Raw genomic sequence first — 43,307 nt, 5'->3', positions numbered from 1 at the left:
GTTTATACGGATATGAACGACTCGCAACACACCCCGCTGAACCAGCCGCTTTCCGGTAACGCCATGCCGCGCTTTGGCGGCATCGCTTCGATGATGCGTTTGCCGATCGCCGAGACGAGCGCGGGGCCGCGCCCGCCGATCCTGCTGCGCCCGCCGCCGCCCAAACCGAACCCGCCGCCTCGCCGGACGAGCAAGACCCGGCGCGCTCCGGCCCGAATACCGCGCAGTCCGAACCCGGCGCATCCCAGCAGACCCCGAACGCCCCCGAGCGCCCCGGCTCGCCGCCCGACGCGGGCGCGGGCAACGGCTTCACCCGCTTCAAGTAAAATGAGCGCCCATGGCTAATCTCGCACTTTTCGATCTCGATCACACGCTGATCCCCACCGACAGCGACCACGAATGGGGCCGCTTCATGGTGAAGCTCGGCATCGTGGACGCCACCAGCTTCGCCGAGCAGAACGACCGCTTCTACGCCGACTACAAGGCCGGCAAGCTCGACATCCACGCTTACCTCGTCGCCATGCTCACGCCGCTCGCGAAGTACTCGCGCGCGCAGCTCAAGACATGGCACGACCAGTTCATGCACGAAGTCATCCGCCCGGCCATCCTGCCGGCCGCGCTGGAACTGGTGCGCGAGCACAAGGAAGCGGGCGATCTGTGCTGCGTGGTCACGGCCACCAACGAGTTCATCACGGCGCCCATCGCCGAGGCGTTCGGCGTGGACAAGCTGATCGGCTGCGAGGTCGAAACCGTCGACGGCCATCCGGCCTCGGGCTTCACGGGCCGCCCGACGGGCACGCCGAGCTACCGTGAAGGCAAGATCGTGCGCGTCGAAGCGTGGCTCGCCTCGCTCGGCAAAACGTGGTCGGACTTCGAGCACAGCTATTTCTATAGCGACTCGCACAACGACATTCCGCTGCTCGAAAAGGTCACCGACCCGATCGCGACCAACCCCGACGACACCCTGCGCGCTCACGCGCAACAAAAGGGCTGGCGCATCCTCGATTTGTTCCAGGCATCGTGATCAAGAAATTCATCCGCAAGCTGTTCGGCCAGGACGACAGCGCCGCCGCGCAAGACGACGCAGGCGCGCAAGCCGCAGCCCCTCACTCCGCATCCGACGACGAAGCCGCGCCCCGCACGCGCCGCAAGCCCGCCACGAAGTCCGGCACGCGCGCCACGCTCACCAAGCCGCGCGCAGCCAAGAGCGCGAACGAGCCGATCTCGCCCGTGATCCTCTCGGCCGACGTGCACGGCATCAACCCGTCGCTGATCTCCCGCAACGCCGTGCGCGTGACAGAAGGCCTGCAGCAAGCAGGTTTTCGCGCGTTCATCGTCGGCGGCGCGGTGCGCGACCTGCTGCTCGGCGTCGCGCCCAAGGACTTCGACGTGGCCACGGACGCCACGCCCGACCAGGTGCAGAAGCTGTTCCGCCGCGCGCGCATCATCGGCCGCCGCTTCCAGATCGTGCACGTGCAGTTCGGCCAGGAAATCATCGAAGTCTCGACTTTCCGCGCGCTCGTCGATGCACCGCCGCCGCCCGCTGAATCGGCCCCGCCGGCCAAGCGCATGCGCCGCGACGAACTCGACCGCAAGACGCACCACGTCGACGCGAGCGGCCGCGTGCTGCGCGACAACGTCTGGGGCGAACAGCACGAGGACGCCACGCGCCGCGACTTCACGATCAACGCGATGTACTACGATCCGGCCACGCAAACCGTGCTGGACTACCACAACGGCATGGCCGACATGCGCGCGCGTCTGCTGCGCATGATCGGCGACCCGGCCACGCGTTATCGCGAGGATCCGGTGCGCATGCTGCGCGTGGTCCGTTTCGCGGCCAAGCTCGGCTTCGATATCGAAGAAAACACGCGCGGTCCGATTCAGGATCTCGCCGACCTCATCAACAACGTGCCGGCGGCGCGTCTGTTCGACGAGATGCTCAAGCTGCTGCTCTCGGGCCACGCGCTCGAATGCCTGAAGTGGCTGCGCAAGGAAGGCCTGCATCACGGCCTGCTGCCGCTGCTCGACGTGGTCCTCGAACAGCCGCAGGGCGAGCGCTTCATCACGCTCGCGCTGTCCAGCACCGACGCGCGCGTGCGCGCGGGCAAGCCGGTTTCGCCGGGCTTCCTGTTCGCCACGCTGCTCTGGCACGACGTGCAGCAGCGTCTGCAGCAATACACGGCCGAGGGCGAATTCCCGGTGCCGGCGCTGCACCGCGCGATGGACGACGTGATCGACGCCCAAACGGAGAAACTGGCGATCCATCGCCGCTTCTCGTCGGACATGCGTGAAATCTGGGGCCTGCAACTGCGCCTCGAAAAGCGCGGCCGCAGCGCCATCAAGCTGCTGGAGCATCCGCGTTTCCGCGCGGGGTACGATTTCCTGCTGCTGCGCTGCGAATCGGGTGAACTCGACGCCGAAATCGGCCAATGGTGGACCGATTTCATCAGCGGCGACCCGACCGCGCGCGAAACCCTGCTCACGCAGGGCGGCACGAAAGAGCGTTCGCCGCGCAAGCGCCGCCGTCGCGGCGGTGCGAAACGCAAAACGGGCGAAGCCGCGGTGGGCGCCGAAAGCGCCGACGCGGAAGGCTCGTTCGGCGACGACGGCAACCCGCACGAGGACTGACGCCATGCAAGGCGCGGCAAAGTGCGGTAAGGTCCATCGTCAACCGCAACGATAGTCGGAAGTGAAGCCATGACGGTTGCCTGGCTGGGAATCGGCGCGAATCTGGGGGATGCGCGCCAGACCCTCAAAGACACGGTGGTGTGCCTCGCGCAACAGCACTCCATCACCGTGCTCGCGAAATCGAGTCTGTACCGCACCGCGCCGATCGACGCGGGCGGCGACGACTATTTCAACTGCGTCGTGAAGCTCGACACGCGGCTCGCCGTGCGCGAGCTGCTCGGCCTGTGTCACCGCGTCGAGCATCATTTCGGCCGCGAACGCCCCTTTCGCAACGCGCCGCGCACGCTCGACATCGACATCCTGCTGTACGGCGGCGAGATCATCGACGAACCCGATCTCGTGGTGCCGCACCCGCGCATGACCGTGCGCGCGTTCGTGCTCGCGCCGCTCGCCGAGGTCGATCCCGAACTCGAGATTCCCGGCAAGGGCCGCGTGAGCGACTTCCTGCCCGGCGTGGCCGACCAGCGCATCGAGAAGATGAAACCGCTGTGCCAGTGTCTGGGCATGGCGTCGCAGACGGCGCCCGACGCAGCGTCGAACAGCACGACGGACGCGGCAGACGCGGCGCCCGGCGCGCCCACGGGCCGTTGCGGATGAGCACGCCGCTCCCCGTCGTCACCGCGCGCGCGGCCCGTCCAGCGTATCAGTACATCGCGATCGAAGGGCCGATCGGCGCGGGCAAAACCGCGCTCGCCACGCGTCTGGCCGAACGCTGGTCGATGCAGACCCTGTTCGAGTCGCACGCCGACAACCCCTTTCTCGAACGCTTCTGGCGCGACGCCTCGCGGCACGCGCTGGCCGCGCAGCTCTCGGTGGCCCTGCAGCGCGAGCGCCTCTCGCACGAAGTGGCCGCGCGCCGCGCCGCCGGTGTGCCGCTCGTGACCAATTTCCTCGCCGAGCGCAACGACGTGTTCGCGCGTCTCACGCTCCCGGAAGACGAACTGCCGCTCTATCGCGCGCTGGCCGAACGGCTGCCCGCGCAGACGAGCGCGCCCGACCTCGTCGTCTATCTGCAGGCGAGCCCGGAAGCGCTCTACGCGCGTATCCAGAAGCGCGCAGTGGCGGCGGAACAGCACATTTCCGACGCCTTTCTGCGTGGCCTCTGCGACAGCTACAACGAATTTTTCTATCATTACGACCATGCGCCGGTGCTGACCGTCGGCGTGGAAAATCTGCACCCGCTCGATTCCGATGCGGACCTTGCGCTGATCGCCGAACGTATCGAAACCATGCGCGGCCGCAAGGAATCCTTCGTCAAGGGCACGTCGCTCTAAGCGGCGCGCTCCTCTCCGGTTTTTCTCTTTCCCAAACGGATTCCCCATGACTTACCTGCAGGAAACGAGCCGCAGCGCGGTCACCGTGCCCAAACTCCAGGCAATGCGCGACGCGGGCGAACGCATCGCCATGCTGACCTGCTACGACGCGAGCTTTTCGGCGCTGTGCGACCGCGCGGGCGTCGATTCCGTGCTGATCGGCGACTCGCTCGGCAACGTGCTCCAGGGCCACACGACCACGCTGCCCGTCACCATCGACGACATCGCCTATCACACGGCCTCGGTCGCGCGCGCGCAGCCCAAGGCGCTGATCGTCGCCGATCTGCCGTTCGGCACCTTCGGCACGCCCGAGGACGCCTTCGCGAACTCGGTCAAGCTGATGCGCGCGGGCGCGCAGATGGTGAAGATCGAGGGCGGCGAATGGCTCGCGCCCACCGTGAAGATGCTGGTCGAGCGCGCGGTGCCCGTGTGCGCGCACATCGGTCTCACGCCGCAGTCGGTGCATGCGTTCGGCGGCTTCAAGGTGCAGGGCAAGAGCGATGCGGGCGCGACGCAACTGATCCGCGACGCGCTCGCGCTGCAGGACGCCGGTGCGCAACTCGTGGTGATCGAAGCGGTGCCGGCGGCGCTCGGCACGGAAGTCACGAAGCAGTTGCGCATTCCGACCATCGGCATCGGCGCGGGCGTCGAGTGCTCAGGTCAGGTGCTGGTGCTGCACGACATGCTGGGCATTTTCCCCGGCAAGCGTCCGCGTTTCGTGAAGGATTTCATGACGGGTCAGCCCGACATCGAATCGGCCGTGCGCGCCTATGTGCAGGCCGTCAAGGAAGGCAGCTTCCCCGGCCCCGAACACGTGTTCTGACGCGTTCTGATTCGCCGATGCACGCGCGGGCCGCACAGGCCCGCGCGCTTTCTCTCCCCTCTCATTCCGCCCATTCCGGGTCGCACGTGAACATGATCGTGAGCCAGCGGTGCGCTTCGTCGCCGCCGATGGCCCGGCCGATCTCGTCGCGGATCGCGTCCCACTCGGCAAGCCGCTTCGCCGGCATCTCGGGCGGCACCACGAAATACAGCTCGATTTCGCGCGACCGCCCCACTTTCGCCACGTAGGCGCGGTGGTACTGGAACGCGTAGCGCTCGACGAATTTCACGGCGATCGCATCGACCTGCGCCTTGAGGTCGGCGGGCGCCACGAGCAGCATGTCGAGCAGCGCCTGGCGGATTTCCGCGAGCGGAATCGGCATGATGACCACGCAGACGAAGGCCAGCGCCGCGGGGTCGATATACGGCGTGTAGCTTGCCCACGCCGTGCCTTCGATCGCGTAGCCCGCGCCGAACGCGATCAACAGCGCCGCCGTAATGCCCGCCGACATGATCCACGACTTGATGTCGAGCCGCAGAAAATCCGAGCGGATGCGCCGGTTCGCGCGCACTTCGAGCAGGGCCATCGCGACGCAGACGCTCACCGTCAACACCGCGTAGATCAGCGCGGGGCCGAAATGCAGCGCGTGGCCGCCGCCCAGCAGGCTCGTGATCGCGTTGATCAGCGCGTAGACCGTGACCGCCACCAGCAACGTGCCGTTCAGCGCGAGCACCATCGGTTCGAGATGCCAGAAACCCATCGTGAAGCGCTCGCGCCATTTGCGCGGCAAATCGACGTCGACGGCATGCGAGGTGATCAAGCGGACGACGGCGAGCGCGAGCGCGCTCATGCTGGCGTCGACGAGCGAGTAGACGCCGTCGAAGATGATCGAGAAGGAGCCGGAAAAGAGGCCGAACAGCACACCGCCCGTCGCGATCAGCAGCGTGGTGGCGATCGAGAGGCGCAGCACGGCGCTCTCGTCCCGCATGTTCAAAAAGGAAGGTCGTGCCATGCCACCGCTCTCCGCGGCCCCGCCGGGGCCAGGCAGCTATCAGGCTAACCGAGGCGCGCGAAATCTGTCGCGCGCCTGCCCGGTCGTTCAGGTCAGCGCATCAGCCGGGCAGGCAGCGCGCCGCGCAGCGCGTTGGTCAGCAGCAGCGCTTCGGCATTGAGCACGTCGTCGCGCGTGAGCACGCGTTCCTGCGCGCCGAACGCCTCGTCGTCGAGCAGCACGCCGCGCATCACGCCCGGCAGCAGCCCCGACGCGAGCGGCGGCGTGAACCACTGGCCGCCGAGTTTCACGAACACATTCGAGCGGCCGCCTTCGGTCAGCTCGCCGCGCTCGTTGAAGAACAGCATGTCGAAGCCGCCCTGTGTCTCCGCTTCGCGCCACGCGTGGTCGAAGTCGACACGGCGCGTGGATTTGCGCAACAGCAGCGCATCGGCCGATGCGACCGGTGCATAGCCGTGATCCGCGGCCAGCAACACGCCCACGGTTTCCGACGCCAGCGCCGCGAGCGGCGCGCTCGTGACGACGAACTCGCCGTGCTTGGCGAGCGCCACGCGCACGCGATGCGGCGCGTCCTCGTCGACAAAGGTCGTGCAGGTCTCGCTCAAGCGCGCCCGCAGCGCCTCGATGTCGCACGGAAAATCGAGCCACGCCGCGCTCGCCGCGAGCCGCGCGAGATGACGGTCGAGGTGACGCACGCCTTGCGCGCGCGTCGCGTACATCGTCTCGAACAGTTCGATGCCGGGATCGGCCTGAGTCAGAAAACGTGCTTTCAAACGGCACTCCTCGTATTCGTCGGCGGCCACGCTGTCGAGCACGATGCCCGCGCCCACGCCCATCTGGCCGCGGCGCATCGGCGCGGCGTCGCCTGCCTGTTCAGTTCGCGCCGCTTCGAGCGTCAGCGTGCGGATCACGACCGAGAGGCAAAAGTCGCCGCACGCCTCGCCGTCCGGCGCGGCGTCGAGCCAGCCGATCGTGCCCGTGTACAGCCCGCGCGGCCCGTGCTCCAGCGCCTCGATCAACTCCATCGTGCGATGCTTGGGCGCGCCCGTGATCGAGCCGCACGGGAACAGCGCGCGCATCGCATCGGCGAACGTGGTGCCTTGGCGCACGATGGCCTCGACCGTCGACGTCATCTGCCAGACCGACGCATACGGCTCGACGCTGAACAGCGCCGGCACGCGCACCGAGCCCGTCTGCGCCACGCGCGACAGATCGTTGCGCAGGAGATCGACGATCATCACGTTTTCAGCGCGATTCTTGGGATCGTTCGCGAGGAATTGCGCAGCGGCGGCATCGCGCGCCGCATCGGCATCGCGCGCGGCGGTGCCTTTCATCGGTTTCGCGCGCAACGTCTCGCCGTGCTTCTCGACGAACAGTTCCGGCGAGCAAGACAGCACCCACCGGTCGCCGGGCAGCGCGATCAGCGCGCCATAACGCACGCGCTGACGCTCGCGCAGACGCCGGTACAGCGCGACGGGCGCGCCGAACGTCTCGAAATCGAGCCGGTACGTGTAGTTGATCTGATACGAGTCGCCGATGCGCAGGGCGTCCTGCACGGCGTGGATGTCGTGCTCGAAACGCTCGCGATCGACGCCCATCGTCACCGCCGCGATACCGGCGGGCGCGGGCGATTCACGGCCTTCGCGCGCGGCGAGCCATGTATCGGCTTCCTCGCGCGAGAGCTTTTCGCAGTGCGCGAACAATAAAAAACGCAGCGCGGCGTGGCCGTGCTGCGTTGGCTGACTGGCGGGGGATGTTGGCGACGCCGTGTCGTGCTTCGCGAATTCGAGCGCGCGCCCGAATTCGTAGTCGCCGATCACGAGCGCGTGGCGCCCCGCGCGCTGTTCGGCCTGCACCTGGGCGCAGGCCGCGTCGAGATCCGCCGCGCGTTCGCACGCGATTTCGCGCACGAACCCCGTGTAGAGGCGGCTCGAACGGCGCGTGGCCGTCGAGTCGCCGTCGTCGAGCAGCGCGAACACCGCGCCGCCAGGATTGACTGCCATGGACTTGCTACCTGCTACTGCATCGATGCAACCCAACGCGCGTGGGAACGCGCATCAGTCGAAGAAGCTCTTCACGCGGTCGAACCAGCTCTTGCTCTGCGGGCTGTGGCGCGAACCGCCTTCCACGAGCGACTTCTCGAACTGCTGGAGCAGATCGCGCTGGTTGTCGGTGAGCTTGACCGGCGTTTCGACCTGCACGTGCACGTACAGATCGCCCGCGATGCTCGAACGCAGACCCTTGATGCCCTTGCCGCGCAGACGGAACGTCTTGCCCGACTGCGTGCCTTCCGGGACCGGGAAGGTCGCGCGGCCCGCCAGCGTGGGCACTTCGATCTCGCCGCCGAGCGCCGCCGTGGTGAACGGAATCGGCATCTGGCAATGGAGGTCGTCGCCGTCACGCTCGAAGACCGCGTGCTGCTTGATGTGGATTTCCACATACAGGTCGCCCGACGGACCGCCATTGATGCCCGGCTCGCCGTTGCCGGCCGAGCGGATGCGCATGCCGTCGTCGATACCCGCCGGAATCTTCACTTCGAGCGTCTTGGTTTCCTTCACCTTGCCCGCGCCGTGACAGGCCGTGCACGGTTCGGGGATGTAGGAACCCGTGCCGTGGCACTTCGGGCAGGTTTGCTGGATGCTGAAGAAGCCCTGCGACATGCGCACCTGGCCGGAGCCGTGGCAGGTCGGGCAGGTTTCCGGCTTGGTGCCGGGCTTCGCGCCCGAGCCGTGGCAGACTTCACAACCGCTCCAGCCCGGCACGCGGATTTGCGTCTCGTAGCCGTGCGCCGCCTGCTCCAGCGTGATTTCCATGCTGTAGCGCAGGTCCGCGCCGCGGTACACCTGCGGGCCGCTGCGGCCGCCGCGCGCACCAGCCGCCTGGCCGAAGATGTCGCCGAAGATGTCGCCGAAGGCGTCGGCGAAACCGCCGAAGCCCTGCGCGCCCGCGCCGCCCATGTTGGGATCGACGCCCGCATGGCCGTACTGGTCGTATGCCGCGCGCTTTTGCGAGTCCGACAGCATTTCGTAGGCCTCTTTGACCTCCTTGAAATGCTCTTCCGCATCCTTGTTGTCCGGATTGCGGTCGGGGTGATACTTCATCGCCAGCTTGCGATACGCCTTCTTGATTTCGTCGTCGCTCGCGTTCTTCGCGACGCCCAGAACCTCGTAGTAATCCCGTTTCGCCATATCGGTTCAACGCCGGCCTGACGCTTTGCAGCGCACGCCGGCTCCTCTTGAATGCTGGATCTCGTGACCCGTTCGCCGTTCCTTTCACGCCCCGCGCGGGCGCTTTTCGCGCCCTTGCGGCCCCTGTTACAGAACGGCCTCCATAAAACAAATGTGCCCGGAGAGCCGGAAGGCTCGCCAGGCGCTGCAATGCTGACGCGCATCGTAACCGATGCGGCCGTGCTCCGGTCCATTCGTTCGAGCCGCCACCCGCGGGCGGCGGCCCGTTCGAACCGGCTTAGTCCTTCTTGACTTCCTTGAACTCGGCGTCGACCACGTCGTCGGCGTCGTTCTTCGCAGCCTGCTCGGCACCGGCTTCGGCACCCGCGCCTGCTGCGGCGCCGGCTTGCTGCGCCTGCATGTCGGCGTACATCTTTTCGCCGAGCTTCTGCGATGCCGCCGACAGCGCCTCGACCTTCGCCTCGATCGTCGCCTTGTCAGCCGACGAATCCTTCAGCGTGTCTTCGAGTTCCTTCAGCGAGGCTTCGATCTTTTCCTTTTCGGAAGCGTCGATCTTGTCGCCGTACTCGGCCACGGCCTTCTTCGTGCTGTGAACCAGCGCGTCGCCCTGGTTGCGCGCGTCGGCCAGCTCACGCAGACGGTGATCTTCTTCCGCGTTCGCTTCGGCGTCCTTCACCATCTTTTCGATTTCGGCTTCCGACAGGCCCGAGTTCGCCTTGATGGTGATGCGGTTTTCCTTGCCGGTCGCCTTGTCCTTCGCGCCGACGTGCAGAATGCCGTTCGCGTCGATGTCGAAGCTCACTTCGATCTGCGGCACGCCGCGCGGTGCGGGCGGAATGCCTTCGAGGTTGAACTCGCCCAGCAGCTTGTTGCCCGCCGCCATTTCGCGTTCGCCCTGGAACACCTTGATCGTCACGGCCGACTGGCTGTCGTCCGCCGTCGAGTAGACCTGCGAGTGCTTGGTCGGGATCGTGGTGTTCTTGTTGATCATCTTCGTCATCACGCCGCCGAGCGTCTCGATACCGAGCGACAGCGGGGTCACGTCGAGGAGCAGCACGTCCTTGCGGTCGCCCGACAGAACCTGACCTTGAATCGCGGCGCCGACTGCAACGGCTTCGTCCGGGTTCACGTCACGGCGCGGATCCTTGCCGAAGAACTCCTTCACCTTTTCCTGCACCTTCGGCATACGCGTCTGGCCGCCGACGAGAATCACGTCGTCGATGTCGCCAACCTTCACGCCTGCGTCCTTGATCGCCACGCGGCACGGCTCGATGGTGCGCTCGATCAGGTCTTCGACCAGCGCTTCCAGCTTGGCGCGCGTGATCTTCAGGTTCAAGTGCTTCGGACCCGATGCGTCCGCCGTGATGTACGGCAGGTTGATTTCGGTCTGCTGGCCCGACGAGAGTTCGATCTTGGCCTTTTCAGCGGCTTCCTTCAGGCGTTGCAGCGCGAGCACGTCCTTCGAGAGGTCGACGCCCTGCTCCTTCTTGAACTCGCCGATGATGTAATCGATGATGCGCTGGTCGAAGTCTTCGCCGCCGAGGAACGTGTCGCCGTTGGTCGAGAGCACTTCGAACTGCATTTCGCCGTCGACGTCCGCGATTTCGATGATCGAGATGTCGAACGTGCCGCCGCCGAGGTCGAACACGGCGATCTTGCGGTCGCCCTTTTCGGCCTTGTCCAGACCGAACGCGAGCGCGGCTGCGGTCGGTTCGTTGATGATGCGCTTGACTTCCAGACCGGCGATGCGGCCCGCGTCCTTGGTGGCTTGACGCTGGCTGTCGTTGAAGTACGCGGGAACCGTGATCACGGCTTCGGTGACCGGCTCGCCGAGGTAGTCTTCAGCGGTCTTCTTCATCTTGCGCAGCACTTCTGCGGAAACCTGCGACGGCGCGAGGTTCTGGCCATGCGCTTCGACCCAGGCGTCGCCGTTGTCGTGCTTGACGATCTTGTAGGGCATCAGGTTGATGTCCTTCTGCACTTCCTTCTCGTCGAAGCGGCGGCCGATCAGGCGCTTGACCGCGTAAAGCGTGTTGCGCGGGTTCGTGACCGACTGGCGCTTGGCCGGCGCGCCGACCAGGACTTCGTTGTCGTCCATGTAGGCGATGATCGACGGCGTCGTACGGGCGCCTTCGGAGTTCTCGATCACCTTGACCTGATTACCTTCCATCAGCGCCACGCACGAGTTCGTGGTGCCGAGGTCAATACCAATAATTTTGCCCATTTTTGTCAAATCTCCAATTTTGATCGCTGCGAGGACGCCGCTTTGCGCGGTTTTCGACGCGGTTTCAACAAGGTTTCAATCCGCGTGATCGCGGCTGGCGTCCACTTCAATTCGGAACTGCTGCCCAAATAAGTGCCGCGTTGGCGCTTTTCAAGGGGTTTGGGCTATGCATCCGTTAATTTTTTTCAATCGGCGGCGCATTTTCGCGATGTTTTGGAAAAAGCGCCACCTTCACTTTCTAAAGCCTTACGAAACGACCGCGAGGCCACCGGAAAGCACAACTGCGCTACAGCGGATGACGGCTGCGCGACGCCGCGTCTTCAGTCTGACTGCCGACGCCCGGCGGTGCGCGCCATTTACACCGCTTACTTCGGCTGCGACACCGTGACGAGCGCCGGACGCAGCACGCGGTCGGCGATCACATAGCCCTTTTGCAGCACGCTAACGACGGTGTTGGCTTCCTGCTCCGACGGCACCATCGAGATGGCCTGATGGCGGTGCGGATCGAACTTCTCGCCGACCGGGTTGATCGCGAGGACCTTGCCCTTTTCCAGCGCGCCGCTCAGCTGCTTGAGCGTGAGCTCGACGCCTTCGTTGACCTTCGCGAGGTCGTCCGAGCCGTGCGCGAGCGCGGCTTCGAGGCTGTCGACCACCGGCAGCAGGTGCTCGGCGAAGTTTTCGATGGCGAATTTGTGAGCCTTGGCGACGTCTTCCTGCGCGCGGCGGCGAACGTTTTCCGTCTCGGCCTTGGCGCGGATGAACGCGTCCTGCAGCTCGGCGACCTTCGCTTGCGCCTCGGCAAGCGCGGCGTCCGCGCCGCCTTGCTCAACCTGACCGGCGTCGGCCTGCGGCTGTGCGGCGGCCTGGGACGCGTCGTCCGCGGGCGTGGGGTTCTGGCTCGTCGGGTTCTCTTGCGTGTTTTCCATGTCGCTGAACGTCGTTGAATAGTAAAAAGGGACACGAAGCACCGGCCCGTACGGACCGTCTGTTTCGCCGCCCCGGCAGCCGTTGTGCCGACGCGACAGATGCTTCGTACATTGCGACAGCACATGGGTGCCGGATCGCTTGTTTCAAGGGCTTTCCAGCGGTTTTTTATACAACGGTCAAACCGCGGAAACTGCCCGTTACAATCATTACCGCAGTGCGGAAAAATTGAAATTGAGTGCGCCGCCCGCCTGACCTACACTCAGGAACAGGTGCTGCTCTATCACACGTATACCCTGAGCCCGGCACCGCACCGATTGGACCCGGAACCGGGTTCACCTGGCCGTTTTGGCGCGATCCCTTGGGGAGTACCGTGAAACTGACCTTTGCCATATCGGTGGTCGCTCTGGTACTCATTGCCGGAACCACCACCATCTGCATGTCCGGCGCCGTGAACGAGAACACCACCGAATACGGTGGCGTCCACGCCACGATGGAAGCCCTCTTCAATCCTCACGCGAAAGTTTGTCGATAGTGCGGCGGTCGCGTTTGGTCGGCCTGCCCTGCAACACGGCCGCCGGTTCGCGAAAGAGCCGGCGCCGGTCCTGCTCGGCCGCCCGCCGGGCGCGCCCGGCTTCGGTTTCCGCGTAGAGCGTCTGCGCCACGCTGGCCGGGCCGCGCACCTCGCAGATTCCCAGCACATCCACTTCCCAGACCACGTGATCGATCTCGAATTCCACGCGATCGCCCACGCGCACTTCCTTCGACGCCTTCACCGCTTCGCCGCCAATGCGCACGCGGCCTTTGCCGACCGCATCGGTGGCCAGCGAGCGCGTCTTGAAAAAGCGCGCGGACCAGAGCCACTTGTCGATGCGCAGGCGCGCGCCCGGCTCCGTCGAAATTTTGTAGTTCATACGTTGCGTCCTGATTAAGCGAAACGCGCGCGGCACAGCAGCGTCACGCCACCGCGCCCGCAGCGTGTACGCCGGCGCTCGCCGCCTGCACCGGCCAGCCTTGCAGGTTTTGCGCCACGATCTCGCCGAGCGCCGCGATCCACGCGCGCGAGTCGTTCAGGCACGGAATACGGTGGAACTCCTTGCCGCCGCCGTGCAGGAATTCGTCGCGGACTTCCATGCCGATTTCCTCGATGGTTTCCAGGCAATCGGCCGTGAAACCCGGACAAAACACATCCGCACGTCGCACGCCTGCCTGCCCCAGCTCCTTGAGCGTGGGCGCCGTGTACGGCTGCAGCCACTGCGCGCGCCCAAAGCGCGACTGGAACGTGACGCGGCACTCGACCGACGAGAGTTCCAGCGCGTGCATGAGCAGCGACGCCGTCTGCTGACACTGCTCGTGGTACGGGTCGCCAAGATCGAGCGTGCGGCTCGGCACGCCGTGGAAGCTCAGCACGAGACGATCCCCGGCCGCGAAATCGGGCCTGCCGTGCGCGCTCCAGTACTGATGCACCTGCGCGGCCAGCGCGGCGATATAGGCCGGATGGTCGTGATAGCCGCGCAGCGTGCGGATCTCGGGCTGATTGCGCATGCGCCGCAGTGCAGCAAACGCAGCGTCGAAGGCCGTGGCCGTGGTCGACGCCGAGTACTGCGGATACATCGGCACGAGCAGGATGCGTTCGGCGCCCGCGAGCTTGAGCTGATTGAGCATCGCCGGGATATCGGGCGTGCCGTAGCGCATCGCGTAATCGACCAGCACCGTGTAGTCGTTGATCTGCAGCAGATGGCGCAGCGCGTCGGTCTGCTTTTGCGTGTGCACGCGCAGCGGCGAGCCCTCGGGCGTCCACACGGCGGCGTACTTTTTCGCCGACGAGCGCCCGCGCAGCGGCAAAATCAGCGCGCGCAGGATCACCTGCCAGATCGGCGCGGGAATCTCGACCACACGCGGGTCGGAGAGAAACTGCGCGAGATAGCGGCGCACGGCGCGCGGCGTGGGCGCGTCGGGCGTGCCGAGATTGATGAGCAGCACCGCAACACGATGCGCGACAGCGGATTGCAGAGGCCGCTCGAGGTCGAAACGCATAGGCGATCAGGTACGCCGCGCGAGCAGCGCAGCAACGGTTGCACAAGGGATCATTATAGCGGGCGGCTTCGGGTCAATCAGGCGGCGGGCGCTCAGCGGGTGTGCTGCGGTGTGCGCCAGGCAACGCAGCGCAGTGCGCGCCGCAACGTTAGCCATTCGGCTAATGGCGCGACGCGCCGCTTTCGCCGATCATGGCCCGCAAGCCGCTCAGTTCTGGCTGAGCGTGAGCGAGAGCAGCCGCGCGGTGATGTCCACGATCGGAATCACGCGGTTGTAGGCCATGCGCGTCGGGCCAATCACGCCGAGCGTGCCCACGATCTTGCCGTTCACTTCGTACGGCGCGGTCACCACGCTCATTTCCTCGATCGGCACGAGTTGCGACTCGCCGCCAATGAAGATCTGCACGCCCTGCGCGTGGCTGGAGACGTCCAGCAGTTGCAGCAGGCTGGTCTTCTGGTCGAACACGTCGAACAGCTTGCGCAGGCGCGCCATGTCCGAGGAAAGGTCGGCCACTTCGAGCAGGTTGCGCTCGCCCGAGATCAGCACGGTCTCGCCGGTATCCGATTCCTCGGTGCTCGCGGTCACGGCGGCGTGCATGAGCGTGGTCATGTCGCCGCGCAGTGCGTCGATTTCCTCGCGCAGGCGGCGGCGCACCTCGTCGAACGAGAGGCCCGCGAAATGCGCGTTGATGTAATTGGAGGCTTCGATCAGCTCGGAAGGCGCGAAATCGCGCTGCGTCGCCATGATGCGGTTCTGCACGTCGCCTTCGGGCGTCACGATGATCAGCAGGATGCGCTTGTCCGAGAGGCGCATGAACTCGATCTGCTTGAACACATGGCTGCGGCGCGGCGTGAGCACCACGCCGGCGAACTGCGAGAGATTCGAGAGCACGCTGGCCGCCGCCGCCACTACCTTCTGCGGCTCGCCGGGGCGCAGCGTGGTTTTCACCGCGCGCGTGAGCGCGTCTTCGTCGCCGGACGGCTCGACGGTGAGCATGGTGTCGACGAACAGGCGGTAGCCGCGCGGCGTGGGCACGCGCCCCGCCGAAGTGTGCGGACTGGACACGAGCCCCAGCTCCTCCAGGTCCGACATCACGTTGCGGATGGTCGCCGGGCTCAGCTCCAGCCCGGAGAATCGCGACAGCGTGCGCGAGCCAACCGGCTGCCCTTCGGCGATGTAGCGCTCGATCAGCGTCTTGAGGAGGGTTTGTGCGCGGGGATCTAACATGACTGAAAATTTTAGCCTAATGCCGGGTTCGGGGCGAGTACGCACGCGGGCGCTCGGGCGGCGGACGGAACCCGCGGCGGGCCGCCGCCTGGCGGGGCCTGTCACGCGACGTATCTCACGAAATGGGTCGCTGTCATCGGCGCGTCACCGGTTTTTGGGAGAAAGGCGCCGCGTTGCAGGGGAAAAGCACCCGCGGGCGCATCGGCCGCGAGGCGGCGTTTTTTCGCTCGCCGCCCCGCCCGTATTGGCTCACAGGTTCCTTTTCGGGACCTGACTATGGTGTAATTGCGGCATGCAGATCCAGAAGATCCAGAGCCAGTTCAAGACGGTTGCGCTCGTCGGGCGCAGCAACACCCAAGGCATCGGCGAGCCGCTGATGGCGCTCGCCCAGACCATTTCGCAACGCGGCTTCGACGTCGTGTTCGAAGCGCAGACCGCCCAGGAAATCGGCGCCACCGGCTATCCGTCGCTTCAGCCCGCCGAAATCGGCGCGCGCGCGGACGTGGCCGTGGTGCTCGGCGGCGACGGCACGATGCTCGGCATCGGCCGCCAGCTCGCGCCCTACCGCACGCCGCTCATCGGCATCAACCATGGGCGGCTCGGCTTTATCACCGACATCCCGTTCTCCGACATGCAGGAGATCGTGCCGCAACTGCTCGCGGGCAGCTTCGAGCGCGAGGAGCGCTCGCTGCTCGAATCGCGCATCACGCGCGACGGCGCTCCGATCTATCAGGCGCTCGCGTTCAACGATGTGGTCGTGAACCGCAGCGGCTTCTCCGGCATGGCCGAGCTGCGCGTGCACGTGGACGGCCGCTTCATGTACAACCAGCGCTCGGACGGCCTGATCGTCGCCACGCCCACGGGCTCCACGGCTTACGCGCTCTCGTCGCAAGGGCCGATTCTGCATCCGCAGTTGCAGGGCATCGTGCTCGTGCCGATCGCGCCGCACGCGCTCTCGAACCGCCCGATCGTGCTGCCCGACGACTGCAAGGTGAGCATCCAGATCGTCGCGGGCCGCGACGTCAACGTGAATTTCGACATGCAGTCGTTCACGGCCGTCGAACTGAACGACGTCATCGAGGTGCGCCGCTCGCGCCATACCGTGCCCTTCCTGCATCCGGTCGGCTATAGCTACTACCGCACGCTGCGCAAGAAGCTGCACTGGAACGAGCACCCGTCGCTGCAGGACGACCCGCAGGACTAAGCGCGTCCAACCCCGCCACAACCCTGTATAAACGGCACGCCAGCCCGACCCAAGACGCCATGCTCCGCCACCTTTCGATACGCGACTTCGTGATCGTCGCCGCGCTCGACCTCGAATTCGACAGCGGTTTTTCCGTGTTCTCCGGCGAGACGGGCGCCGGCAAGTCGATTCTCATCGACGCCCTCGCGCTCACGCTTGGCGCGCGCGCCGACGCGGGCGTCGTGCGCACGGGCGAAAGCCGCGCCGACATCACCGCCGAATTCGACACGCCGCCGCACATTCAGCAATGGCTCGACGAGCAGGCGCTCGCGCTGCCCGACGGCGAGCGCGTCGTCATGCTGCGCCGCGTCGTGGACAGCAACGGTCGCTCGCGCGCCTTCATCAACGGCACGCCCGCGACGCTCGCGCAATTGCGCGACGTGGGCGAGCGGCTCGTCGACATTCACGGCCAGCATGCGCATCAACTGCTGATGCGCCCCGACGCGCAGCGCGAGCTGTTCGACACGCACGCAGGCATCACCGACCTCGCCGCCGCCGTCACGCGCACGTGGCGCGACGCGCGCGACGCGCGTCTGGCCGTGCAGACCGCCATGTCGCGCGACCGCGAGCTGCAACTGGAGCGCGAGCGCCTCGCGTGGCAGCTCGCCGAGCTCGACAAGCTCGCGCCGCAGCCGGGCGAATGGGAAGAGGTGAACGCGGAGCACACGCGGCTCTCGAATTCGGCGAATCTGATCGACGGCGTGCAAGGCGCGCTCGCGGCGCTCTCCGAATCCGACGACGCGATGATTTCGCATCTGAACTCGATCGTCTCGAAGCTGCGCGACCTCGCCGAAGTCGACAACGAGCTCAACGACGCGCTCGCCGCGCTCGAACCGGCGGCGATCCAGCTTCAGGAAGCGTCGTATTCGCTTTCGCATTACGCGCAGCGTCTCGACCTCGATCCGCACCGGCTCGCGCAGGTGGAGCACCGTCTGGATGCGCTGCATTCGGCGTCGCGCAAATTCCGTCTGCCCGCCGAGTCGCTACCCGACGAACACGCGGCGCGCCGCCAGCAACTCGCGGCGCTCGACGCCGCCTCCGATCTCGACGGCCTGCGCGCCGCCGCGGACAAAGCGCAGAACGCCTACCTCGCGGAAGCGCGCCGGTTGTCGAAAGCGCGCGCCAAGGCCGCGCAGGCGCTCGGCGCGGCGGTCACGCAGGGCATGCAGGAATTGTCGATGGCGGGCGGCAGTTTCGAAGTGGCGCTCGTGCCGCTCGGCAACGGCTCGAATGGCGAGCCGATCGGCGGCCAGCATGGGCTGGAGCAAATCGAATTCCGCGTCGCGGGCCACGCGGGCGTGCCGCTGCGCCCGCTCGCGAAGATTGCGTCGGGCGGCGAACTCGCGCGTATCAGCCTCGCGCTCGCCGTGATCGCCAGCGCCGCGAGCCCGACGCCCACGCTGATCTTCGACGAAGTGGACACGGGCATCGGCGGCGGCGTGGCCGAAGTGGTCGGCCGTCTGCTGCATCAACTCGGGCAAGCGCGCCAGGTGCTGTGCGTCACGCACTTGCCGCAAGTGGCCGCGCGCGGCGATCACCATTTCCAGGTGTCGAAGTCCGGCGACGGCAACGGCGGCACGGTCTCGGTCGTCACGCCGCTCGACAAGCCGGGCCGCGTGGAGGAAGTCGCGCGCATGCTCGGCGGGCTGGAGATCACCGCGACCACGCGGCGGCATGCGAAGGAGATGTTGGCGGCTTAGGTTGGTGGCTTCAGGCGCACAGCGCACGGCATCCCGGATACCGCAACGCGGACGCGCGCGAACCGGCCTATAGTCTGTCCGGTGATCCGTTACGAATGAGGGCAACGAGGTGGATATGAAGCCTGCGCAGATCAAACCCGTCAGCTACCTGGAAAATCACGCGGCCGAGATTGTCCGCGACGTCGCGCAAAGCCGCGAGCCGCTGCTCATCACCGAAGACGGCGAGCCGAAGGTCATCGTGCAGGACGCGCAATCGTACGACGACATGCAGCAGACGCTCGCGCTGCTCAAGATTCTCGCCCTGGGCCGCAAGGAAATCGAAGCGGGAGAAGTCGTCGCGGCGAAGGATGTGTTCGCCGAACTCAAGCAAATGGACAAGGACGACGGCGTCGTATGAACGTCGTTTTTCTGCGCTCCGCGCGGGACGACCTGCAGGACTTGCGGCGCTATCTGCGCACGAAATTCGGCAATGAAACCTGGCTCGCGACCTTCGCGAGCATCGAAGACGCCGTCACCCTGCTCACGAAGTTTCCGCAATCTGGCGCGATCCCGCCCGAACTGGCCGAACTGGGTCTCCCCGGCTTTCATCAGGTGATCGCAGGCATGAACCGGATCGTGCATCAGATCGACGATCCGGACATCGTCGTCCATTTGATCGTCGATACACGGCGGGATCTGAAAGACGTGCTGGCGCGGCGTCTGCTGAAAGCCTGACGCCTCCCCTCACCCCTCCCCAAACACCCGCTTCCACAACGCGAGCACCGTCTCGCGCTCGCGCTCGACGCGCGCCGGATCCACGCGCGCCGTCTCCATGCCGTCGAGCCGCAGCTGATGCTGCAGCTTGCGATACAGCCGGTACGCCGCGCCGATCGTATCCGCCTCCGCCTCGCTCATCAGCCCGAAGCGCGACACCTCGCGCAGCAGCGCGATATTGCCGGTATTGCGGATCAGCTCCGGGTCCTGCGCCGCGTGCAGCAGCACCCAGTACTGCACGAGAAATTCGATATCCACCATGCCGCCGCGATCGTGCTTCAGATCGAACAGCTCGGTGCGATTCGGATGGCCGTCCTCGACGCGCTGGCGCATCTGCACGATCTCCTGTGCGAGCGGCGCGGCGTCGCGCGGCGTGGTGAGCACCTGCACGCGGATCGCCTCGAACGCGTTGCCGATGCCCGCGTCGCCCGCCGAAAAACGCGCGCGCGTCAGCGCCTGGTGCTCCCACACCCAGGCCGTATTCGCGGCGTCGCCTTCGCGTAGCTGATAGCGGCGGAACGCGTCGAGATCGGTGACGAGCAGCCCCGATTCGCCGTTCGGCCGCAGCCGCAGATCGACGTCGAACAGCGTGCCCGCGCCCGTCGCGGTCGTGAGCCAGGTGATCAGGCGGCGCGCGAAAGTCGCGTAGATTTCGGCGGCGCGCTCGTCCTCGTCGTCGTAGAGAAAGATGATGTCGAGGTCCGACGCGTAGCCCAGTTCCTTGCCGCCCAGCTTGCCGTACGCGATCGCCGCGAAGCGCGGCACCTCGCGGTGACGTTTCGCGAACTGCTTCCAGACGGTTTCGATGGTCGCGTCGAGCACCGCGTCGGCGAGCTCCGAGAGGCGGTCGCTCACGTGCTCGACCGAGAGCCGTCCGGCCAGATCGTTGAGCAGGATGCGGAACACTTCGGCCTGGTGCGCGTGGCGCAGCAGGTCCATTTGCTGCTCGACGTCGGCGGCGGCCGCGAGGCGCGCGCGCAGCAGGCGCGAAAACTCGGGCCAGTCGAACGGCGAGGAAATCGCTTCGTCGTCGAGCAGTTCGTCGAGCAGTTGCGGATGGCGAATCAGATAGCCCGACGCCCAGCGCGACGCGCCGAGCACCTTGAGCACGCGGTCGAGCGCATCCGGGTATTCGGTCAGCAGCGCGAGATAGGCGCCGCGCCGGATCACCGTTTCGAGCAGGTCGAACATGCGCGCGAGCGTGACGCCGCGCCGCGCGCGCGGCTCCAGCGTGCGCGCCGCGTCGAGCGCGCGCTGCGCGACGACGTCGAAACGCTCGCGACTCTTTTCGGGCAGGCCCGTGTAGCGCGACGAGGTCCACAGCCCGCGCAGGCGCGCAAGCAGCGGCGCCGGATCGTCGATACCGAGTTCCGCGAGACGTTCGAGCAAGGCGCCGTCCGCGCTTTCCTCGGTGAGCGCGCCGCTCCACACCCACGCCGCCGCGCCGTCCTCGGGCGCGCCGCAGCCGCTTTCGCCGGCCACCTTGTCGGAGAAGATCTGGTCGAACTGGCGCTCGACCTTTTCGCGGTGCGCTTCGAGCACGCTCATCAGCGCGGCGTAGTCGGCGAATCCCATCGACTTTGCGAGCGCCGCGCGTTCGGCGTCGTCGACGGGCATCGCGTGCGTCTGCGCGTCGTCGCGGTATTGCAGGCGGTGTTCGAGTTCACGCAGGAAGCTATAGGCGAGCGTGAGGTCATGGCAGACCTCGGGCGCGATCAGGCCGCGCGCCGCCGCGTAGCCGAGCACGGCGAGCGTCGGGCGCACGCGAAAGCCCGCGTCCTGGCCGCCGCGAATCAGCTGGAACACCTGGGCGCTGAATTCGATTTCGCGGATGCCGCCGCGCCCGAGCTTGATGTCGTCGGCCTTGTCGGGACGCATCATGGCGCGGCGCTGCGCTTCCTGACGGATCTGCAGATGCAGCGAGCGGATCGCGCTGATCACGCCGAAATCCAGGTAACGCCGGTACACGAATGGCTTCACGAGCGAATCGAGCTGCGTGGCGAGGCGCTGCGCGCTGTCGCTGTCGCGCTCCGACACCAGCCGCCCCTTGATCCACGCGTAGCGCTCCCACTCGCGGCCCTGCACGTAAAAATATTCCTCCAGCATGCCGAGGCTGCACACGAGCGGGCCCGAGTCCCCGTTCGGCCGCAGCCGCATGTCGACGCGGAACACGAAGCCGTCCGCGGTCACGTCCGAGAGCGCGCCGATCAGCCGCTTGCCCACGCGCGTGAAGTAGTCCTGGGTGGCGATCGGCGAGCGCTGGCCGCCGGTGGTTTCGCCGTCGTCCTCGTAGACGAAGATCAGGTCGATATCCGACGACACGTTGAGCTCGCGCCCGCCGAGCTTGCCCATGCCGACCACGCCGAGCGTGAGCTTCTCGCCGTTCGGGCCGCGCGGCTCGCCGAACACGGTTTCGAGATCGGCGCTCACGACCGCCAGCGCGCGCTGGATCGTGACTTCGGCGAAATCGGTCATCGTGCCGGTGACTTCGGCGACGTCGGCGACACCGCCGAGATCGCGCTCCATCACCGCGCAGATCACTTCCACGCGAAACTGGCGCAGCGCGGTCTTCAACTGTTCGTCGGTGAGGGCGATCGGTGCTGCTTGAGCGACTGCCTGAGCGTCTGCTTGAGCGACTGCCTGAGCGGGTGCGCCGCTTGCTGCGTCACGCGTCTGGCCGCTCGCCTGCGCGCACAGCGCGTCGAGCCGGGCGACGATGCGCTCGCGCGTGAGCGGCGCGGCGGCGAGCGCTTCGACCTGGGCTTCGAGGCCGGGACGGGCCGCATAAGCGCGCGCCGCATAGCGCGAATAACTGGAACTCAGAAGGGGAATGTCAGTCATGAAAGCCTGGCCCGGCGGAATAAGCGGAGATAAACGTCGATGATCGCGCGGATGAAAGATGCACGGGAAAGGGAAAATACACGGGACGCACGTTGGACGCACGCAAAACACGCGCGAACCGCGAAGCGACGAAGATGACGCGCATGAGGATCCGCTATGACGTTTTGCTGTGACGTTCCGTTGCAAGGCTTGCAAACGCCAGACACGAAGCCTGAGCGCCCGCGCTTCGCCCGCAGCATTGCGCCGGACACCGAAGCGCGCGTCACCCGCCCTGCCCGTCATGTAAAAACCCGCGCGCCACGGGCCATCCCGGCTTCCCCGGATGGCCTTGTATACGGCCCTGTGTGATACATTTCGTCGTCAGATCGCAACGCTACCATACCCCACCCGCCGCAGCATGTCCGAGCGTAACGACCCCGCCGGCCCGCACCCCACCGGACACGCCAGCCGGGAAAGTGCAGACGCGGGCTCCCAGCATCACCACCCGGTACTCCGTCACACGCTGCGCGTGCTGGCGTGCATCGCGCTCGTCCTGTATTTCATCGTTTCGGTGCTGCTGCTCGGTCTGCGCTACATCGTGCTGCCGCATGTGGACGACTTCCGTCCGCGCATCGAAAAGCTCGTTTCCGACAAGATCCACGCCGATTTCCGCATCGGCAAACTCTCGCCGCACTGGTCCGGTTTCCAGCCGGGCATCGACGTGGCCGACCTCACGATCCGCAATCGCCAGGGCCAGCTCGCGCTGAACGTGCCGCATGCGACCGCCTCGGTGTCGTGGCGCTCGCTCGTGCTGTTCGAGCCGCTGCTGTCGAGCATGATCGTCGAGCGGCCCGACGTGCTGATCACGCGCGAAGACGACGGCACGCTCACGGTCGCGGGCGTGCCCGTACCCACCGCGCATACCGGCAACGCCACCTTCACGACCTGGCTGATGCGCCAGGAAGCCATCGTGCTGCGCGGCGGCACGCTGCGCTGGGCCGACGCCACGCGCGACGCGCCCGAGCTGAAGCTGTCCAACATCCGCCTCGCGATTCTCAACGACGGTTACGACCACCGCATCGCGCTGCAGGCGCCCGCCGAGGGCACGGTGCTGCACGGTCCGCTCGATTTCCGCGCGCAGTTCAAGCACTCGCGCCTCGCGCCCGCCGGCAAGCCGAACACCTGGAGCGGCAACGCCTACGTCTCGACCGGCCCCGTCGATCTGCCCACGCTCGCGCGCTACGTTCCGCTGCCGATCATGACCTATGCGGGTCGCATCGACAACGCGATCTGGGCGCATTTCGACAACGGCCGCATCGAGTCCGCCGATGGCGTGCTCAGCGGCAACAATATCGCGCTGCGCGTGAAGCCCACGCAGCCGCGCCTCGATCTGCCGGTCGCCGGTTTCAACTGGCGCATGGGTCTCGCGCCCGGCGACTTCACGCTGCAACTGCGCGACTTCCACGCCGAACTCGGCCAGCCGCCGCTCGAAGACGGCACGCCGCTCGTGCGCACGCTCGCGCTCACCACGCTCGACGCGCGCTTTCGCCAGCAATCGCTGCAGGCGGGCCAGCTCGTGAGCGTGCGCGGCGACCGCATCGACCTGGGCATCCTCGCCGAATTCATGCGCGCGCTACCGCTGCCCAACCGCGTGCAGAACGCGCTGGTGCGCTTCAATCCGCAAGGGCTCGTCGCCGATTACGAACTCGCGCTCGAACGCGCCGCGCCCGAAGCGGGCGAAGCGGCCACCGAGCAGCGCACCACGGCGGCGGAGCCGATCCTGCACTACCGCTTCAAGGGCGATCTGCAGGGCATCAGCGTGGCGGCGCAGGAACCGGGGCCGGGCCTCACGCCGCGCAATCACCCGCGCGCGGGTCTGCCGGGCTTCGAAAATCTCTGGGGGCATATCGACGCCGACGAATCGCACGGCACGATCCGCCTCGACGCCTCGAAGTCGGCGGTCACGCTGCCCGGCGTGTTCGACGATCCGCGCCTGACCTTCGACAGTCTGTACGGCACGGCAAAATGGACCGTGGCCGCGCAGCGCAATCCGGGCGACAAGCTCAAGGCCTTCGCCGTCGACGTAACCGAGCTGGGCGTGCAGAACGCCGACGCGCGCGCCAAAATGACCGCGCACTACACGAATCCGGGCCACGGACGCGGCGCGCTCGACCTCATCGCGCATTTCGACGAGGCCAAGGTCAACGCCATCGCGCGCTATCTGCCCACCAGCATCAGCGAGAAAACGCGCATCTATCTGGGCCACGGGCTGCAGGCGGGCATCTCGAAAGGCGCGACCATCGAGATTCACGGCGACCTCGCCAAATTCCCCTATTCGCGCGATCCGGACGCGGGCCAGTTCCGCATCGTCGCGCCGTTCCAGAACGGCCGCTTCGATCCGTCGCCGTATCCGCCCAAGACCATGCGCAACGGCGTGCCCAATGTGTGGCCCGCGTTCGACGGCATCGACGGCGTGTTCACGCTCAAGGAAAAGGAACTGCGCTTCGACGTGGCGCGCGGCCATTACCGCGACTTCGTGCTGCGCGACGTGAACGGCCGCATCGACGAACTCGGCGTCAAGGGCTCGGATCTCGTGATCCAGGGCGCGGGACGCGGGCCGCTCGCCGACCTGCTCGCCTATGCCGATAACAGCTCGATCGGCGCGCTCTCGAAGCACGCGCCCGCGAAGGTGCGCGCGCAAGGGCCGGCCACGCTCGCGCTCAAGCTCACGATCCCGCGCAAGCCGATGCCGAAGGTGCTGGTGGCGGGCGCGATCGGCTTCGAGAACAACACGCTGGCCGCCGACAACGTGCCGCCGCTCTCCGCGCTCAACGGCAAGGTACGCTTCACGAACCGCAGCGCCCAGGTCGAGCGCCTCACGGGCCGCTTCCTCGGCGGCGACCTGCGCGCGAACGGCGGGCTGCGCGAGGACGGCCGCTACAAGCTGGACGTGGCGGGCAACGTGGCCGTCGATGCGGCGCGCGGGCTCAATCTGCACGGCACGGCGGCGGCGGTGCTCGACCGCTTCTCGGGCACGGCGCCCTACTCGCTTTCGGTGGACGGCGCGCGCGGCCATCTGCCCGACGTGAAGGCGAGTTCCGATCTCACCGATCTCGCGATCGACCTGCCCGCGCCGTTCGGCAAGGCGGCGGGCGCGCAGATGCCGCTGCGCTTCGATCTGCAACCGGGCACCGGCGACGCCGGCGATGCGGGCACGGTCGCCAGCGCCACCGACGACGCGAATTATCAGCACGCGGAACTCGCGCTCGGCCCGCTCGCGGCGCGTTACGTGCTGCGGCGCAATCCGGGCCATGTGCCGGACGTGGTGCGCGGCGCGATCGGCATGAACAAGCCCGCGGATCTGCCCGCCGAAGGCGTGACGGCAGCCGTCGATCTGCCCGCCTTCGACGCCGACGCCTGGCGCCTCGTGGTCCAGCAACTGCGCGGCAGGGCGGCGGCGAGCAACGCGGCCGTTGCGCCGGAACATGCCGATCAAGCCGCTCAAGCCGCTCACAACGAAGCCGCCAGCACCGGCGCTCCGGCGAACGCGGCCGCGACGGCCATGACGAACGGCGCCTCCAGCCCCGCCGCGACGAGCGCGGCCAACGCCGTGGCGAATCCGGCGAGCGGCGCGTCGGTCAATGCGCCGAACACGGCGGCCAGCGCTTCCGCCAACATGCCGGCCAGCGCGGCAAACGTTGCCGCCGCCCCGATCGCCCCCGGCGGCGCGTTCGCGCAGTACCTGCCGTCGCGCTTCGCAGTCCACGTCGGCATGCTGACGCTGCTCAAGCGCCACTGGGAAAACGTGATCGTCGGCGCCTCGCGCAGCGGTGAGCACGGCAACGAATGGCAGGCCAATCTGGCTTCGAACCAGGTCTCGGGCCACGTTTCGTGGAAGCCGGGCGCCGTGCCGGGGTCGCCGGGCACGCTCGAAGCGCGCCTCGCCCGTCTGGTCGTGCCCGCCGCAACCGAAAACGACCTGCTCGGCCAGGCGGTCTCGCAGCCCGCGCAGAACATGCCGTCGATCGACCTCGTGGTGAACCAGCTGATCGTGCGCGGCCGCGACCTCGGCCGTCTGCAGATCAACGCGCACAATGACGACGAGAACGGCGTGCCGGTCTGGCAGCTCGACAAGCTCGACATCCTGAACCCGGACGCGCATTTCACGGCCACCGAAAGCTGGCGCGCGATCGGCGACGAAACCGCGCCCGCCGACACGGCCGGCGGCGCGTCGCAGACGCCGCGCCGCACCGCGCTCGATTTCCACGTCGACATCAAGGACGCGGGCAAGCTGCTCGAACGCGCGGGCGTCGCGCACGCCGTCAAGAACGGCGAAGGCACGCTGACCGGCAATCTGGTCTGGCGCGGCGGCCCCACGAAGATCGACTTCCCGACGCTCAACGGCAATCTCGCGCTCGACCTGCGCCACGGCCAGATCCTCAAGATCGATCAGGGCGTGGCCACGCTGCTCGGCGTGCTGAGCCTGCAAAGCCTCGCGCGCTTCGCGACCATGGACTTCCGCGACGTGATCGGCCAGGGGCTGCCCTTCACGAGCATCACGGGCACAGGGCAGATCGAGAACGGCATCGGCCGCACCAGCGACTTCCGGCTCGTCACCGCGCCGGGCCGCGCGCAGATGCAGGGCACCGTCGATCTCGCGCACGAAACCCAGGATCTGCGCGTGCATGTCGTGCCCACGGTGAGCGCGGGCGCGGGCGTGGTGGTGGCGGCGATCATCAATCCGCTGCTCGGTCTCGCGGCGCTGGCCGGCGACATCGCGCTCTCGCACACGGTCGAGTCGGCGTTCGCGCGCGACTACGCGATCACGGGCTCCTGGGCCAAACCCCACGTCGAGCGTCTGCGCGGCGATCAGGGTAAGATGGACGCGCAGGTCCCGGCGGCGGCGCATTGAGGTCCGGATCACGGAACCCCTCCTTGCTGGCGCGGCCGCCCGAACGGGCCGGCAACGAACACCGTCCACTCACGAGCCGCCGATGAGCGAATCTCCCTCCCACGCCGCCACGTCCACCCCACCGATCACCCCGTTCCGCGTCGCGGCGCTGCAGATGGTCAGCACGCCCGATCCGGCGCGCAATCTCGCCGAAGCCGAACGCCTGATCGCCGACGCCGCCGCGCAGGGCGCGCAGCTCGTGCTGCTGCCGGAGTACTTCTGCTTCATGGGCCACAAGGACACCGACAAGCTCGCGATCCGCGAAGCCTACGGCGACGGCCCGATCCAGCGTTTTCTCGCCGATGCCGCGCAGCGCCACGGCGTGTGGATCATCGGCGGCACGCTGCCGCTGAAAGCGCCTGAGGAAACCCGCGTGCTCAACACCACGCTCGTGTTCGACCCGAGCGGCGCGGAGCGCGCGCGTTACGACAAGATTCACCTGTTCAACTTCGAGAAAGGCGCCGAATCGTTCGACGAGGCGCGCACCATCCGCCCCGGCACCGAGGTGCAGACCTTCGATGCGCCGTTCGGCCGCGCGGGCCTGTCGGTCTGCTACGATCTGCGCTTTCCCGAGCTGTACCGCCGCATGGGCGGCCAGGACGGCTGCGCGCTGATGGTCGTGCCGTCGGCGTTCACGTACACCACGGGCCGCGCGCACTGGCAGATCCTGCTGCGCGCCCGCGCGATCGAGAACCAGTGCTACGTGCTCGCCGCGGCGCAGGGCGGCACGCACGAGAACGGCCGCCGCACCTGGGGCCACAGCATGCTGATCGACCCGTGGGGCGAGATCGTCGACGTGCTCGACGAAAACCCCGGCGTGGTGATCGGCGACCTCGACCTCGACCGTATCGCCGCCGTGCGCGCGAGCCTGCCTGCGTGGCGGCATCGCGTGCTCGACTGTTCCTGACGAACCCGGGCGCGCCACTTGAATTGAGCGCACCGCGCCCGAATCTTCCTTCACAGACTCATCGATTGATCCCACTGAGCGCATGAACATCATCGAACCCGGCATCCGCAATCTGGCGACCGCGAAGGACTTGCTCCTCACGCCCTACGGCCTCGACGAGGCAGTGCTCACGCGCACGCTCGGCGAGATCTTCACGCACCGCGTCGACTACGCCGACCTCTACTTCCAGACCACCCGCAGCGAAGCGTGGAGCCTGGAAGAAGGCATCGTGAAGTCGGGCAGCTTCAGCATCGACCAGGGCGTGGGCGTGCGCGCGGTCTCGGGCGAGCGCACCGCGTTCGCCTACTCCGACGACCTCTCGCCCGAAGCGATCCGCCAGGCGGCCATCGCCACGCGTTCGATCGCCCAGGCCGGCGGCGGCAAGCAGAAGATCAAGGTGGCCACCTCGCTCAAGGGCATCGCGGGCCGCGATCTGTACCTGCCGTCCGACCCGCTCGGCTCGCTCGAAGCCACCGAAAAGGTCAAACTGCTCGAACGCATCGAGCAGATGGCGCGCGGGCGCGATCCGCGCATCACCCAGGTCATGGCGGGTCTCGCGGGCGAATACGACGTGGTGCTGGTCGCGCGCAGCGACGGCGCGCTTGCCGCCGACATCCGTCCGCTCGTGCGCGTCTCGGTCACGGTGATCGCCGAACAGAACGGCCGCCGCGAAGTGGGCAGCGGCGGCGGCGGCGGCCGCTACGACTACGGCTATTTCACCGACGACGTGCTCAGCAAATACGTCGACGACGCCGTGCACGCGGCGCTCGTGAACCTCGAAGCGCGTCCGGCGCCCGCAGGCGCGATGACCGTCGTGCTCGGACCGGGCTGGCCCGGCGTGCTGCTGCACGAAGCCATCGGCCACGGTCTGGAAGGCGACTTCAACCGCAAGGGTTCGTCGGCGTTCGCGGGCCAGATCGGCCAGCGCGTGGCGGCCAAGGGCGTCACCGTGGTCGACGACGGCACGATTCCGAATCGCCGCGGTTCGCTCAACATCGACGACGAAGGCAACCCGACGCAGTGCACGACGCTGATCGAGGACGGCATTCTCAAGGGCTACATTCAGGACTCGCTCAACGCGCGCCTGATGAACATGCCGGTGACCGGCAACGCGCGCCGCGAGTCGTACGCCGCGCTGCCGATGCCGCGCATGACCAACACGTACATGCTGAACGGCGACAAGGACCCGCAGGAAATCCTCGCCTCGGTGAAGAACGGCCTCTACGCCGTGAACTTCGGCGGCGGCCAGGTCGACATCACGAACGGCAAGTTCGTGTTCTCGGCGTCCGAGGCGTACATGATCGAGAACGGCAAGATCACCTACCCCGTGAAGGGCGCGACGCTGATCGGCAGCGGCCCGGAATCGCTCAAGTACGTGAGCATGATCGGCAACGACATGCGCCTCGACTCGGGCGTGGGCGTGTGCGGCAAGGAGGGCCAGAGCGTGCCGGTGGGCGTCGGCCAGCCGACGCTGCGCATCGACCGCATGACGGTCGGCGGCACGGTTTAAGGCAGGCGTGCGCGCGGGTCGCTCCACGCGCACGATGCGTGGCGATGCGGAAATTCCGCACCGCCACGCGGATTTTCTGCATCGCACCGCACCATTGCGCGGATAATCCGCTTTTTCGCGCAAACCCGCTTGCCAGCCGCGAGAGCGCCGGGGTATAAAGGCAATCACCCTTTTCGACGTAACGAACGCTTTTTCAGCGAAACCGTTTTAAAGACACCCAATCCGCCATGTTCGCCACGAAGTTTTATTTTTACTTCTTTTGGTATCTCAGACCGCTGGCGGATCGAGAGGGTTGATAGTACGCGCAGGACCCCGAACACACGAGAAACCGCCAGCAAAGCCTGGCGGTTTTTTTTCGTCCCGCACTTTTCGTGCATTGCCTCAGAGCCGCATTTTCATCTAACCGATTTTTGAAGCACCGTCCGACCGACGCACGCTACGCACCCAGGATCAGGAGAAAACAACATGCCCCCGCACAACACCGACGATGTCCGTATCCGCGAACTGAAGGAGCTGACGCCGCCCGCGCACCTGATCCGCGAATTCCCGTGCTCGGAAGCCGCTTCGACGCTGATCTACGAATCGCGCCGCGCGATGCACCGCATCCTGCACGGCATGGATGACCGGCTGATCGTGATCGTCGGACCGTGCTCGATTCACGACACGAAGGCGGCGGTCGAGTACGCGAAGCGCCTCGTCGAGGAACGCAAGCGCTTCAAGAACGAACTCGAGATCGTCATGCGCGTGTACTTCGAAAAGCCGCGCACGACGGTGGGCTGGAAGGGGCTCATCAACGACCCGTTCATGGACAACAGCTTCAAGATCAACGACGGCCTGCGCACGGCGCGCGAACTGCTCGTCTCGATCAACGAACTGGGCCTGCCCGCGGGCACCGAATACCTCGACATGATCAGCCCGCAGTACATCGCCGACCTGATCTCGTGGGGCGCGATCGGCGCGCGCACGACCGAGTCGCAGGTGCACCGCGAACTGGCTTCGGGCCTCTCGTGCCCGGTCGGCTTCAAGAACGGCACGGACGGCAACGTGAAGATCGCCGTCGACGCGATCAAGGCCGCGTCGCAGCCGCACCATTTCCTCTCGGTGACGAAGGGCGGCCACTCGGCCATCGTCTCGACGGCGGGCAATGAGGACTGCCACGTGATCCTGCGCGGCGGCAAGACGCCGAACTACGACGCGGAAAGCGTGAACGCCGCGTGCGCCGACATCGGCAAGGCGGGTCTGGCCGCGCGTCTGATGATCGACGCGAGCCACGCCAACAGCTCGAAGAAGCACGAGAACCAGATTCCCGTGTGCGCCGACATCGGCCGCCAGATCGCGGCGGGCGACGAGCGCATCGTCGGCGTGATGGTGGAATCGCACCTCGTGGCGGGCCGCCAGGACCTCAAGGAAGGTTGCGAGCTCACCTATGGCCAGAGCATCACGGACGCGTGCATCGGCTGGGAAGACAGCGTGAACGTGCTCGAAGGTCTCGCGGAAAGCGTCAAGCAGCGCCGCGTCGCGCGCGGCAGCGGCAATTAAGCGGCAATTAAGCGGCAACCAGGACGTCGAGAAACAGCGTGCGGCGCGGGCTTCAAAGCCGCGCCGCGCGCTCCGGACGCACGGCGCCGATGCACAGATCGGCGATGCCGATCACGTTGCCGATCAGGCGTCCGCGCCGGTCGAGATGCGCTTCGGGCCGCATCGACTTCAGGCAGTTCATGCCGAGCGCGCGCACGATGTTGCTCGCCGTTTCCTTGCGCGACATCACGCCCTTGCGGCACAGATACATCGCGTTGACCACCTGCGAATAGCCGTAGCGGCGGCCCGAGACGCGTCCGCCGCGCAGGCCCAGATGCACGCCGAGCAGATAGTCGCAATAGGCGAGCCGTCCGCTGCGCGCGAGGCGTCGCGAAAAATCCTTGTCCTCCAGCCAGCCGTAGAGCACGAGCCGTTCATCGAAACGCAGATCGGCGATCGCGTGTGCGCGACATGCCATGTTGCAGCCGTAAAGCTCGTCGCAGGGACGCAGCGGCGGCCGCTGGCGCGCTTCGTCGTGCGCGCCGTCGATGAGCGCGAGCGCTTCGTCCCACGTCGCCGGCTGACCTTGCGCGCCGTCGCGCAGCGTGCGCCCCGACACGCCGACAAGCCCGCTATCGGCCTCGAACGCCTCGATGCATTGCGCGATCCAGTGACGCTCGGGCGCGAAGTCGTCGTCGAGAAAAATCACGATGTCGATGTCCGGCGCGAGCGCATCGAGCGCGCGATTGCGCTGCACGCTCGACCCCGCGCTGCCGATCAGCACATCGACGCGCAAGCCCTCGGCGTCGTAGGGACCGAGATCGTCCTCGCAACTTGCCGAGAGAATGATCTGCGCGGGCGGCACCGTCTGCCGCGCGAGCAGACGCACAGCCCACGCGGTGGCAGCGGGGCGGCCCTTGGTGGCGATCACGGCGGCGACGCGCGCGCCTGTCGCGGTGGCCGTGCGCGCGTGCTGCGTGGTTGCGCCGTCCACGAACGAAGGTGGGGATGCATCGGCTGTGATCATCGTCATCGGTTTCTCCGCATTCGCCGGGACACACGACAGCCGCTGCGCATTTCGCGTGCGCAACCTACATCACGCGCGTGTTCATCCGCTCGCTTCGAGATTACCCGAGGTCGATGTCGTCTCCGAGTCGCCAGAAACAAGTTGTCCGAAACATTCTATTCATCGGCTGAATACAACGAAAGGTTGTCGAACGCCAATCAAGACCCGCAATCGCAAACGCGCATCCCGCCAATCTGCCCGTCTGTTTACGCCATTTTCCGCACTTTTTCCGTGCGTTTATCGATACCGCATCGCCCATAGCGCGGCCTCGCGGGCGGCGCGGTTTCAATAGAAATTTTCGGGTTCCACTTTTGCTACGGCTCGCCTACAACATTCTGAGGATATGAAAATTTGACCGGCGCACGGCCGGATTCCCGAGACACTCGTCCCCTTTTGACCGCGTCTGCACGCTGGAGCCAGGCTGTGGAAAACAAGATCGTTTCTTCCGGGACGAGCCTCTACGCACAGGACCACGAGGCGTGCAGCGCCGTGCGCGACCGGCCGGTCGTCTTCTACGTGCAGCCGCTGATCGCGCGCTATCGCGTCGAGGTGATCGAATCGCTGAACCGCATGTTCTGCGTGAAGGTGTTCGCGTGCTCGGAAGGCATGGAGGCGAACGGTTTTTCGCGCGAGCGGCCCGATTGCGAGGAATTCGTCGAGACGCGCATTGCGGGTCTATCCTCGCGGCGCATCCGCATGCAAAGCCGCGTGCTCACGCGCATCGTTCTCGAACGTCCCGACGCCGTGCTGATTTTCGCGGATGTCCGTTATCTCTCGCTCTGGCTCGCGCTCATCGCGGGCCGCGCCATGCGCGTGCCGGTGCTGATCCACGGTCAGGGGCTGTATCGCCACAAGCATGCGGGATTCGTGCGCGCGCTCTGCTACCGGCTCGCGGTCGCGCTCGCGCAGCGCTACGTCTGCTATACCGAGACGTCGCGGCGCTCGCTCGTGAGCATCGGCTGTCCGGCGCGCAAGCTCGTGGTCGCCAACAACTCGCTCCAGGTTTCGTCGACGGTCGAGCCCGGCGCGAAAACCGGCACGGAAAACGGCGTGCTCTTCATTGGGCGCTTACGCGAGAATTCGCAGATCGAGGGCTTGATCGAGGCGATCGCGCAATTGCATCGCGAAGGCTGCGATATCGCGCTGCATGTGGTCGGCGGCGGCGAGCATGCCGCGAGTCTGCAGCGCCGCTATCGCGACCGCAGCGACGTGATCTGGTACGGCGCGCTCTACGACGACGACACCATCGCCGCCATCAGCCGCCGCTGCCGCGTGGGCTGCTATCCGGGCTCGGCGGGGCTGTCGGTCGTGCATATGTTCGCGCTCAGTCTGCCGCCCGTCGTGCACGACCGGCTGCGTCAGCACATGGGACCGGAGCCGGGCTACGTGGAAGACGGTCACACCGGCTTTCTGTTCCAGCGCGACGGCGGCGTCGCGGCGCTCGCCGCCACGCTGCGCCGCGCGTGGGCGCTGCCGCCCGACGCGATGCGCGAGATGGCCACGGCCGCGCACGCGGCCTATTGCCGGCTCAACACGCCGACGCTCGGGCATCAGCTGGCGGAAATCGTCGAGGCGTCGCTGCGGGCTTGAGTGCGTCTGAGTCGCATTTGACGCATGCGGCACGTCTCGCCCGACATCGACGCGCATCGACACTCAGTGCACAAGCGTCAGCGCTTGCGCCACGCGCGATACAGCATCCAGCCCGCGCCCGACGCAAGACCCAGCGTCATCGACCACGCAATGCCCATCACGCCCCAATGCTGCGTAGCGATCGGCACGCTCACCGCGAGCGTCGCGACCTGGATCAGCGACGCGACCGTGACCGCGCGCGCATCGCCGACCGCGCGCACATACGACGCGAGCACCGAATTCAGCGCGCTGATCGCCATGTTGATGACGAAGATCCGAAACAACGGCACCGCCGACAGCCACGCCGCGCCGAGCACGAGCGAGAACAGCGGCTCGGCCGCGAAACGCAGCACGATCACCACGACCGCGAGACCGAGCGCCGTCACGCCGAGATAGATGCGGAACAGCCGCGCGGCCGCCTGCGCGCCGCCGCGATGATGCGCGGCGAAGGTCGGAAAGAGGTATTGCGACATGGCGATGGCGGCGTCGGCGAGCAGCATCTGCGCGAGCTTCGACGACATCTGCCACGCGCCCAGTTGCGCCGGCCCGAGCAGCTTGCCGACCACCACTTTGTCGAACTGGTTGGTGATGAGGATGATCACGCTGCTCGCCCAGATCCAGCGCGAGAAACCCACGTAATGGCCGATGCCCGACCAGCGCAGCCGGATCGGCGGACGCGGCGCGAGCGTGGTCCACGTCAGCACGCTCTTGAAGGCCTCGCCGACCATCATGCCGAGCAGCAGCGCGTACGGTCCCATGCCCGTGAGCGCGAGACCCACGCCGACCGTGCAATCGACGCACGCGGCGGCGATCTCGATGCCCGCGATATGCTGGAAGCGCCGCTCGCGCTGCGCAATGAAATACGCGGGAGACGCGAGACCGCGCAACAGCGGCAACAGCGCCGCCAGTTGAACGAGACCGAGCGCGCCGCCGAGATGGAATTGCGCGTCCATCAGCGGCGCGCACGCGACCAGCAGCAGCGCGATCAGCAGGCCGCGCGTGGCGAGCGTGGTCCAGACGCTACCGGTCTGATCGCGCGTGGGCGGCGTCGGCCCCTGGATCACGGCCTGCGCGAGCCCGGTATCGGAGAGCGCTTCGGCGATCGCGACCGCGAGCAGCGCCACGCTCGCGAGACCGATCGCGGACGGCCCGAGAATGCGCCCGATCACCAGAAATTTGACGGCCACGAGGCCGCGCACGACGACCTGCTGCAGCAACACCCACGTCGCCGCGCCGGGACCGAACCCCGCCTTGACCGGCCACGCCGGCACCCGCATCGCGCGCAATCCGCTTCTCCTTGTTCCTGTACTGATGCAGCACTCGCTCGTGCAGTGCGCGCGTGAACGGCGCGCAGCGTCGGCCCTGGGTCTCGCGGGGCCGACCTCTGGACGTTACCGCGGCGCAAATGTCACCAGACGCCATCTGCCAGGCGGAATCGGACGCGCGATGTTGCAGCGCGTTGCGCGTACCGCATCGCGCACGCGCCGCTGACTCTCCAGGCGTTTTCGGCCAACCCGGCCCGCATTTTGGCGCGTGGCGCACGCGCGTCGCTGCTATGGTGAAACGCACAATCCTCAGACAGGCCGACCACATGGAAACCGTGTCGATCGCCAGATACCGCCGTGACGATGCCGATGACGTCGATTCAGCCGATGCCGTCACAAGCGACACCGCCAGCGACGGCACGACGGCCGAAGGCGAGTGGGTCGCGATCATCGAACCCAACTTCACGGGCCACCGCTGGCGCTACGTCGAGTGGGTCGCGCAGGCCTGCGTGGAAGGCGGCCATCGTTGCCTCGTCGTCACGGACACGGCTTACGCCGAGCACCCGCTCGTCCAGCGCATCCTGCGCGAGGCGCGGCCCGATCTGCGCGTCGTGCTGCTCGATCTGCATACGGTGCCGCGCGGCCTGCAATACGCGTGCAGCGTGTACATGCGCTTTCGCGACTTCTACGCGCGCGCGCTCGCCGACATCAGTCGCATGACGCGCGTGAAACTCGTGGTCGTGCCCTACGCCGACTATTTTTTCTACACGCTCGCGGCGCTCGACACGCCCTTCGGCAAGACGCCGTGGATCGCCATCGTGATGGGCATGACGTTCCATCACGCGCAGGCGGGGCTGCGCACGCCGCGCCGTCCGTTCGTCGATCTCGTGAAGTCGGTGCTGTTCCGGCGCGGCCTGCGCGCACGCGGTCTGCGCACGCTGCTCACCATCGATCCGACGCTGCCGGACTGGCTCGCGCGCATGACGCGCACGGCGGCGTCGCCCGAATCGACGCCGCGCGCGAACTCGCGCTCGACGCGCCTCGCCTACGTCGCCGATCCGTTTCCGGAGATCGACGCCGTCGATCCGCAGATCGCGCGCGCGCGTCTCGGGCTCGATGCGCGTACGCGCTATCTGCTCGTGTATGGCGCGATCGGCGAGCGCAAGGGCATCCGCGAACTGATGCAGGCGCTGATGCGCAAGGGCGACGCGCCCTGCCTCGTGATCGCCGGTCAGCAGGACGACGAAACGCGCGAATTCATCAACGCGCACGCGCCGCATCTGACGCCCGCGCCGGTGATCTTCGACCGCTTCGTGCCCGACGACATGGAACGCGATCTGTTCTCCGCCTGCGACGCCGTCTGGCTCGGCTACCACAAGCACTACGGCATGAGCGGCGTGCTGGTGCAGGCGTATCGCTTCGGCAAGCCGGTGCTCGCGAGCGCCGACGGGCTGATCGGCTGGTTCTGCCGCGACGGCGCGCTCGGTCCGCTGCTCGACGATCTCGAACCCGCCACCATCGCCCACGCAATCGACACGCTCGCGCAAAGCTGGAGCACGCGCGCGCCCGGTGCGGGCATCGCGCGCATGGACGCGCATCTGCTCGCGCGCAACACGCTCGATCAGTTCAAGCACACATTGCAGGACGCGATGGTGTGAGGGTTTTGAACGCGTTCATCAAGCCACGCCGCCGATCTTGCCGTCGACATCGGGCGTGCCGGAAGCCGGCGCGGTCGTGACCGGACCCGGCGCGGTCGGCGCGGAGGCCGCGCTCGCGCGGGCCGGACGGCGGTCGGGAAACACCGCATCGCGCAGACGCAGGAACGGAAACTCGATCGCGCGCGTCGTCACATAACCGAGCACGATCGCGACGAAGAACTGCGCGCCGAGCACGACCGGCCACGCGGCCAGCGCGGGCACGTGCAGCGCCGCGAGCTTGCGGATCAGAAAGTCGCCGGGCGCGAGCGCGAGCGAATGCCAGAGGTAAATCCCATACGAATACACGCCGAGCCACGCAATCGCGCGATACAGCCATGACGCGCGCAAGCCGCCCGAATGTTCGAGCACGAGCACGAGCAGCGCGCAGAAGCCCGCGGCCTGCAGCGTGAAGCCGATGCTCTCGTCGAGCGCCACATGACGCGTCGCCAGCGTGAGCCACGCGACGAGCAGCAGCACCGCGCCCACGAGCCAGCCCTTGCGCGCGGCGATCCCGCGCCAGACCTCGGGCTTCATCCAGTAGACGGTCGCGAGCATCACGCCGAACAGCAGACTGTCGATGCGGTACTGCGTGTAATTGAACGCGGCGTCGAGATTGCCGCTCGCCACGGCGATGCTGCGCGCGCCGAGCACGAGCGTGCACAGCACGGCCATCACGCCGATCAGCGCGTTGGCGCGCAGCCGGAAATGCGCGAGTACGATCAGCAGCGCGGGCAGAAACAGATAGAAATGCTCCTCGACCGCCAGGCTCCACGTCTGCGCAATCGAGGTGCCGAAATAGTTCTGCAGATGCGTGAGGTTCTGCCACAGAAAGGTATCGCGCGGATGCCGCCCGGCCACCACGTGAAAGAGAATCAGCGCGTAATACGCGGGCCAGATCTTGAAGATGCGGCGCACGATGAAGCGACGCGCGGCGATGCGTCCGTTCTGCGCGTACTGCCGCAGCAACAGCCCGCCGACCAGAAAGCCCGAGAGCGTGAAGAACAGATTGACGCCTTCGTGACCGAAGCTCTTGAGCGGATATTCGATGATGTCGACCCACGCGTAACCCGTGTGGACCGTATGAAAGTGAAAGCCCATCACCGCGAGGATCGCGATGCCGCGCACGAAGTCGAGTTCGATCGAACGTCCGCGCACCGCGGGCGGCGTGCCGCGCAACAGATTCATGACGCCTCCTCGCAATGGCGATCCCCGACGCGGGTTGATTCGCTGCTTCGCTTCGATAGCCGACGACGCGCCAACCGACCCGCGCTCCGGCATTCGGCGCAGCGCCCTAGCCGACCCCATCTTGCGCAAGGCCGCCTGTCGGCGTGCGCCAACTTCCCGGCGTTCTCGGCCAGACGCACGGTGACAGATCGATCATTTTTTTTCAGCCGCCACAATTCTGTCCCTTCGCGCCAGCGTCATGGCAACGCGTTCGCTGCGTTTTATATTGGGGCGAAACTCCGCATGCGGCGTCGGCCGCCTGCGCAACCACGCACCGCACCGGGAGGAACGCCGATGCGCAACAAACATGCGGTCCTCTGGATCTGGCTGTGCTTTCTGCCGCTCGCCTTCGACTACAAGGCGCCCGACTCGCAGTTCGGCCACAGCGCCCAATGGCTGGTGGTGTTTCCGGCGCTGGCCGCCGCCGCCATCCTGATGATGATCGGCCCGCGCTTCACGCGCGAGTCGCGGCTGCGCTCGTTCGTCACGGTCATGCTCGCGCTGAGTCTCGGCGGCAGTCTCGTCGCGCAACTGCTCCAGCACAATCCGGTCGGCAATTATCTGCGCGTGATCCTGCCGTTCCTGCTGTTCGCGCTCGGCTACTTCGCGATGTGCCGTCCGTGGCATCCGGTGCGCATCGCGCAGATACAGAACGCGCTCTACTACGCGAACGTGCTGGGCCTCGTCTTCACGTTCCTGTTCGGCATGTTCGCCGTGGGCGGGCCGCTGTCCGACATCCGCTTTCGCATCGTCTCGCCGACCATGCTCGCGTTGCAGGCGATGCTGCTGCATCAGTTCATCGTCGCGCGGCGCTTCTCGGTGTGGATGGTGCTCGTGTTCCTCGCCACGCTCGTGGTCGAGCTGCTGAGCGTCACGCGCAGCCTGCTGCTCGCGACCGTGCTGCTGACGATGTTCGCCGCGTGGCTCGCCGCGCCGTCGATCAGTCATCTGATCAAATCGGCCGTGCGCACCGGCGCGGCGCTGCTGTGCGTGGTGGCGCTCGCGGTGGGCACCGCGTGGCTGTTCCCGTCAATCACGAATCACTGGTCGCAGCGCATCTTCGCGGCGCAGAACTCCGACTCGGACCGCGACCCGACCACCATCACGCGCATCGCCGAAATCCGCGATCAATACGATCAGGTGACGGCATCGGCGGAAACGCTGCTGTTCGGCAAGGGCTACGGCCACGTCTACCGCTATTCGCCGATCTATTTCCCCTACGTGCGCGAGACCTTCAGCAAGGCCGATTACTTCGACACCAGCGATTGGGTCGCGGGCCACAACTTCTGGGTCTATCAGCTCTACGCGGAAGGCGTCGTGTTCGGCGCGTGCATGCCGATCGCGGTGCTCGTCGCGCTCGTCGCGGCCGGACTCGCGTTCCGGCGCTGGCATCGAATAGCGCCGCGCGAGCCACTGCTGATGCCGTTCAGCATGGCGATCCTGATGCTGGCCGCGCTGCCGGGCGCGTCGATCGGCGGCAATCCGCTCGGGCCGCGTTTCTCGGGCCTCATGTACGGCGTCGCGCTCGGTCTCGTCGTCGCGCTGTATTCGCAGCTTCATTACCGTCTCGACGTGCTGCGCCGCCGCGCCCACGCCGATCCGTACTCGCATCCCCCGCAACGCCCGCGCAGGCACGAACGCACCGAGCCCGCCTTTCGTCCCCCGGCGCCCGCGCCGGCGCCGCTCACTCCCTACGCGACTCCGGAGCCCCGATGAAAATCCTGCACCTCGTGTCCACCGTCGATCCACGTTCGGGCGGTCCCATCGAAGGCGTGCGCCAGAGCGGTCTTGCGATGGCGGCCCTCGGTCATCGCATCGAAGTCGCCTCGCTCGATCCGATCGACGCGCCCTATGTGCGCGATTTTCCGCTGCCGCTGCACGCGCTCGGTCCGGCGCGCGGCCATTACGGTTACTGCCCGTCTTACCTGTCCTGGCTGCGCGAGAACGCCACGCGCTTCGACGCCGCGATCGTGCACGGTCTCTGGCAATACCACGGCTACGGCGCGTGGCGCGCGCTGCGCTCGACGCGTCTGCCCTACTACGTCTACGCGCACGGCATGCTCGATCCGTGGTTCCGCATCACCTATCCGCTCAAGCATCTGAAGAAATGGGCGTATTGGCCGTGGGCCGAATACCGCGTGCTGCGCGACGCCGCCGCCGTGATCTTCACGACCGAGGAAGAGCGCGTGCTCGCGCGCGAATCGTTCTGGCTGTATCGCGCCAACGAACGCGTCGTGCCGTTCGGCACGAATCCGCCCGCGCTCGACGCGGACACGCTGCGCGAGGAGTTCCTCCGCGCGCACCCGCATCTGCGGAACAAGCGCATCGTGCTGTTTCTCGGGCGTCTGCATCCGAAGAAAGGTTGCGATCTGCTGGTGCACGCGTTCGCCGAACATGCGCGCGCGACGCCCGACGCCCATCTGCTGATGGCCGGCCCCGACAAGAACGACTGGCAGCCCGCACTGCAGGCGATCGCGCAGACGCATGGCATCGCGCATCGCGTCAGCTGGCCCGGCATGCTGCAAGGCAATCTCAAGTGGGGCGCGTTCCACGCGAGCGATGTGTTCGTGCTGCCCTCGCATCAGGAGAATTTCGGCGTGTCCGTGGCCGAGGCGCTCGCGTGCGGGCTGCCCGTGCTGGTGTCGGACAAGGTCAACGTGTGGCGCGAAATCGAATCGGACGGCGCGGGCTTCGTCGCGCCCGATACGGTGGCGGGCACGGCCGGGCTGCTGTCGGCCTGGCGCGGTCTCGACGAGCAGCAGCGCGGCGTGATGCGCGCGCAGGCGCAGCGCACCTTCGAAACGCGCTACGCGATGAGCGGCATGGTGCGCTCGCTGCTCGCGCTGCTGCACGACCATCCTTCGCATGCCGCCGCGCGTGCGCGCACGCAGCGCGCGCTGCACGTCGATGCGGCCGAGCAGCCGGAAGCGACGGCCACGTTGCGCAACTGAAATCGTGTTGCAAACAAGCCGGATACAACACGGCGGATCACACAGATAACGATTGAACAATCACACGCGGCGCAGCCAGGCCGCATGGCGACGGAGCGGCGCTGCACGCGATGGCGATGCGCGCCGGCCGGGGGTGAGCGATTCCTGAACTGAGGGGACAAGCTATGTCACACAGCATACCGGGTGTTTCGAGCGTGACGAGCGCCGACGCAGCGGCACTCGCAGACACACACATCAACGCCAACATGAACGCACAAGCAGACGCACAAACAGAACAACAAGCACGCGCCGGACGGCGCGCAACACGTGGATCGCGCGGCGCACTGGGCGCGGCGGCGGCACTCGCGGCACTCGTTTCGCTGGTCGCGGGCTGCGCGTTCTCGCCGGGCATGACCGCGCCGTCGAGCGTCACGCAGGCGAAAGCCGCCACCGAGGCGGCGCAGTCGGGCGGGGCGAACAACGACGCGCCGCCGCCCAACGCGCTCGTCGAGATCAACCCCGCGCTGATCGCGAAGGAACACGCCGCGCGGCCTACCGTCGTGCCCAACGACGTCGAGTCGCTGTTCGGCACACCCAAGCCCTACACGCTCGGTCCCGGCGACGTGCTGTCCATCGTCGTCTGGGATCACCCCGAAATGAATCTGCCGACGACCTCGTCCGGCAGCAACGGGCAGCAGGATCAGAGCACGAGTCAGGTGGTGTCGGGCTATACGGTCGATTCGACGGGCACGATCCAGGTCGCGTACGTCGGGCCGATTCACGTCGCCGGACTGACCGAACTCGACGCGCGTAATCTCGTCGCCAGCAAGCTCTCGTACTATCTGCACAATCCGCAGGTGACGCTGCGCATCGAGGCGTACCGCAGCCGCCGCGTCTACGTGGACGGCGAAGTGCGCACGCCGGGCCTGATGGTGCTCAACGACATGACGATGTCGCTGCCCGAGGCGATCAACCGCGCGGGCGGCTTCACGGCGGCGGGCGACCGCTCGCGCGTGAGCGTGACGCGCGGCAAGAAGACGGTGCTCGTGAACATTCCCGACATGATCAAGAAGGGCGTGAATCCCGACAACATCATCCTGCAGAACGGCGACCTGATCCGCGTGTATTCGGAGAACGACAGCAAGGTCTACGTGCTGGGCGAAGTCGGGCATCCGGGCAGCATTCCGCTCGACAACGGCCGCCTCACGCTGAACGAAGCGCTCGGCAACGCGGGCGGCATCAGCCAGGGTTCCGGCGACGCCTCGCAGGTCTACGTCGTGCGCGGACAGAAGGAAGGCCATCGCACCGTGTATCACCTCGACGCTTCGTCGCCCGAATCGATGGCCACCGCCGACGAGTTCGAGCTGAACCCGAGCGACGTGATCTTCGTCGACGCCTCTTCGCTCGTGAAGTGGAGCCGCGTGGTGAACCTGATCCTGCCGAGCACGCAGGCGGCTTCGGCGGGACGCGCGGTCGGCTATGGGTATTGATGGTATTGATCGACGCGCGATGTTGAACGCGCGCGCGTAACATCGCGCGCGGCATGCAAAACGGGCCCTGTTTCAAGGGCCCGTTCTGTATTTCACGGCGGCGCGATCACACGATCACACGCTCACTCGAACCGCCGGCGAATGAACCGGCACGGATTGCCGCCGTACACGCCGCCCGCCTCCAGCGAGCGATGCACGACCGACAGCGGCGTGACGACCGCCGAGCGCCCGATGGTCACGCCCATCTGCACGACGCATTTCGACGACACCCACACGCCGTCCTCGATCACGATCGGCGCGACGCGCAGGTCCATGTTCGTGCGCATGTCGTGCGAGCCCGCGCTCAGAAACGCGCCCTGCGAGAGACACACGTTCGAGCCGACGCGGATGGGCGCCTGGTTGTAGAGCCAGACGTCGACGCCGATCCAGCAATTGTCGCCCAGTTCGAGATTCCACGGCGCCTTCACGCGCATCGGATGCACGAGCCGGCAGCCCTGTCCGATCTTCGCGCCGAACAGCCGCAGCAGTCCCACGCGCAGCGCCGAGAACGGCAGCAGCCGGTTGTCGAGCACACAGGTCTCCACGACGTACCACGCGGCCTGCACGAGCTTGCCGCGCCGCGCGACATAGTTGCCCTTGCCCGCGCGGCTCAGATCGATCACGGGGAGATCCGCGGGCGTGCTGGACGCGGTTGCCGATTCCTGCGCGCGCAACGGCGGCGCGGCACTTGCTGCGTGCGTCGCGCCGCCCGCATCGTGCCGGGCGGCGAGTCCTTCGACCAGATCAGCCATAAGCGCTCCTCGCCCGTTCGGGTCTGTGCGGGTGACGGCTCCATTATCCGGCGACGACCGGCGCGCCTCGCACGCGTGGCCGAGATGGCCGGGGTTTTGGCGCAGCGGCGCGACGCCGCGCAGGCACCATGCAAGCATGGCGCCGCACCGTTCGCGGCGCGCGGGAACCATGCTCATGACCACGCTTCGCCGTTCGGGTCCATCGACTTCATCGCTTGCCGCGTCCGGCAGGCGCGGCGCGCTGCGTTGGCCCGCTGACTTCGCCGCACGGACGACGATGCTGCTCGCCCTCTGCGCGGCGCTCGCCGCGTGGCCGTCGCTGACGCGCGCGCAGG

At 66.9% G+C, this 43,307-nt stretch carries 31 protein-coding genes and 1 pseudogene; 19 read left to right on the top strand and 13 right to left on the bottom strand.

All coding sequences use genetic code 11. From position 1 onward, the window contains the following. Positions 1-12 precede the first annotated feature (12 nt). The 6 genes and pseudogenes from G3N97_RS39400 to panB form a co-directional block, all read left to right on the top strand. Positions 13-126, top strand: a pseudogene (locus tag G3N97_RS39400) (agmatinase); the annotation flags it as partial. A 211-nt stretch (positions 127-337) separates the two neighbouring features. Next, the gene (locus tag G3N97_RS12100) at positions 338-1,024 is read left to right on the top strand and encodes an HAD family hydrolase (protein ID WP_205993417.1); all 687 of its coding nucleotides are present in this window, start codon (positions 338-340) and stop codon (positions 1,022-1,024) included. 20 nt (positions 1,025-1,044) lie between these two features. Then, positions 1,045-2,631, top strand: coding sequence for a polynucleotide adenylyltransferase PcnB (gene pcnB, locus G3N97_RS12095; RefSeq protein ID WP_241030540.1), 1,587 nt, complete (start codon positions 1,045-1,047; stop codon positions 2,629-2,631). 69 nt (positions 2,632-2,700) lie between these two features. After that, positions 2,701-3,288, top strand: a complete 588-nt coding sequence (gene folK, locus G3N97_RS12090; protein WP_205993415.1) for a 2-amino-4-hydroxy-6-hydroxymethyldihydropteridine diphosphokinase — start codon at positions 2,701-2,703, stop codon at positions 3,286-3,288. Further along, the gene (locus G3N97_RS12085) at positions 3,285-3,965 is read left to right on the top strand and encodes a deoxynucleoside kinase (protein ID WP_205993414.1); all 681 of its coding nucleotides are present in this window, start codon (positions 3,285-3,287) and stop codon (positions 3,963-3,965) included. The genes folK and G3N97_RS12085 overlap by 4 nt, the downstream gene beginning before the upstream one ends. Before the next feature lie 46 nt (positions 3,966-4,011). Beyond that, positions 4,012-4,827, top strand: a complete 816-nt coding sequence (gene panB, locus G3N97_RS12080; protein WP_074981592.1) for a 3-methyl-2-oxobutanoate hydroxymethyltransferase — start codon at positions 4,012-4,014, stop codon at positions 4,825-4,827. Between the two features lie 61 nt (positions 4,828-4,888). Here panB and G3N97_RS12075 read toward each other — a convergent pair whose 3' ends face one another. The 8 genes from G3N97_RS12075 to hrcA all read right to left on the bottom strand — a co-directional run bounded on the left by G3N97_RS12075 (position 4,889) and on the right by hrcA (position 15,439). Next, positions 4,889-5,839 carry a cation transporter gene (locus G3N97_RS12075; protein ID WP_205993413.1) on the bottom strand — a complete coding sequence of 317 codons (951 nt, stop codon included), beginning with the start codon at positions 5,837-5,839 and terminating at the stop codon, positions 4,889-4,891. A gap of 92 nt (positions 5,840-5,931) precedes the next feature. Beyond that, complete coding sequence (pabB, locus tag G3N97_RS12070) at positions 5,932-7,842, bottom strand: aminodeoxychorismate synthase component I (protein WP_205993412.1); 1,911 nt, start codon at positions 7,840-7,842, stop codon at positions 5,932-5,934. 54 nt (positions 7,843-7,896) lie between these two features. After that, entirely contained in the window at positions 7,897-9,027 is a 1,131-nt protein-coding gene (gene dnaJ / locus G3N97_RS12065; protein ID WP_205993411.1) for a molecular chaperone DnaJ, read from the bottom strand. A gap of 277 nt (positions 9,028-9,304) precedes the next feature. Then, a complete protein-coding gene (dnaK, locus tag G3N97_RS12060) occupies positions 9,305-11,251 on the bottom strand; it encodes a molecular chaperone DnaK (RefSeq protein WP_065057163.1) in 1,947 nt (648 codons plus the stop codon). Between the two features lie 365 nt (positions 11,252-11,616). Further along, complete coding sequence (grpE, locus tag G3N97_RS12055; RefSeq protein ID WP_065057162.1) at positions 11,617-12,177, bottom strand: nucleotide exchange factor GrpE; 561 nt, start codon at positions 12,175-12,177, stop codon at positions 11,617-11,619. Between the two features lie 504 nt (positions 12,178-12,681). Then, a complete protein-coding gene (locus G3N97_RS12050) occupies positions 12,682-13,089 on the bottom strand; it encodes an RNA-binding S4 domain-containing protein (RefSeq protein WP_205993410.1) in 408 nt (135 codons plus the stop codon). A 43-nt stretch (positions 13,090-13,132) separates the two neighbouring features. Further along, positions 13,133-14,212 carry a ferrochelatase gene (hemH, locus tag G3N97_RS12045; RefSeq protein ID WP_205993409.1) on the bottom strand — a complete coding sequence of 360 codons (1,080 nt, stop codon included), beginning with the start codon at positions 14,210-14,212 and terminating at the stop codon, positions 13,133-13,135. A gap of 207 nt (positions 14,213-14,419) precedes the next feature. Then, positions 14,420-15,439 (bottom strand): heat-inducible transcriptional repressor HrcA, encoded by a 1,020-nt coding sequence (gene hrcA / locus G3N97_RS12040; protein ID WP_065057158.1) that lies wholly within the window; start codon positions 15,437-15,439, stop codon positions 14,420-14,422. 292 nt (positions 15,440-15,731) lie between these two features. Between hrcA and G3N97_RS12035 the strand changes: the two genes are divergently transcribed. The 4 genes from G3N97_RS12035 (at position 15,732) to G3N97_RS12020 (ending at position 19,096) form a co-directional block, all read left to right on the top strand. After that, positions 15,732-16,643, top strand: a complete 912-nt coding sequence (locus G3N97_RS12035; RefSeq protein ID WP_205993408.1) for an NAD kinase — start codon at positions 15,732-15,734, stop codon at positions 16,641-16,643. Between the two features lie 59 nt (positions 16,644-16,702). Continuing rightward, positions 16,703-18,382, top strand: a complete 1,680-nt coding sequence (recN, locus tag G3N97_RS12030; RefSeq protein WP_065057156.1) for a DNA repair protein RecN — start codon at positions 16,703-16,705, stop codon at positions 18,380-18,382. A gap of 115 nt (positions 18,383-18,497) precedes the next feature. Further along, positions 18,498-18,779: a type II toxin-antitoxin system Phd/YefM family antitoxin gene (locus tag G3N97_RS12025; protein WP_065057155.1), complete on the top strand. Its 282-nt coding sequence runs from the start codon at positions 18,498-18,500 to the stop codon at positions 18,777-18,779. Beyond that, on the top strand, positions 18,776-19,096 hold the full coding sequence (locus G3N97_RS12020) for a type II toxin-antitoxin system RelE/ParE family toxin (RefSeq protein WP_205993407.1): 321 nt from the start codon (positions 18,776-18,778) through the stop codon (positions 19,094-19,096). The genes G3N97_RS12025 and G3N97_RS12020 overlap by 4 nt, the downstream gene beginning before the upstream one ends. 9 nt (positions 19,097-19,105) lie before the next feature. Here G3N97_RS12020 and glnE read toward each other — a convergent pair whose 3' ends face one another. Further along, positions 19,106-21,976, bottom strand: a complete 2,871-nt coding sequence (gene glnE, locus G3N97_RS12015; RefSeq protein WP_205993406.1) for a bifunctional [glutamate--ammonia ligase]-adenylyl-L-tyrosine phosphorylase/[glutamate--ammonia-ligase] adenylyltransferase — start codon at positions 21,974-21,976, stop codon at positions 19,106-19,108. 397 nt (positions 21,977-22,373) lie between these two features. Between glnE and G3N97_RS12010 the strand changes: the two genes are divergently transcribed. From G3N97_RS12010 to aroG, 4 genes are all read left to right on the top strand, one after another. Next, positions 22,374-26,867 carry an AsmA-like C-terminal region-containing protein gene (locus G3N97_RS12010; RefSeq protein ID WP_205993405.1) on the top strand — a complete coding sequence of 1,498 codons (4,494 nt, stop codon included), beginning with the start codon at positions 22,374-22,376 and terminating at the stop codon, positions 26,865-26,867. 82 nt (positions 26,868-26,949) lie between these two features. Continuing rightward, the gene (locus G3N97_RS12005) at positions 26,950-27,813 is read left to right on the top strand and encodes a carbon-nitrogen hydrolase family protein (RefSeq protein WP_205993404.1); all 864 of its coding nucleotides are present in this window, start codon (positions 26,950-26,952) and stop codon (positions 27,811-27,813) included. Between the two features lie 82 nt (positions 27,814-27,895). Then, complete coding sequence (tldD, locus tag G3N97_RS12000) at positions 27,896-29,362, top strand: metalloprotease TldD (protein ID WP_205993403.1); 1,467 nt, start codon at positions 27,896-27,898, stop codon at positions 29,360-29,362. 465 nt (positions 29,363-29,827) lie between these two features. Continuing rightward, a complete protein-coding gene (gene aroG / locus G3N97_RS11995; RefSeq protein ID WP_065057150.1) occupies positions 29,828-30,901 on the top strand; it encodes a 3-deoxy-7-phosphoheptulonate synthase AroG in 1,074 nt (357 codons plus the stop codon). A gap of 52 nt (positions 30,902-30,953) precedes the next feature. Here aroG and G3N97_RS11990 read toward each other — a convergent pair whose 3' ends face one another. Then, positions 30,954-31,913, bottom strand: a complete 960-nt coding sequence (locus tag G3N97_RS11990) for a glycosyltransferase (RefSeq protein ID WP_241030538.1) — start codon at positions 31,911-31,913, stop codon at positions 30,954-30,956. 456 nt (positions 31,914-32,369) lie between these two features. Here G3N97_RS11990 and G3N97_RS11985 point away from each other — a divergent pair, with 456 nt between their 5' ends. Then, positions 32,370-33,536 (top strand): glycosyltransferase, encoded by a 1,167-nt coding sequence (locus G3N97_RS11985; protein WP_346778057.1) that lies wholly within the window; start codon positions 32,370-32,372, stop codon positions 33,534-33,536. Positions 33,537-33,613: 77 nt separating this feature from the next. Here the strand turns inward: G3N97_RS11985 and G3N97_RS11980 are convergent, their stop codons facing one another. After that, positions 33,614-34,861 carry an oligosaccharide flippase family protein gene (locus tag G3N97_RS11980; protein WP_205993402.1) on the bottom strand — a complete coding sequence of 416 codons (1,248 nt, stop codon included), beginning with the start codon at positions 34,859-34,861 and terminating at the stop codon, positions 33,614-33,616. 305 nt (positions 34,862-35,166) lie between these two features. Here G3N97_RS11980 and G3N97_RS11975 point away from each other — a divergent pair, with 305 nt between their 5' ends. After that, entirely contained in the window at positions 35,167-36,498 is a 1,332-nt protein-coding gene (locus tag G3N97_RS11975; protein WP_205993401.1) for a glycosyltransferase, read from the top strand. 18 nt (positions 36,499-36,516) lie between these two features. On the opposite strand, the gene G3N97_RS11970 is transcribed toward G3N97_RS11975, so the two are convergent. Next, positions 36,517-37,722: an acyltransferase gene (locus G3N97_RS11970; protein ID WP_205993400.1), complete on the bottom strand. Its 1,206-nt coding sequence runs from the start codon at positions 37,720-37,722 to the stop codon at positions 36,517-36,519. Between the two features lie 333 nt (positions 37,723-38,055). Here G3N97_RS11970 and G3N97_RS11965 point away from each other — a divergent pair, with 333 nt between their 5' ends. The 3 genes from G3N97_RS11965 (at position 38,056) to G3N97_RS11955 (ending at position 42,181) form a co-directional block, all read left to right on the top strand. Continuing rightward, positions 38,056-39,477: a hypothetical protein gene (locus tag G3N97_RS11965; protein WP_205993399.1), complete on the top strand. Its 1,422-nt coding sequence runs from the start codon at positions 38,056-38,058 to the stop codon at positions 39,475-39,477. Continuing rightward, positions 39,474-40,712 carry a glycosyltransferase gene (locus tag G3N97_RS11960; RefSeq protein WP_205993398.1) on the top strand — a complete coding sequence of 413 codons (1,239 nt, stop codon included), beginning with the start codon at positions 39,474-39,476 and terminating at the stop codon, positions 40,710-40,712. The genes G3N97_RS11965 and G3N97_RS11960 overlap by 4 nt, the downstream gene beginning before the upstream one ends. A gap of 164 nt (positions 40,713-40,876) precedes the next feature. After that, complete coding sequence (locus tag G3N97_RS11955) at positions 40,877-42,181, top strand: polysaccharide biosynthesis/export family protein (RefSeq protein WP_241030537.1); 1,305 nt, start codon at positions 40,877-40,879, stop codon at positions 42,179-42,181. Between the two features lie 122 nt (positions 42,182-42,303). Here the strand turns inward: G3N97_RS11955 and G3N97_RS11950 are convergent, their stop codons facing one another. Continuing rightward, positions 42,304-42,972 carry a DapH/DapD/GlmU-related protein gene (locus G3N97_RS11950; RefSeq protein WP_241030536.1) on the bottom strand — a complete coding sequence of 223 codons (669 nt, stop codon included), beginning with the start codon at positions 42,970-42,972 and terminating at the stop codon, positions 42,304-42,306. Positions 42,973-43,307 lie beyond the last annotated feature (335 nt).

This window comes from Paraburkholderia sp. Ac-20347, from assembly GCF_017104805.1.
Taxonomy (GTDB): Bacteria; Pseudomonadota; Gammaproteobacteria; order Burkholderiales; family Burkholderiaceae; genus Paraburkholderia; species Paraburkholderia tropica.
The sequence above is the reverse complement of the archived record's forward strand: the minus strand, read 5'-3'. Positions and strand labels throughout refer to the sequence as shown.

What these genes read in the sequence shown, in the direction of transcription:
- G3N97_RS12100 (WP_205993417.1), top strand. Translation starts at nt 338, where the DNA reads ATGGCTAATCTCGCACTTTTCGATCTCGATCACACGCTGATCCCCACC.
- folK (WP_205993415.1), top strand. Translation starts at nt 2,701, where the DNA reads ATGACGGTTGCCTGGCTGGGAATCGGCGCGAATCTGGGGGATGCGCGC.
- G3N97_RS12085 (WP_205993414.1), top strand. Translation starts at nt 3,285, where the DNA reads ATGAGCACGCCGCTCCCCGTCGTCACCGCGCGCGCGGCCCGTCCAGCG.
- panB (WP_074981592.1), top strand. Translation starts at nt 4,012, where the DNA reads ATGACTTACCTGCAGGAAACGAGCCGCAGCGCGGTCACCGTGCCCAAA.
- G3N97_RS12075 (WP_205993413.1), bottom strand. Translation starts at nt 5,839, where the DNA reads ATGGCACGACCTTCCTTTTTGAACATGCGGGACGAGAGCGCCGTGCTG.
- pabB (WP_205993412.1), bottom strand. Translation starts at nt 7,842, where the DNA reads ATGGCAGTCAATCCTGGCGGCGCGGTGTTCGCGCTGCTCGACGACGGC.
- dnaJ (WP_205993411.1), bottom strand. Translation starts at nt 9,027, where the DNA reads ATGGCGAAACGGGATTACTACGAGGTTCTGGGCGTCGCGAAGAACGCG.
- dnaK (WP_065057163.1), bottom strand. Translation starts at nt 11,251, where the DNA reads ATGGGCAAAATTATTGGTATTGACCTCGGCACCACGAACTCGTGCGTG.
- grpE (WP_065057162.1), bottom strand. Translation starts at nt 12,177, where the DNA reads ATGGAAAACACGCAAGAGAACCCGACGAGCCAGAACCCCACGCCCGCG.
- G3N97_RS12050 (WP_205993410.1), bottom strand. Translation starts at nt 13,089, where the DNA reads ATGAACTACAAAATTTCGACGGAGCCGGGCGCGCGCCTGCGCATCGAC.
- hemH (WP_205993409.1), bottom strand. Translation starts at nt 14,212, where the DNA reads ATGCGTTTCGACCTCGAGCGGCCTCTGCAATCCGCTGTCGCGCATCGT.
- hrcA (WP_065057158.1), bottom strand. Translation starts at nt 15,439, where the DNA reads ATGTTAGATCCCCGCGCACAAACCCTCCTCAAGACGCTGATCGAGCGC.
- G3N97_RS12035 (WP_205993408.1), top strand. Translation starts at nt 15,732, where the DNA reads ATGCAGATCCAGAAGATCCAGAGCCAGTTCAAGACGGTTGCGCTCGTC.
- recN (WP_065057156.1), top strand. Translation starts at nt 16,703, where the DNA reads ATGCTCCGCCACCTTTCGATACGCGACTTCGTGATCGTCGCCGCGCTC.
- G3N97_RS12025 (WP_065057155.1), top strand. Translation starts at nt 18,498, where the DNA reads ATGAAGCCTGCGCAGATCAAACCCGTCAGCTACCTGGAAAATCACGCG.
- G3N97_RS12020 (WP_205993407.1), top strand. Translation starts at nt 18,776, where the DNA reads ATGAACGTCGTTTTTCTGCGCTCCGCGCGGGACGACCTGCAGGACTTG.
- glnE (WP_205993406.1), bottom strand. Translation starts at nt 21,976, where the DNA reads ATGACTGACATTCCCCTTCTGAGTTCCAGTTATTCGCGCTATGCGGCG.
- G3N97_RS12010 (WP_205993405.1), top strand. Translation starts at nt 22,374, where the DNA reads ATGTCCGAGCGTAACGACCCCGCCGGCCCGCACCCCACCGGACACGCC.
- G3N97_RS12005 (WP_205993404.1), top strand. Translation starts at nt 26,950, where the DNA reads ATGAGCGAATCTCCCTCCCACGCCGCCACGTCCACCCCACCGATCACC.
- tldD (WP_205993403.1), top strand. Translation starts at nt 27,896, where the DNA reads ATGAACATCATCGAACCCGGCATCCGCAATCTGGCGACCGCGAAGGAC.
- aroG (WP_065057150.1), top strand. Translation starts at nt 29,828, where the DNA reads ATGCCCCCGCACAACACCGACGATGTCCGTATCCGCGAACTGAAGGAG.
- G3N97_RS11990 (WP_241030538.1), bottom strand. Translation starts at nt 31,913, where the DNA reads ATGACGATGATCACAGCCGATGCATCCCCACCTTCGTTCGTGGACGGC.
- G3N97_RS11975 (WP_205993401.1), top strand. Translation starts at nt 35,167, where the DNA reads ATGGAAACCGTGTCGATCGCCAGATACCGCCGTGACGATGCCGATGAC.
- G3N97_RS11970 (WP_205993400.1), bottom strand. Translation starts at nt 37,722, where the DNA reads ATGAATCTGTTGCGCGGCACGCCGCCCGCGGTGCGCGGACGTTCGATC.
- G3N97_RS11965 (WP_205993399.1), top strand. Translation starts at nt 38,056, where the DNA reads ATGCGCAACAAACATGCGGTCCTCTGGATCTGGCTGTGCTTTCTGCCG.
- G3N97_RS11960 (WP_205993398.1), top strand. Translation starts at nt 39,474, where the DNA reads ATGAAAATCCTGCACCTCGTGTCCACCGTCGATCCACGTTCGGGCGGT.
- G3N97_RS11955 (WP_241030537.1), top strand. Translation starts at nt 40,877, where the DNA reads ATGTCACACAGCATACCGGGTGTTTCGAGCGTGACGAGCGCCGACGCA.
- G3N97_RS11950 (WP_241030536.1), bottom strand. Translation starts at nt 42,972, where the DNA reads ATGGCTGATCTGGTCGAAGGACTCGCCGCCCGGCACGATGCGGGCGGC.